The sequence below is a fragment of the Candidatus Cardinium hertigii genome (assembly GCF_050864915.1).
GTDB lineage: Bacteria > Bacteroidota > Bacteroidia > Cytophagales > Amoebophilaceae > Cardinium > Cardinium hertigii_D.
The window spans coordinates 57,190-114,860 of sequence record NZ_JBOZWY010000003.1; the positions used below are offsets into that span (position 1 = coordinate 57,190).

42 protein-coding genes, 3 tRNA genes, 2 rRNA genes and 4 pseudogenes (1 of these 51 running past the window's edge) are annotated in these 57,671 nt (G+C 37.1%); 33 read left to right on the forward strand and 18 right to left on the reverse strand.

Annotation, left to right across the window (positions count from 1 at the left end; translation table 11 throughout):
* Positions 1-293 precede the first annotated feature (293 nt).
* From rplU to ACRRVD_RS02735, 10 genes are all read left to right on the forward strand, one after another.
* Complete coding sequence (gene rplU / locus ACRRVD_RS02690; RefSeq protein ID WP_432461614.1) at positions 294-608, forward strand: 50S ribosomal protein L21; 315 nt, start codon at positions 294-296, stop codon at positions 606-608.
* A gap of 9 nt (positions 609-617) precedes the next feature.
* A complete protein-coding gene (rpmA, locus tag ACRRVD_RS02695) occupies positions 618-872 on the forward strand; it encodes a 50S ribosomal protein L27 (protein ID WP_432461615.1) in 255 nt (84 codons plus the stop codon).
* Between the two features lie 86 nt (positions 873-958).
* Positions 959-1,297 (forward strand): 30S ribosomal protein S16, encoded by a 339-nt coding sequence (gene rpsP / locus ACRRVD_RS02700; protein WP_432461616.1) that lies wholly within the window; start codon positions 959-961, stop codon positions 1,295-1,297.
* 121 nt (positions 1,298-1,418) lie between these two features.
* Entirely contained in the window at positions 1,419-1,673 is a 255-nt protein-coding gene (gene acpP / locus ACRRVD_RS02705) for an acyl carrier protein (RefSeq protein WP_432461617.1), read from the forward strand.
* Positions 1,674-1,684: 11 nt separating this feature from the next.
* On the forward strand, positions 1,685-2,935 hold the full coding sequence (fabF, locus tag ACRRVD_RS02710; RefSeq protein WP_432461618.1) for a beta-ketoacyl-ACP synthase II: 1,251 nt from the start codon (positions 1,685-1,687) through the stop codon (positions 2,933-2,935).
* Positions 2,920-3,657: a ribonuclease III gene (gene rnc, locus ACRRVD_RS02715; RefSeq protein ID WP_432461619.1), complete on the forward strand. Its 738-nt coding sequence runs from the start codon at positions 2,920-2,922 to the stop codon at positions 3,655-3,657. The genes fabF and rnc overlap by 16 nt, the downstream gene beginning before the upstream one ends.
* A gap of 166 nt (positions 3,658-3,823) precedes the next feature.
* Complete coding sequence (gene sufB, locus ACRRVD_RS02720; protein ID WP_432461620.1) at positions 3,824-5,272, forward strand: Fe-S cluster assembly protein SufB; 1,449 nt, start codon at positions 3,824-3,826, stop codon at positions 5,270-5,272.
* Positions 5,273-5,543: 271 nt separating this feature from the next.
* Positions 5,544-6,356 (forward strand): FAD-binding oxidoreductase, encoded by an 813-nt coding sequence (locus ACRRVD_RS02725; RefSeq protein WP_432461621.1) that lies wholly within the window; start codon positions 5,544-5,546, stop codon positions 6,354-6,356.
* 159 nt (positions 6,357-6,515) lie between these two features.
* On the forward strand, positions 6,516-7,148 hold the full coding sequence (locus ACRRVD_RS02730) for a zinc metalloprotease (RefSeq protein WP_432461622.1): 633 nt from the start codon (positions 6,516-6,518) through the stop codon (positions 7,146-7,148).
* A 48-nt stretch (positions 7,149-7,196) separates the two neighbouring features.
* Positions 7,197-7,943: a hypothetical protein gene (locus tag ACRRVD_RS02735; RefSeq protein ID WP_432461623.1), complete on the forward strand. Its 747-nt coding sequence runs from the start codon at positions 7,197-7,199 to the stop codon at positions 7,941-7,943.
* Positions 7,944-7,983: 40 nt separating this feature from the next.
* Here the strand turns inward: ACRRVD_RS02735 and ACRRVD_RS02740 are convergent, their stop codons facing one another.
* From ACRRVD_RS02740 to ACRRVD_RS02775, 8 genes and pseudogenes are all read right to left on the reverse strand, one after another.
* On the reverse strand, positions 7,984-9,417 hold the full coding sequence (locus tag ACRRVD_RS02740; protein ID WP_432461624.1) for a sodium:solute symporter family protein: 1,434 nt from the start codon (positions 9,415-9,417) through the stop codon (positions 7,984-7,986).
* 471 nt (positions 9,418-9,888) lie between these two features.
* Positions 9,889-10,302, reverse strand: a complete 414-nt coding sequence (gene tsaE, locus ACRRVD_RS02745; RefSeq protein ID WP_432461625.1) for a tRNA (adenosine(37)-N6)-threonylcarbamoyltransferase complex ATPase subunit type 1 TsaE — start codon at positions 10,300-10,302, stop codon at positions 9,889-9,891.
* A gap of 16 nt (positions 10,303-10,318) precedes the next feature.
* On the reverse strand, positions 10,319-12,478 hold the full coding sequence (locus ACRRVD_RS02750; RefSeq protein ID WP_432461626.1) for a MutS-related protein: 2,160 nt from the start codon (positions 12,476-12,478) through the stop codon (positions 10,319-10,321).
* A 151-nt stretch (positions 12,479-12,629) separates the two neighbouring features.
* Positions 12,630-14,933, reverse strand: coding sequence for a type I DNA topoisomerase (topA, locus tag ACRRVD_RS02755; RefSeq protein ID WP_432461627.1), 2,304 nt, complete (start codon positions 14,931-14,933; stop codon positions 12,630-12,632).
* Between the two features lie 156 nt (positions 14,934-15,089).
* Positions 15,090-17,711: a BamA/OMP85 family outer membrane protein gene (locus tag ACRRVD_RS02760; protein WP_432461628.1), complete on the reverse strand. Its 2,622-nt coding sequence runs from the start codon at positions 17,709-17,711 to the stop codon at positions 15,090-15,092.
* Positions 17,712-17,858: 147 nt separating this feature from the next.
* Positions 17,859-18,905, reverse strand: coding sequence for a tRNA preQ1(34) S-adenosylmethionine ribosyltransferase-isomerase QueA (queA, locus tag ACRRVD_RS02765; RefSeq protein ID WP_432461629.1), 1,047 nt, complete (start codon positions 18,903-18,905; stop codon positions 17,859-17,861).
* A gap of 123 nt (positions 18,906-19,028) precedes the next feature.
* Complete coding sequence (locus tag ACRRVD_RS02770) at positions 19,029-19,652, reverse strand: hypothetical protein (protein ID WP_432461630.1); 624 nt, start codon at positions 19,650-19,652, stop codon at positions 19,029-19,031.
* 291 nt (positions 19,653-19,943) lie between these two features.
* Positions 19,944-20,251 (reverse strand): annotated as a pseudogene (locus tag ACRRVD_RS02775) (IS1634-like element ISCca6 family transposase); the annotation flags it as partial.
* Positions 20,252-20,449: 198 nt separating this feature from the next.
* Between ACRRVD_RS02775 and ACRRVD_RS02780 the strand changes: the two are divergent.
* Both ACRRVD_RS02780 and ACRRVD_RS02785 read left to right on the forward strand, forming a co-directional pair.
* Positions 20,450-20,579: pseudogene (locus ACRRVD_RS02780) on the forward strand (IS5-like element ISCca3 family transposase); the annotation flags it as partial.
* A gap of 116 nt (positions 20,580-20,695) precedes the next feature.
* Entirely contained in the window at positions 20,696-21,079 is a 384-nt protein-coding gene (locus tag ACRRVD_RS02785) for a hypothetical protein (protein WP_432461631.1), read from the forward strand.
* Positions 21,080-21,151: 72 nt separating this feature from the next.
* Here ACRRVD_RS02785 and ACRRVD_RS02790 read toward each other — a convergent pair.
* Positions 21,152-22,233, reverse strand: a pseudogene (locus ACRRVD_RS02790) (integrase core domain-containing protein).
* Between the two features lie 88 nt (positions 22,234-22,321).
* Here ACRRVD_RS02790 and ACRRVD_RS02795 point away from each other — a divergent pair.
* The 10 genes and pseudogenes from ACRRVD_RS02795 (at position 22,322) to ACRRVD_RS02840 (ending at position 28,687) form a co-directional block, all read left to right on the forward strand.
* The gene (locus ACRRVD_RS02795) at positions 22,322-23,548 is read left to right on the forward strand and encodes a hypothetical protein (RefSeq protein WP_432461632.1); all 1,227 of its coding nucleotides are present in this window, start codon (positions 22,322-22,324) and stop codon (positions 23,546-23,548) included.
* Positions 23,549-23,834: 286 nt separating this feature from the next.
* Positions 23,835-23,969: pseudogene (locus ACRRVD_RS02800) on the forward strand (IS5-like element ISCca3 family transposase); the annotation flags it as partial.
* Between the two features lie 46 nt (positions 23,970-24,015).
* Positions 24,016-24,381, forward strand: a complete 366-nt coding sequence (locus ACRRVD_RS02805) for a YraN family protein (RefSeq protein ID WP_432461633.1) — start codon at positions 24,016-24,018, stop codon at positions 24,379-24,381.
* Positions 24,382-24,496: 115 nt separating this feature from the next.
* Positions 24,497-25,165: an L-threonylcarbamoyladenylate synthase gene (locus tag ACRRVD_RS02810; RefSeq protein ID WP_432461634.1), complete on the forward strand. Its 669-nt coding sequence runs from the start codon at positions 24,497-24,499 to the stop codon at positions 25,163-25,165.
* Between the two features lie 126 nt (positions 25,166-25,291).
* Positions 25,292-25,373: transfer RNA gene (locus ACRRVD_RS02815), tRNA-Leu, on the forward strand.
* A 71-nt stretch (positions 25,374-25,444) separates the two neighbouring features.
* A tRNA-Val gene (locus ACRRVD_RS02820) sits at positions 25,445-25,519 on the forward strand.
* A 231-nt stretch (positions 25,520-25,750) separates the two neighbouring features.
* Entirely contained in the window at positions 25,751-26,374 is a 624-nt protein-coding gene (locus tag ACRRVD_RS02825) for a M23 family metallopeptidase (protein WP_432461635.1), read from the forward strand.
* Between the two features lie 4 nt (positions 26,375-26,378).
* Entirely contained in the window at positions 26,379-26,858 is a 480-nt protein-coding gene (locus ACRRVD_RS02830) for a bactofilin family protein (RefSeq protein WP_432461636.1), read from the forward strand.
* Between the two features lie 2 nt (positions 26,859-26,860).
* Positions 26,861-28,069 (forward strand): enoyl-ACP reductase FabV, encoded by a 1,209-nt coding sequence (gene fabV, locus ACRRVD_RS02835; protein WP_432461637.1) that lies wholly within the window; start codon positions 26,861-26,863, stop codon positions 28,067-28,069.
* Positions 28,070-28,237: 168 nt separating this feature from the next.
* The gene (locus ACRRVD_RS02840; RefSeq protein WP_432461638.1) at positions 28,238-28,687 is read left to right on the forward strand and encodes a YcgN family cysteine cluster protein; all 450 of its coding nucleotides are present in this window, start codon (positions 28,238-28,240) and stop codon (positions 28,685-28,687) included.
* An 81-nt stretch (positions 28,688-28,768) separates the two neighbouring features.
* Here ACRRVD_RS02840 and rrf read toward each other — a convergent pair.
* Positions 28,769-28,880, reverse strand: a 5S ribosomal RNA gene (gene rrf, locus ACRRVD_RS02845).
* Between the two features lie 90 nt (positions 28,881-28,970).
* Positions 28,971-31,863 (reverse strand): 23S ribosomal RNA (locus tag ACRRVD_RS02850).
* Positions 31,864-32,570: 707 nt separating this feature from the next.
* Between ACRRVD_RS02850 and ACRRVD_RS02855 the strand changes: the two genes are divergently transcribed.
* Together ACRRVD_RS02855 and ACRRVD_RS02860 are read left to right on the forward strand one after the other, a co-directional pair.
* On the forward strand, positions 32,571-32,918 hold the full coding sequence (locus ACRRVD_RS02855) for an iron-sulfur cluster assembly protein (protein WP_432461639.1): 348 nt from the start codon (positions 32,571-32,573) through the stop codon (positions 32,916-32,918).
* A gap of 56 nt (positions 32,919-32,974) precedes the next feature.
* Positions 32,975-35,407, forward strand: coding sequence for an FtsK/SpoIIIE family DNA translocase (locus ACRRVD_RS02860; RefSeq protein ID WP_432461640.1), 2,433 nt, complete (start codon positions 32,975-32,977; stop codon positions 35,405-35,407).
* A gap of 260 nt (positions 35,408-35,667) precedes the next feature.
* Here ACRRVD_RS02860 and ACRRVD_RS02865 read toward each other — a convergent pair whose 3' ends face one another.
* Positions 35,668-37,089: an ankyrin repeat domain-containing protein gene (locus ACRRVD_RS02865; RefSeq protein WP_432461641.1), complete on the reverse strand. Its 1,422-nt coding sequence runs from the start codon at positions 37,087-37,089 to the stop codon at positions 35,668-35,670.
* 692 nt (positions 37,090-37,781) lie between these two features.
* On the opposite strand from ACRRVD_RS02865, the gene ACRRVD_RS02870 reads away from it, so the two are divergent.
* Genes ACRRVD_RS02870 through ACRRVD_RS02880 form a run of 3 tightly spaced genes read left to right on the forward strand, consistent with a single transcriptional unit; the run spans position 37,782 to position 43,368 of the window.
* Positions 37,782-39,869 (forward strand): peptidase domain-containing ABC transporter, encoded by a 2,088-nt coding sequence (locus tag ACRRVD_RS02870; RefSeq protein WP_432461642.1) that lies wholly within the window; start codon positions 37,782-37,784, stop codon positions 39,867-39,869.
* Positions 39,833-41,263, forward strand: a complete 1,431-nt coding sequence (locus ACRRVD_RS02875; RefSeq protein WP_432461643.1) for an HlyD family type I secretion periplasmic adaptor subunit — start codon at positions 39,833-39,835, stop codon at positions 41,261-41,263. The genes ACRRVD_RS02870 and ACRRVD_RS02875 overlap by 37 nt, the downstream gene beginning before the upstream one ends.
* Positions 41,260-43,368 carry a type I secretion system permease/ATPase gene (locus ACRRVD_RS02880; RefSeq protein WP_432461644.1) on the forward strand — a complete coding sequence of 703 codons (2,109 nt, stop codon included), beginning with the start codon at positions 41,260-41,262 and terminating at the stop codon, positions 43,366-43,368. Before ACRRVD_RS02875 ends, ACRRVD_RS02880 begins: the two co-directional genes overlap by 4 nt.
* A 2-nt stretch (positions 43,369-43,370) precedes the next feature.
* Here the strand turns inward: ACRRVD_RS02880 and ACRRVD_RS02885 are convergent, their stop codons facing one another.
* The 3 genes from ACRRVD_RS02885 to ACRRVD_RS02895 form a co-directional block, all read right to left on the reverse strand.
* Positions 43,371-44,573: a TolC family protein gene (locus tag ACRRVD_RS02885; RefSeq protein ID WP_432461645.1), complete on the reverse strand. Its 1,203-nt coding sequence runs from the start codon at positions 44,571-44,573 to the stop codon at positions 43,371-43,373.
* 131 nt (positions 44,574-44,704) lie between these two features.
* A complete protein-coding gene (locus tag ACRRVD_RS02890; protein ID WP_432461646.1) occupies positions 44,705-45,736 on the reverse strand; it encodes a rod shape-determining protein in 1,032 nt (343 codons plus the stop codon).
* An 89-nt stretch (positions 45,737-45,825) separates the two neighbouring features.
* Entirely contained in the window at positions 45,826-46,602 is a 777-nt protein-coding gene (locus ACRRVD_RS02895; RefSeq protein ID WP_432461647.1) for a UDP-2,3-diacylglucosamine diphosphatase, read from the reverse strand.
* Positions 46,603-46,840: 238 nt separating this feature from the next.
* Between ACRRVD_RS02895 and ACRRVD_RS02900 the strand changes: the two genes are divergently transcribed.
* The 4 genes from ACRRVD_RS02900 to rnhA all read left to right on the forward strand — a co-directional run bounded on the left by ACRRVD_RS02900 (position 46,841) and on the right by rnhA (position 50,671).
* Positions 46,841-48,331, forward strand: coding sequence for a glycine--tRNA ligase (locus ACRRVD_RS02900; protein ID WP_432461648.1), 1,491 nt, complete (start codon positions 46,841-46,843; stop codon positions 48,329-48,331).
* 56 nt (positions 48,332-48,387) lie between these two features.
* Positions 48,388-48,461 (forward strand) — tRNA-Ala (locus ACRRVD_RS02905).
* A 21-nt stretch (positions 48,462-48,482) separates the two neighbouring features.
* Entirely contained in the window at positions 48,483-50,195 is a 1,713-nt protein-coding gene (locus tag ACRRVD_RS02910) for an Ig-like domain-containing domain (RefSeq protein WP_432461649.1), read from the forward strand.
* 26 nt (positions 50,196-50,221) lie between these two features.
* Positions 50,222-50,671, forward strand: coding sequence for a ribonuclease HI (gene rnhA / locus ACRRVD_RS02915; protein WP_432461650.1), 450 nt, complete (start codon positions 50,222-50,224; stop codon positions 50,669-50,671).
* A gap of 208 nt (positions 50,672-50,879) precedes the next feature.
* Here the strand turns inward: rnhA and smpB are convergent, their stop codons facing one another.
* On the reverse strand, positions 50,880-51,350 hold the full coding sequence (smpB, locus tag ACRRVD_RS02920) for an SsrA-binding protein SmpB (protein WP_432461651.1): 471 nt from the start codon (positions 51,348-51,350) through the stop codon (positions 50,880-50,882).
* 216 nt (positions 51,351-51,566) lie between these two features.
* On the opposite strand from smpB, the gene ACRRVD_RS02925 reads away from it, so the two are divergent.
* Positions 51,567-53,204, forward strand: a complete 1,638-nt coding sequence (locus ACRRVD_RS02925; RefSeq protein WP_432461652.1) for an AMP-binding protein — start codon at positions 51,567-51,569, stop codon at positions 53,202-53,204.
* A gap of 219 nt (positions 53,205-53,423) precedes the next feature.
* Positions 53,424-54,650 (forward strand): phospho-N-acetylmuramoyl-pentapeptide-transferase, encoded by a 1,227-nt coding sequence (gene mraY / locus ACRRVD_RS02930; protein WP_432461653.1) that lies wholly within the window; start codon positions 53,424-53,426, stop codon positions 54,648-54,650.
* Between the two features lie 121 nt (positions 54,651-54,771).
* Here mraY and ACRRVD_RS02935 read toward each other — a convergent pair whose 3' ends face one another.
* Together ACRRVD_RS02935 and ACRRVD_RS02940 are read right to left on the reverse strand one after the other, a co-directional pair.
* Positions 54,772-57,105 (reverse strand): ribonucleoside-diphosphate reductase subunit alpha, encoded by a 2,334-nt coding sequence (locus tag ACRRVD_RS02935; RefSeq protein WP_432461654.1) that lies wholly within the window; start codon positions 57,103-57,105, stop codon positions 54,772-54,774.
* A gap of 264 nt (positions 57,106-57,369) precedes the next feature.
* On the reverse strand, positions 57,370-57,671 hold the 3' portion of the coding sequence (locus ACRRVD_RS02940; protein ID WP_432461655.1) for a ribonucleotide-diphosphate reductase subunit beta. The gene runs 694 nt beyond the window's last position; 302 of the gene's 996 nt are visible here — the last part of the coding sequence; its start codon lies beyond the right edge, outside the window; its stop codon occupies positions 57,370-57,372.

Genomic DNA, 57,671 nt, shown 5'->3' on the forward strand with positions numbered 1-57,671 from the left:
GGATGGCGCGTCTATACTGGGTACAACCAGTGGCCACGTACCTTGTATGTTGATGAATGGGCTAGTTATGGTCCTTTTACACTATATTATTAGGCAACCTAGAACAACAAACAAACTAGACAAGCTTTTTGAGATGGTTAAATCTATTTAACAAAAAAACGAGCTGTAAAAAACAAACATAACAAATAATATCGGTTAGCCATTTTTTATTTTATAGAATAAAGCTTAACTTTGTTGGGATTTATTCTTTCTAGTAGTAGAAAAAATATTATTCTTTTAGCTTATAGAAATATATGTATGCAATTGTAGAAATAGCTGGAGCCCAATTTAAAGTTTCCAAAGAGCAGTGGCTTTATACCCCTAAATTGCAAAGTGAGGTAGGTACTTTGCTTACTTTTGATAAAGTACTACTTTTAGATGACGAGGAAGGCACAGTAGTAATTGGTGCTCCTATACTAAATAAAGTAACTGTTAAGGCAAAAGTATTGGAACATACCAAAGGAGATAAAATTATTGTTTTTAAGAAAAAAAGGCGAAATGGATATAAAGTTAAACGCGGCCATCGTCAAGAGCATACCAAAGTTGTTATTGAAGACATTATAAAGTAATACAATCGCATGGCACATAAGAAGGGGGCAGGTAGCTCCCGTAACGGAAGAGATTCAGAAAGTAAGCGGCTTGGCATAAAAAAATATGGTGGAGAAAGTGTAATGGCTGGCTATATCCTTGTTCGGCAAAGAGGTACCCGTTATTATCCTGGTAAAAATGTTGGGTTAGGCAGAGACCATACCCTATTTGCCTTATCCAATGGTATAGTAGTCTTTAAAAAAAAGAAAGACCTTCGCTCTATTGTTTCGGTGGATAGTATGTAGCCCATCATTACATACAGCTTTTCTTAACAAGTAAAAAAGTAATTTATTAAACATTTTCGAACAAAATTCGCTAGAAAGGCAACACTATGGCTGTAAAAATAAGGTTAGCTAGATGTGGTAGAAGACATTTAGCAGAATATGATATCGTTGTAGCAGACGCAAGGTCGCCACGAGATGGTCGTTTTATAGAAAAAATTGGGAACTATAATCCCAATACAGCTCCTTCAACCATTAAACTTAATGAAGCCAGTGCATTAAAGTGGCTTTTTCAAGGTGCGCAACCTACCGATACGGTAAAAAAACTTTTGTCGAAGCAGGGTGTTATGCTTAAAAAGCATCTTCAAGTAGGTGTTATGAAAGAGGCCATCACCCAAGAGCAAGCCAATCAAAAATTTACTAGTTGGCAAGCAGACCGGATAAAATAAGTGGCTACCCCACTTATAATAGTTGTTTAATTTTTTTATCTATTACCTTAGGTAAGTGCCAGTAGCATAGTAATTTTACTAATCAAATTCATTTTCACCAAATTACAAAATAGTTAATTAAATGAATAAAAAAGATATTATGGATAAAGTAGTAGCCATTCTTGTGGATAAACTAAATGTTTCAGTGCAAGAAGCGTTGCCTACTGCTCATTTTGTAAATGACCTCGGTGCCGATTCCTTAGATCAAGTAGACTTGATTATGGAACTTGAAAAGGTTTTTGATGTACAGATTAAGGATGATGAAGCGACTCACCTGCAAACAGTTGGTAGTGTGGTAGATTATTTAGAAAAAATCTTATCCAAACGTAAGACTTAGTTGATTTTCGTATGTGCTCCACAAGAGTAGTGGTTACAGGATTAGGTGCTCTTACCCCAATTGGCAATAATATTAAGGCATATTGGGATGGCCTGGTTTCTGGTCAAAGTGGCGCAGCCCTCATCACCAGCTTTGATACAACTAAACATAAAACCAAGTTTGCTTGTACCTTAAAAGAGTATGATCCCCATAACCATCTTGATGCAAAAGATATAAAGCGAATGGATCCATTTGCTCAGTATGCTATGGTAGCTGGAGATGAAGCCATACAAGATGCTGGATTAATTACTCCTTTGGTAGATAAAGAACGTGTAGGGGTTGTATGGGGTTCTGGTATAGGTGGTTTAGGTACTACAGAAGCAACGGTTTTAGGCTTTGCTGCTAGTGGTATGGACCCTAAAATCAATCCTTTTTTTATTCCTAAAATTATACCAGATATTCCCTCTGGTCATTTATCTATTAGATATGGTTTTAAGGGGCCTAATTTTGCTACAGTTGCAGCATGTGCTTCTGCAGTAAACGCTATAGTAGCTGCTTTCCAATTGATTAAACTAGGGGATGCAGATGTAGTAGTAGCAGGTGGTTCAGAAGCGCCTATTATTCAAATAGGCATCGCTGGATTTAATGCATTACAAGCGCTTTCTCAACGCAATGAAGACTACTTAACTGCTTCACGTCCTTTTGATCAGACCAGAGATGGTTTTGTGATGGGAGAAGGAGCAGGTGCTTTAATTCTTGAATCTTATACCCATGCCAAAAAAAGAAATGCTAAAATTTATGCCGAATTAGTAGGTATAGGGATGTCTGCAGATGCCCATCACATTACCGCACCAGATACAGGAGGCGTCATTTTGGCATTGCAGCGTGCTTTGACGAGTGCCCAAATTACACCAGATAGTATAGATTACATTAATGCCCATGGTACCAGCACTCCATTGGGCGATGTCAATGAGATAGAGGCTATTCAACATGTATTTGGTGCCCATGCTTATAAGCTTAATATTAGTTCGACTAAGTCCATGACCGGCCACTTGTTGGGTGCAGCAGGGGCGATAGAGTCTATTGCTACTGTTTTGGCCTTGTTGCATCAAGTCGTTCCCCCAACGATTAATCATAAAACAGTAGATAAAGCCATTGATCCACAAATCAATCTGATCTTAAATAATGCAGTAAAAAGAACCATTTTATTTGCCCAAAACAATGCCTTTGGTTTTGGTGGACATAACGTTTCTATAATCTTCAAAAAATGGGAAGATTCCTGAATTTATTCCAACATATTTTTACAAAGCAAAATCCTGCTACCCAGCAGTTGGTTTCCTTTATAAGAGCAGTTACCGGAATGGTGCCTATAAATCTAGCTTTATATAAGGTAGCCCTTCAGCATAGTTCTATAGAAGAAGGACATACCTCGAATGAACGACTTGAATTTCTAGGTGATGCTGTATTATCTGCTATTGTTGCAGACTATCTTTTCAAGAAATATCCATTAAAAGAAGAAGGTTTTTTAACAGACATACGGTCAAGATTGGTCAATAGGGATGCTTTAAATGGGTTGGCACGTAAAATGCATTTAGATAAGCTATTGCATTATGATACCAATCTGATAAAATCAAGTGGCCATAAATTTATGTATGGCAATGCCTTAGAGGCTTTTATTGGTGCTGTTTATTTAGATCATGGCTATGAACGCTGCCAAAAATTTGTTATTGATTATTTGATAGTCAACTATATAAGTATAAAAGATCTGATAGAACATGATACCAATTTTAAAAGTAAGATCATTCAATGGGCACACAAATATCACCTTCAAGTAGTTTTCAAAATTCTTGAAGAGAAACAATGTGAACGCTATAAAGAATTTACTGCTCAGGTGCTTATAGGTGAAAAAGTTATGGGAGAGGGGACAGGTAGAACTAAAAAATGTGCGGAACAAATGGCTGCTCAGCAGGCCCTAAAATATACGGAACAAATAGAAACAAATTAAAAGCGCTCAGTAGCCTTTTCAATTACGGCTTTTTACAAAAACCATTTCCTACTTTTAGGCAGCGCAGCTAGAAAGCTAAACAGATGCATTGAAAATTTATTAATGGTTGCCTCAATCGAAGGCTTTCGTTCTTATTTTCTAAAAATAGCATCTATCTAGAACAATTATGGCAAAAGAATCACAAGATATACAAGATCTTATTTATTCATCTGATTATCGTTATGGATTTGAAAGCAATATTCCTGTAGATACCATTCCCAAAGGCTTAACGGAAGCTACTATTCGCCTTATTGCTGAGAAAAAAAAAGAGCCAAAGTGGTTGGTCAAACGCCGTTTAGAAGCCTTTTATCATTGGTCTAAATTAAAAGAGCCTGCTTGGGCAAAAGTTGTCTATCCACCTATAGATTACCAAAATATTATTTATTACGCAGCACCCAAACAAAAGATAGCGTTAAATAGTTTAGAAGAGGCTGATCCAGAACTTTTGGCTACTTTTAAGCGATTAGGTATTTCGTTAGAAGAGCAAAAAAGACTAACGGGTGTAGCGATGGATGTGGTGTTAGATAGTGTTTCCGTGGCCACAACTTTTAAAGATACATTAAACAAGCTAGGCATTATTTTTTGTTCTTTTAGTGAAGCTGTTCAACAATATCCTAATTTGGTTGAAAAATATTTGGGTAAAGTAGTCCCTATGACCGATAATTATTTTGCTGCCCTTAATAGCGCTGTCTTTAGTGATGGGTCCTTTTGCTACATTCCCAAGGGGGTCTATTGTCCTATGGAACTTTCTACCTACTTTCGCATCAACGCCACTAATACCGGTCAATTTGAACGCACCTTGATTGTCGCAGAAGAAGATGCCTATGTTAGCTATTTAGAGGGGTGTACAGCACCTATGCGGGATGAACATCAATTACATGCCGCTGTAGTAGAAATTTATGCTGCAAGAGGTGCACATGTAAAATATGCTACGGTACAAAATTGGTATCCAGGCAATAAAGATGGCGTAGGTGGCGTCTATAATTTTGTAACCAAGCGGGGCCTTTGTGCTGGCGCCTACGCTAAAATTTCATGGACGCAAGTAGAAACTGGTTCGGCTATTACTTGGAAGTATCCGAGTTGCATTTTAATGGGAGACCATTCAGTAGGTGAATTTTATTCTGTAGCAGTAACCAAAAACAGACAGCAAGCAGATACAGGTACAAAAATGATCCACTTGGGTAAACATACTAAGAGTCGGATTGTAGCTAAAGGTATTGCAGCTGGTCAATCCAACAACAGCTATAGGGGGTTGGTCAAGATCGCCCCTGGAGCAGCAGATGCCACTAATTTTTCTCAGTGTGATTCTTTGTTAATTGGTAATAGCTGTGGTGCGCATACTTTTCCTTATATAGTAGTAAGCAATCCAACCGGCCAAGTAGCACATGAAGCGACTACATCTAAAATTAGTGAGGATCAACTTTTTTATTGCAATCAACGTGGTATCGATCATGAAACTGCTATTGCACTTATTGTCAATGGTTATTGCAAAGAAGTACTCAATCAATTGCCTATGGAGTTTGCGGTAGAAGCACAAAAACTATTGGCGCTTACACTGGAAGGTAGTGTTGGATAATCTCTAGTAATTTAAATTTAACCAGACAGCATAGATGTAACAATCTCTATGAATCACACACCTAAACATTAAAAATCTATTGCAGCAGTCTCATGACTTTAATACCAAACCAAACCATTTCTTGTTCGAACTAAACGTTTATCATTCGTTTTTATAACTGTATCTGAATGAATTTTGATAAAAATTCAACAACCAGTCAATAGCCTAATTTTTAATATTGTCATTTAGTTTATCGTAAAAAGTTTCGACAGATGGTTAATTTTTTTTAGATTTGAAAGTAAACACCGAAACGTTACCCAAAGAAAGTAGCAAAAATTTTACGGGTATTATAATAGAAAAAATGGAACAAAATCAATTTAAAGTTGAGTTTATAGCCTCCACAATGCTTACACCTAGTGTAGCAGAGTTGTCTTTTAGACGTTTGGATAAACTACCTTTCCCATTTATACCAGGTCAATTTATTACTTTTTTATTGCCACATCCCTCTGGAAAAATAGTACCACGTAGTTACAGCTTAGCCAATAGCGCTTCGCAAACCAACCAATTGGACATCGCAATAGCTCCTGTTCAGGGCGGCTTTGCAACTAACATCCTCTTTAATCTAAAAAGCGGAGATCTATTAGATTGTGTTGGACCTAAAGGTAGGCTTATCCTTCAAGCAGCAGAAAAACCAACTCACTACCTATTGGTAGCTACTGGAACTGGTGTAGCACCTTATCGTTCTATGTTGCCTACACTTGCCAAACGGCTAGAAGAAGATAAAAAGCTGAAGGTAACCTTGCTACTAGGTGTACGTTATGCGAGTGACCTGCTTTATGCAGAAGATTTTATTGCTTTTTCCGAAAAATACCCAACCTTTCACTTTCGTGGCTATCTGAGTAGAGCAGATGCAGAGACAGCTCCTTATCAATATGTAGGCTATGTACAATCCGCCTTTGAAAGCCTTGATTTAAATCCAATGACGGATTTGGTATATCTATGCGGTAATCCATATATGATTGATGAAAGTATTGAACAGTTGCAAAACATGGGTTTTAATCTACAATCTATAAGAAGAGAAAAGTATATCTCTCGTAGGGTGTAAAATAGAACTTATTAAAAAACAAGCAATGGACAGCTTAAGAAAGAAAAAAGCGTAACGCTATGGGCGGCTTATCATTTAGAAATTGAATTGCCTAAAGTGGCCCTATCATACTATTGCCTATTTAATTTATAGGTCGATCACCTAAAATATAGTACCGTTTTGCGTTTTAAATTTTTAAAAATTTCAGTATCTATTGACCTAAGTTATTGGATATTTTTATTGTTGGTAATAAGCAGAATAGATAGCCACTATATAGAAATTTTGCTATGGTCTAGTGTTTTTACTTTAAGCATATTGGTACATGAATATGGTCATGCGTTGGCAGCTCTTTTTTTTGATGCCGCACCCAACATTGTATTACAAGCTTTTGGTGGCACAACTTGCTTCAATGCTGCACATTTAACATGTAAACAAAAATTTTTAATTACCCTTGCAGGTCCCCTTTTTCAAGGATTATTGACCCTGACGGCCTATCTTTTGCTTGAATTTAATATTTTTAATAGCTATCTGTTGAAATATTTGCTCTGTATAACTATGTATCTAAATAGTAGATGGTTGCTGCTGAATTTAATACCCATCGCGCCACTGGATGGTGGCTGGTTGTTGCGTTATATACTAGAAAATTTTTTTGGCTATAAGGGGTATCTGGCCAGTATTATCATCGGCTTGGTCGCTGCTGCGATTGCCATTCCTCTTTTGTATCTTAAAGGCTATCACTGGTTCTTTATCATGCAACTCTTTATAGCTGGATGGCATTACTGTAAACTCTGGCAACAGGTAAGAAAATGGTAATAAAAAAACATATCGTACGCTTTAACCTGCACAAATAAGCTCTATTGTATGGAATGGAAATTAGTTTTGTTGTACCAAATGCAGCTAATCCTTATAGGGCTATTATCAATAGCAATCGGTGTAGGTTGTAAAAGAGATGCACCTAGATATGAAGCTGGACCTATTGCTCCTACAGAAAACAAAAAACTATTCAACAGATCGCAAAATAATATAAAAGGACCTACGCAACCTATATCTAATGGCTATACATTATTCCCCGCTCTTTCTAACAAAATAAATAATGATGTAGCAGTTATTTTAAACGATATAGGTTGGTCTGATCTTTTATCATCCCAATTTCGTAATTCAAAAAAACTAAGAAGCTTACGTATACCCCTACCTGCTGCGGCATATGCACAAAATGATTTCAGTAGCTTCATAGAAGCGCACCTACTAGATAGAAAAAAAACAGCTAGTATCGCTCTATCGCATCCACTACCCAGTAGATTAGTGATTGTATTTGATAACAATCAGCAGCATAATAGCTGTGATAAGCGTAGATTGGTTGGAGCAGAATTTATAACAGTTAGATCCAACGCCGGTAACTCGGAAAAGCATACCTATGCTTTAATAGGATTTTTGATACATATAGCAAAGCATAGTCCTGCTTCAGAAGAACATTCTATTCGATTTGTACAATCGGAAAAAAAGTGGTATTTCGATAACAATACGAGTCAAGATTCCATTTCTACTCAAGAGGCTATTAAGCTAGCCTCAGAAAGAGGTACTATCTTTTTTTACAAAAAAATCACATAAACTCATGCAAGGTCATACAAACCTCTTTTGATGCTTAAGCTTATTGATTGATTAATTGGTGGTTATCGTTTGGCTCTTTTATACGCTTTTGATCTGGCCATAAATAGTGTACAACCAGCATTACTAAGCCATTAACCAACATACAAGGAAAAATACTATCAGTGGTCTTTAATAGAGGATAAACCCATTCGAGCCAAGCAAAAACAGATAATGCACCTGCAACCATACCGATTAACACAGTACGTTGGGTAGTACGAAATCCTAAAACAGCTAGAATAAATGGAGCAACGACTATAGGCGCATACAAACGGCCATAGAAACGACAGATATGGCTTGCAATAAAATAGTTACTACTAAGGGCCAATGGTATGGATAAGGTAGCCAAAACCAATATAGTCATATGGGCTATTCTATAATGATAGATAAAGGAAAGTTTCTTTCTAAGACGCATAGGCAATATATTGGGTACTATATCATAGCTGATCATCACTGCACAAATATGTAGCCTAGAATCAGCTGTAGACATAGTCATGGCTAATACACAAATACAAATAATTCCTTTTAATAAAGGTGAAGTATGTACCATTATATAATCCCAAATTTCTATTTCTGATAGATTTGATGGTACCCATACAAAAATAAATAAGCCAACTAATGAGAAACATATCATAATAATAGCACCCAAAATACCAGCATATAAGAACGCCTTTTTCGATTGCTGGGGACTAGAAGCCATATAAATATTATGTACAAAAGCTGGTTCTATACAATAGAAAAAAGTAGATACATAGCGCAGTGTAGCTACTAGTTTTCTATCATGAAGCAATAAATAGCTTAACCCAAATTTTTTTTGAGCAGCTGTAAAGGCAACGACTTGACCAAATGATCGATCTGTTTGTTTAAACATAAAGCATGCTAAGAGGCAAATAATAATAGAAAAAGTAATACATTGCCATACATCGGTCAAAACAATTGCACGAATACCACCAAATATAGCATAGGTAACAAGCATTAAAGTAGTCAGTATGGTAATAAATAATGGGCTAACTGATGTGATACAGATACTTACAGCCTGGGTCATAATATCAATTTGCATAGCAACCAAAACAGTAGAATAACAAATGTTCAATAGAGCGGTAATGATTCTTGGATACTTTCCATAGGCGCGACCCATTGTCTCTGCCATAGAAATATGGTACATAAACTTACCCATACGCATACCCAGCCAACTGAGCGTAAAACAAGCAGCCATCACACCAAAAATCCTCCAACTTACCCAGAAAATTCCATCAGAAAATTGTGTGATATAACTCATCATGGTCCCTCCTCCATAATAAGTAGCCAATATAGTAGCAGTCAAGCTAGCTGTAGAAAATACCCTATTCCCTACAGCATAAGGTCGAAAAGAAGTAATCCTTTTTCTAATAGCGTAAAAAGAGAGCAAGGCAACAGATAATAAAAAATATATTATCATACACAATGAAATATCGAATAGCATGACCAAATAGAACTAGATAAATGTATTGATGAAAGAAATAAATTGCATAAATGCTTTTATAAAAGCATAAAATTAGCCTCCCTGATTTTTACCACTGCTTCCACCATGACAAACCCTATTTTTATGCTTTTTATTAGAGACCAAACTTGTATTAAGACTATCTATCCTTATTTGGATAGGCTCTATTTTTCTTACCCACTATACAAGCATAAGTGCAGGATTGTGCATTTTAATGATTTGCACAAAATTAAGCAACTTATTTTACGTTTTTTATTAAAAATTAGCTATTTTAGCTATCATTATCAACTACTTTATAAAATATAATACTGATAACCAATCTAATTTAGATAAAATTTTCTTTATACAATTGTGTACAGGAAAGTTTTCTAAACTCACGTTAATACATAGGTCACAACCAATCCGCATAAAGTATGCGGACATCAGCTACTATATATGACAAATCAGATTTCTGCTTGTCACTGTTTTTACTTCTATCGTAATCAAGAAATAATGTAAAGGTAAAATGGATTGAATTTTTGAAGGCCATTCTATAAAACAATAGCAACCAGAAGCAAAATAACTTTCAAAATCTAGTGCAATTGCATCATCAACATTATCCAGCCTGTAGCAATCAAAATGGTAAATAGGCGTATGATCTACCATTTCATATTCATTAATAATTGAAAAAGTTGGGCTATTGACGGTATGAACCGTTTGTAGCGCCTTACAAAGCTCCTTAATTAAAGTGGTTTTACCAGAACCTATAGGCCCTTCTAGCAACCATATTCTGTGGTCAGCTGCATAAGCTAGCAATTGATAAGCTGTGTGCGATAGCTCTTTCCAAACACTTTTTAAGATCATCTGTGGTTGCTACATTTTATTCTTTTTTATCCTTTCCTTGAAAGTATTTTAACAAAGGCCACTTTTGAGTATTTTGAACAATATCCTCTGCCTGTTTCAATAGTGCTGGATCGTATCCTTCCTGTTCAAGTATTTTCAAAGCAATGGATTGGTCTGACTCACCTGGTACAACTTTATAAGTATAGTGTAATTTTTGACCTGGCTTTTTATCTATAAAAACTTTAAAATTTCTAATACCTCTGTCTTTAAATTTATCGGCTAGATGCATTAAAATTGGATAATGTGTAGAAACAATATGAAGCGCATTAGTATATTTGGCCATACCAGCCAATATACTATAAGCTGCAGCACTGGCTTCAACTGGGTTGGTACGGGCAAAAGGTTCATCAGAAATAGTAAAAATAAATTCATTGGGGCTGGCGTTTTCCAGCATATTCATATACCGATGCATGCGTTCTACTTCTACCATAAAGAGAGAAGCACCACAGGCTATATCGTCCTTGAGTTCTATAAAGGTGTTGATCTTATCAAAAGGAGTAATAACCGCACTTTTAGCCGCTGCAATTCCAAAGGTTTGGCTGAGTAGTAAATTACTTGCTACACCAGAAATAAAAGAAGATTTTCCACCTGCATTCGGTCCACAAAGGATCATATTACGAGTTTTATGGGCATTCATTTCTATAGTATTATCTACAACCGTTTCAGGATTGAGCATGGGATACCACATTCCATCTAACATTATACATGGAGTAGTTTGTTCTGAACGATCTAAGAACTTAGTGAAAGTATAACAGTGCGTTGGAAAAGTTGCTTTGGCTTCTTTTACCAAAGTAGCTATGCCTATAAAGCTATCTAACTGGCCCAATGCATACATAGCCGATTTTAAGGAATCTTTATGTTCTATGAATAAATTGTATGTAGCGAGTAACTTACCACTGTTTCCACGAATATAGGACCAATTATTAAGTTTCATATCCAGCAAGTTACGTATTAAAATACCTATTTCAGTGGCTTCTTTACGTTTTTCCAATAGAGCCCTTATTGCGCTTAAGGATGGAGCATAATTGGCTTCTAATGCTGGATTACCTGCTACAATATTACTGATCTGTTGGATGGTTTGCATAAAAATTTGTACATCCCGCATACGGTTGGCCAGGCTGCGAAAAACAGCACTATACTCTTTATAACTTTTTATGCCACAATAACCGCGCCATACAGCTGCCGTGTGCGTAGCTGCTACACCTAAAAAAGGTAAAAGAGATGGCTGGCCGTTGGTATGCTTATAATGCTCTATAACAGATCCGATGGAGACAATCGGCACAAATAAGGAAAAAGGGGCATAGCTACTGCTTCTACTGCCTTGTATATAACCTCCTTTTGAAATAGAAGTCATCCAGTGGGTAGCTTCACACCAAAATAGGCCTACTATCGGAAGGGAAACAAATTCTCCATATATATCTAAAAGGTTTCTAAAAAAAATCCGGGTATTAAGCTTACGCGCTATTTTATTGGCAGCAGGATTAGATAATAGGAAGCGCTGATGCATATAATTCCTATATGCATGGCTATAAAGTGGATCTGTATGGGTCCATAAAGAAATTAAACGTTGTTCTACGCTTCGGTAGGATGCCAAAGCTTGTTTTAAATTTGCCAAAGAAGTCGGATCTTCTAATAACAGTTGCAAAGTTTGTTGACGGTTGGTTAGTGTTGTAATATTACTGGTTGGTGTTACCAAAAGTGTAGCCAATGCACACTCACCTAGTACAGTAGTGGTACGATTAATGCGCGAGAGGAAGTGATAAGGTAGATTATTAGGACTCCCACAAAAAAGGATTAAATCTGTCCATGCATTATTGTTCAGTATACTACCACTTTCTGTCGGAATATTGACATCAATATTAGCAAATATCGTACGTAATACAACTTTGCGCTGGGTGCTTTCAGCCAATTTTATACTATCCGTTTGTAAAGTGTTTTTTTTCTTTGTTTTTGAAGGCAATAAAGTAGAAGAGGCAGGAAGAATAGTAAAAGACCTCAGGTAATGATGTGCAATTTTTGCAGTAGTTGATCCATACGTTACCTTTGGATCAGCCCATATGCAGTCACTACGCATACATTGCAATAATAAGGTAAAACAAAATATAATGATGGTATTACGATTCTTATTGTGGCTCATAATGGGTAAAAAAAACAAAGATTACTTTTGAATCTGTTAAAGAGAAATTGCTTTCTCGCTTTTACTATACTATATGTAATTTACATATAAAGTTTTATGGATTAAAAAATCCTGTCACTGTTTTATGCAACAAACAAGTAATAACAATTTTTTATTTATTTTTTGATTTTAGATTGCTTTCCATAATATTCAAACATTCTTTTAAGCTAAGCGACTTAGGATCTGTAATATCTTTAGGAATACGGGTATGTTTTTTATCATTTTTAATATAAGCGCCCCATCTTCCATTTAAAATTTGTATAGTCGGATCTTCAGGAAAAGTTTTGATCAATTTTTCAGCATCTACTTTCCGTTTGGCTTCAATAATCGCTATTGCATTTTGTTCATCCATGGTAAATGGATCATCTGTTTTTGGTATAGAATAAAAAAGGGAACCATGTTTAATGTATGGGCCAAATCGGCCTATATTGATCATCAGTGGTAGCGTTTCAAAGGTTCCTACTAAGCGTGGTAGTTGAAAAAGTTCCAAAGCCTCTTCTAGGGTAATGGTTTCCATACGCTGATTGGTGCGTAATCCTGCAAAACGAGGTGCTTCCTCACGACCATCTGCTTCAATACCTAACTGAACCAATGGACCATATTTGCCCAATCGGACTATTAACGAAGCATTGGTTGCTGGATCTTTTCCTAAAGGCCTCGTATAGTTTACCATAGTTCGGTCTATGCCCGCAGTAGCTTGCACTTTAGGATAAAAACCATTGTAAAATTCCCTTAGCATTTGATTCCAGATCTTCGTACCTTGTGCAATCTTATCCAACTCTTTCTCTACATGTGCGGTAAAACTATAGTCCGTCACGTCAGAGAAGTGTTTGACCAAAAAATCATTGACGACGGCAGCCATATCCGTTGGGAAAAGCTTTTGCTTCTCTGCACGAACAATTTCAGTTAGTGTTTCTGTATGAATCAGCTTATTTTGTAGCGTCAATAACCTATAAGCACGTGGAAAGCCTTCACGAGATTCCAACTTGATATACCCTCTTTTTTGAATAGTCGCAATAATAGGTGCATAAGTAGATGGACGTCCGATTTCTTTTTCTTCTAGATCTCTGACCAAAGTAGCCTCCGTATAGCGAGCGGGCGGATTACTGAACCGTTCTCTAGCCAATATTTTTTCCAGAACAAGTTCTTGACCTATATGGAGCGGTGGCAACATTGTTTTGCAATCCTCTGCTTCATCAACTTCATCGCCTATATATGCCTTTAAAAAGCCTTCAAATTTTAATACTTCTCCGGTTGCGATTAGTGGCTGTTCTGTTGTAGAAATTTGAACCGTTGCTATTGTTTTTTCTATTTGTGCATCGGCCATTTGAGAAGCGATGGCTCTACGCCAAATTAGTTCGTAGAGCCGCTGTTCGTCTTTATGGCTACTGGCTACTTTTAATGAAAAATCAGTAGGTCGTATCGCTTCATGGGCCTCTTGTGCAGTAGATGATTTAGTAGTATAGACTCTAGCCTGAAAGTAAGCAGCCCCATAGATAGTTGAAACCGTCTCCGATATACTTTGTATCGCCTCTTTGGCCAGATTAACGGAATCTGTTCGCATATAGGAAATTTTACCGGTTTCATAGAGCTGCTGAGCAAGTACCATAGTACGGTTGACAGAATAGCCAAGTTTTCTACTAGCCTCTTGTTGTAATGTAGAAGTAATAAAAGGAGGAGAAGGGGAGCGTTTTAATGCTTTTGTATCCAATGCTTTAATAGAAAAAATGGCTTCTTGGCACTGTTCTAAAAATGCAAAGGCTTCTTCGGCTGTTTTAAATTTCTCTGTACCATTTGCCTTCAACAACTGTCCCGTTGGTAAAATAAAAAAAGCCGATAGGGCAAAATGAGCAGTTGAAACGAAACGATCAATAGCTCTTTCTCGCTCTACGACCATCCTTACCGCAACAGATTGTACACGGCCTGCAGAAAGACCTGGTTTGATCTTTTTCCATAATAAAGGCGATAGATCATAGCCTACAAGTCTATCTAAAACACGTCTGGCCTGTTGCGAATCTACCAAAGCTGCGTCAATGGCACGTGGCTGTTTCAATGCATTTAAAACAGCCATTTTAGTAATTTCTCTAAAGACAATGCGCTGCACCTGATTATCTTTTAACCCAAGCGTCTCTTTTAAATGCCACGAAATAGACTCTCCTTCTCGATCGTCGTCACTAGCTAGATAGATACAATCAGAACCAGTGGCCAATTTTTTAAGATGTTGTACCACCCGTTCCTTTCCAGGACTGATTTCGTAACTAGGCAAAAACCCTTGCTCAATGTTAATGGCATTATTGCCTTTAATAAGATCTCTAATATGACCATTAGAGGAGGCTACTTGATAGTTACTGCCTAAATAACGTTCTAGGGTTTTGGCTTTTGCAGGTGACTCAACAATAACTAGATTTCTTGCCATAACAATGTTTGTTGTAATAAAATCGTATGTTACAATGACATAATATAATATTATAATTATAGACCTATAATATAAAACTTTACAAAAATACTAATTTGTACAGAGCATGGTTTTTTTGCTTATTGGTATAGTGGCGTGAAGAATAAATTATGCTACCTAACGGATACTAGGTGCAAGGGTGAAATGATATTCGAAAGAACTTTTAGCACTACGTATATCTTTTACAGGATCCAACCTATAAGCAAAATCCAAGCCAAGCATTGGTATAAGAGGTATAGGCAAGATAAGGCGTATGCCACCACCTATAGATTTTTTCATATTATATACGTTGAAATCTTTATAGTTTAACCAACTATCCCCTATTTCTACAAATCCCAATAGATAGCAACAAATAGGTGCCAACGCAACTGGATAACGCAACTCTGAAACAAGTTTATTGAATAAAACACCCCCTTTTATCTTTCTTGTATAGTCTTCTGGTGTAAGACTTTCATCTGGATAACCACGTAACGTAACAAAATTAGTACCCAATAATTTTATGGGCGTACTGGATGTACCGCCCAAATAAAATCGCTCAAAAGGGCCTATCTCTTTTCTAGACAAGCTGTGTAAAAATCCAACATGACCACGAAAATGTAAAACACAATTACCAAACAAACGTTTAAAGTAATATCCATCCATGATAAATTTTCCAAATTCTTTAAACTGTGGTATAGCTGTTGCTACAGAGGGCGTATAACCCAAAAAAGTATAGGGAGGTGTTAAGGTTAGAAAGTTAGACCAAGAAGCTCCACTAGTAGGATAGTTTGGATTATTGATACTAGAATACTGCAAGACAAAATCTAATGTAAAATCATGTACCGGTCCTGATCTTTTTGTCTGGTCTTGTAATAATGGATAGGATGCATACCTATGGTAGTGGTAATCCACCCCCCAATGAATTTCCCAATATTTAGCAAACTTTTTGCCTAGCCCTACTCGGCTACCGATGGAGTAAATTATAGATTTTTTATCTTGTTTTCCAACTGGGAATATATTTAGGTCTACCCAATCGTCCAATGCATGATTTCCAATATACAAAGCGTTTTGAAAGGCACTATTGAAACTTATGGAAAATATATAAGGGTGGGATTTTAACCAAAGCCAAGGTTCTTGAAAAGAAAAAGTGAAATTTTTGTAATCTTTACCATTTATCTGAGCGGTTAAATGCAACTCCTGCGCACCACCTATGGGTATTTTCCCTCTAAAGAGGTTTTGCAAAGAAACATTATTAGAACCGAGCTCAAGCCCGGCCATAATACCGTGACCACCACTGCAATTGAGTTTAATATCAAACTGCGGCTGTTCCTCTACTGAATAAATAAGATCTACTGTATTTTTTGCTTGATTTGGCTGTATATCTGGATTCAATTTTTCATGCTTAAATAATCTTAACATGGCCAAGTTGCGTATGGAAGCTCGAACAAGTCCTTCGTTGTATTTTTCTCCAGGTAAGCTCAGTAGTTCACGGCGAATAACGTAATCATGGGTTAATGTATTACCTATAATATCTACTTGACGGATGGTAAACTGTTTACCTTCTTGAATTCTAATTTCTAGATCTACCTGATTGTCTTGTAGACTGGTTTCAACAACTTCTGCAGAGAAATTAAAATATCCATTATTGGCATATAAATCACGAATGGTTGGGGCTGCAATACCAGGGGTAAAGCGGCTGCTAATATAGAGCGGATCATAGACTCTTCCTTCCTGCAGGTTTAACCATTTATCTAATACTTGATCACTATAAACATAATTACCCACCCATTTGATATGACGAATGGTATATTGCTTTCCTTCATTAATTTTTAAATAAATATTTAACTTTCCACCCCTAGAAGGTTTCAAACGTTCTGCTGCAATATGTACATCTCGAAATCCTTTTGATTGATAGAAAAGGATCAAATTCTCTTTAGCCTTTAAATATTTCTCTTCTGTAAAAACAGAAGGGAAAAAAGAAACATGACTAAACAAATAACGCTTCACTTCATCTATCGTCTTAGGCAACTGCAACAGTACACCGCCTTTGCGAATCGGTGCAAGGGTAATGCTTTTTTTTAAAATATCCTGGACCAGTGTAAAATGGGGTGCTTCTTTTAACGCGTTAATATTATAAAGTAAGAGATCGGTATCTAAATGGTTGTTTCCTTCGAGGGTGATTTTATGAACTATACTTTTTTTACCTTTATGTATCTTAATTTTTAAGGTAATTTTTTGATCCATTGTTTGGGAAGGAATCAATTCTGTAGAGAGCTGCACATCCCTGAAGCCTTTTTCTAAAAAGAATTTTTTAATCTTAGCAACTGTTTTTTGAAGAAAAAGTGGAGACAATGCAACATGACGATCTATGGCAAGGCTTTCCAGCAGGGCTTTTCGATCTTTTTGGGTTAACCCTTCTAACAGATAGTTGACCAATTGAGGATGCTCTTCTACACGAATAACAAAAGTTGCCAAATGATTAATCTGATCCACTTCAGATAAATAGATCGCAACAGATTTGATAGCATCATGTTTGGCGATTTTTAGAATAGAACGACGAATTTGTTGAGAAGATGAATCAATTATTACGCCCTCTTGTAAACCAGAAAGTGCAATCAATAAGTCAGTATCTACAAAAAGATTGCCCTCTACCTGAATTTTGCGTACGGCGTAAGCAGTTGTATCAAGGATAGGCTGTGCCCATCCTATATGTAGATAGCACAGGATAAATAAGCTGCACAACCGCTTAATTTTTTTCATATTTGTAGCAATCATTAGCATAATAAATAGAATAAATGTTCTGTTTTTCGTTGAAGATTCAAAAAATAGAGCTTACTAAAAGATAGCTTTTCCTGAATATAGGAAATTATTAATGGTATGGCATACAAAAATGCACTATATATACAACTATATAATCAACATAGAATCGCCATATAGAAAAAATCGATAGGCTTCTTTGATTGCTTCGGCATACGCATCTAAAATTAATTCCTCTCCCCCAAAAGCAGCTACGTTGACCAAAGAAATAGAAGAAGAAAGATGAAAGGTAGTCAATAATGCATTGCAAACTTTAAAGGAATAAGAAGGCAAAATAAACTTATTGGTCCAGTCACTGGCCGGTTTTATTTGACAAGCAACTGAAACAGAAGACTCCATAGCTCTTAATACCGAAGTCCCCACGGCACAAACTTTTTTTTGATGCTGCAAGCTCTGGTTTACCACCGTTGCCGTTTCTGGGGTGATCGTAAAACGCTCAGAAGAGGCCCTTACCTTAGTTAGATCTTCCATATCAATGATACTGAGTTCACCTAAACCAATGTGCAATGTAACCGGCACAACAGAAATATTCTGTAAAGCTAAATATTTCAATAAATAAGGCGTAAAATGCAATCCAGCAGCTGGCAATACGATACTACCTATATTTTGGGCAAATATAGTCTGATAATATTCCCTATCTTCTGGCTTCGAAGAACGTCCTATTTGAGGAGGTAAAGGCATATGGCCAATTTGATTGATCAGTGCATAAAATTCTTCTTCTGTCCGGTCAAACAACAATTTAAGCGTGCGCCCTCTTGAAGTCGTATTATCTATAATTTCAGCGACTAAATCACCGTTTCCAAAATAAATTTTATTCCCTATGCGAATTTTACGTGCTGGTTCTACAATCGTATCCCACAAACCATGCTCATCATTCAATTTTCGTAATAAAAGTACTTCTACTTGTGCATTTGTTTTTTCTTTATAACCATAAAGCTTACAAGGTAACACTTTAGAATCATTGACCACCAAAGTATCCCCTTCACTAAAATAAGCAGGCAGATCTTTAAAAGTTTTATGCTCTATTTTGCCACTATCCTTGTGTACAACCATTAAACGGGCATCTTCCTTTGCCTCGATTGGATACTGTGCAATGCTGTGCGCTGGCAGGTCAAACTTAAAATTTGATAGTTTCATAATATGTATATAATTTAAAAAAGTTATATGTCTTTTATAGGCTGCTTTGGGCAAATGTTCCTAATTTTCCATTGAAGATCATTACTTATGCTTCATATATTTAAATATACTTAGCACGTATGGTTAAAATAAAAAACAAAAATCAAGGCAAACAAAGTTGTTATGAAGATAGGTTGAACCATCATTTGAATCTTCTTTATACATCACACCAGGTACATCCCAACAATAACTTAATCCTACAGCAAGGCTATTGGTCAAACTAAAATCATACTTCACGCCACCACCTAAAAGGATAAAACAGCCTAAAGGCCTTTGGGTTAAAAAATCAGCTTTGTCTGAATCGTATGGCACAGTCGATCTTTCAGGCAGATGTATAGAGGGTATGAGACCTAGCTTACAATAGATGCTGGTATCAATCATTACCTCACTGGTATAAAATCTACATAGAAAAGGTACCCACGCATAACGTAAAGAGTAGGCCTCATGTATAGGAGATGCCGATGCACTAGCCACGCGAGTCCATTCCATATGGCTTAAAGCATAGGAAATACCTACACTAAGGCTAACGTACTCCTGTAGAAAAAAGTGATAGGCACCACCAAAATGGAGCCTTATGGGATTCCCTTTGGTACAAAGGGGTGGTTTCATTCGACTATACACCCTATTAATAGCGCAAGAAGGGGAACATTCAGCACTAAAACGGCCGGGTAATGCCATGGCACTACTAAGACCTATTGAAAAATACAAAGCTAAAATTACCATCCTCCTCATAGGGAGCTAAATTACAGCTATTTTATGGTAAAAATAAATTTATATTTATTTAATCTTACTATCCGGCAGCAAAATTATATGACCTATTTATTTAAGGGTTTTTATTTTATAGAAAAGTTTTTATTGTCCTGAATAAGGTATTGTGATTGAATATTATTGTGTTTATTCTTTTAAAATTCATTTTTTATTGGTTTTTTGAAAAAAGGATAGTATTTGCGTAAAAAACTATATAGCTGTTTTTAATCGGTAAATAAGCATAGCTTTTGTTCAAAAATATCTGATAATCTGTTTAATAACTTCTTTTAAATTGATTACATATTTTTTATACAGCCTTCAAATTGCAGATGTAGTTCATGCATAACATGAAATAGTCTACAAACCCAGATCATAGTTGACTTTTGTGTTGGCTTTTTAAGTTGATTAGGAGCAGTAGTCTTATCTTTTATCAAAGACTTATCCACCCAAAGCTCACAAAAACTGTAGACCATTAAACAAAACGTCATAACCATCATCAAAGCTTGTACTCGACGCTATTTTTTTAGAAAAACAGAAGATACCTCAAATGCATCCGCCTTTAATAAAGCAAAATGCTTGCTTTTTTTATGTTTATTGTTTATACTTGGGCCTTTGCATAACTTAAAATAAAGTATTAAGTAGTAATTTTTCTAAAATTATACTAATAAATTTTATTGTATGCGATGTAACAAAGCGGAGACCGTTGCAATAGATTTTTAGCTTTTAGGATAAAAAGTCAGCTTAAAATTTATTAAAAATTAAAACGTTGGTTTCGTAGCTCAGAAGCTAGATATATAGAGGCTGATAAAGCCCATACGCAGCATATTATGGAAGTTATACCCTATAATTTATAATAGAACTCCAAATATCCTTTTAAAGCTTTTTTAGGGGGGCGTATATCTACAATATACAAAAATAAATATGAGTATAAATAAATAAAGTTTTATAAAAACTTATATAAGTTTTTAGTGGACTATAAATTTAACATTTAAAGCTTAAAAAATATGATTATCTACTACTATAAAAAGTTCCATCTAATGCTATGTATTGGCCTAAGCTCTTTATTTACTGCTGGTTGTAGCAAATATATCAGTAAATCTGCTATGAGTATTTCTTATAATCCTGAGGTACAGAATCATCTTGTAAAGAACAATCTCCTCGCTACTAAGCAACAAAAGAAACAAATCGAGCTAGATACGTATAAGAAAAATTGGGTAAATGAAATGCTTGATAAAGTAACAGAAGAATACGAAACAAATGATCGCTGTTATACAGATTGCAAAAATGAGTTGAGAGATATATTAACTAACTGGATAAAAGAGATAGAAACCACACGAACTATTAAAAACAGATCGGTTGAGAAGTGTAAGATGATGTGTAGTAGTTGAGATTTAATCTGACAGGAAGTAAAAATTTAGAATGTATTCATGTCAGTTAAGGTTTAGTTTGTCAGGTATTTTTTAAAGATACGAGATTTGATTATTTTTTTCCAAAGACTAGTTTTTTTGCTATCTTGCCAAGTTTGTATAGTGTTTTTTCCGTAACAGTACTTTCCAGAATGGGGTCCGCTCATGATTATAGTAGTGTAACCAGTTATCTAAATCCTCTTGCAAATCATCCAGGTCTGTATAGATTTTTTACGCATAGCTGTATCAAAGAATTCCTGTTTCATTGTTTTTGTTAAACCGTTTCACAGAACCCTTGGTTTGGCGGTGAATAGGCTTTAGTAACAGTATGTTCTATGCCTTCTATTGCTTAAATAAACAGACTCAAAGGCATGATGCTCTATTTTGCCTTTTACTTCAGTGCCTCTATCTGTTAGAATGCGCAAGAGGGGTATGCTTTGTTCTTGATACCAAGGCAGTACTCTAATCATTTAACATATCAGCAGCTGTCAAAGCTGTTTTATCAGTAATAGAGTTTTTGCATTAGCTACTCGAGAATAGCTATCTATAAATACCTGGGTATTAAACCTTACCTATCCTTTAAAGTTACCAACATAATAAGTATCTTGACAGCCTAAATAACAGGGTGTTCTGTATCTATTTCTCCAAATGCTTCTGGTTCATTCTTACGTTTTTCTAATGCGGCTAGCTGGGATTCAGTTAAAACAAGACCATCTTGACGCCATTTTGGCTTCTAATGCTTTAAGACGTTTTTTTATAATTTATTTAAATCATTTACGTAACCAGATAGACCTGACAGCTGCCTGGAGAGACAGTATACCTTGCTGATTTAAGCTCATTGGATACCCTAGAGTTGACCATAGGCTGGAATAATCTACTCGCCATAAGATCTACTACTGTGCTTTTTCTATACTCCGGATCTACTCTATTGCCATGATCGGCTTCCTGCGGCTTAATCTCATTGTAGACGCCTGCGTTGACCGCCCTGTTTCATACAAGGATTTAAAGCGGTAATAGCTATTATTCTATCTATAACCCATGGCTTTTTACACGCTGAATGAGATATTACCCAACGTTTTGGCTAGATCTAATAAACCTAGTTTAGGTTTTAATTTATTTTTTTGATGTAAGTTCATAATAATCGTCGCTATTTATATCACACCACAATTTAACAATTGTCAGATTAAAATCTCAACTACTGAACAGATGATGTGCTTAAGAACAATGCTTACTACGATAGCAGATGAGTACTATAGAAGTAATTACTATGTAGATATAAAAAATAAGTTGTCATATATATTAAATAGCTGGATAAAACCAATAAAAGATAATACTGATCTAGGATCTCAAGCATTAGACATAATACTAGAATATATATATGTACGAAAAACTTACTATAAAGAACAACTAAAGGATACAAAGCATTTAAGTTCTAGAAAACTTTTAGTACGTGCAATCACGATTAAGGACGAACAAATGTTAAATATAATATTTAACTTTTTATATTCTGCTCCTCCAAACAAATTGAATGAAGTTTTTTCTTACCAATCCGGTACTGGGAGGTACACAATTATGCACCGAGCAATAGACGAAGCTGAAAACGAAACAATTGTAAAATACTTAATAGATAAATTTATTACAAATAACTTAAATTCATCAGATGATCAGGTTTATTCGGATTTACAAAATATTTTAAACATAGAAAATGACGTAAGACAGAGCACGATGCACATGGCATTTGAACAAGATTCTTATATAAGAAGTACATCCTCTAGTGGCGTCTATGATTATTTATTACAGTATAGTAATATGTTATTCTTAGTTACTAAAGAAATGTCCAAACTGTTGACTAGAACACCTGATTTTATAGAGGATCAAATTAAAGCAGCTGAATTTTTAATAAACCGAGGGGTTGACCTTTCAATAAAAAATAACGGTAACACGATTTTTCATAAAGCAATTATATACAAAATGCATGATATGGCAACACTGATTAGTAAATATATTAGTGATGAATACAATCTGTTAGAATACAATGACAAAGGAAAGAATGCTTTGGATCTATTAACAATCAATATTTTTAAGAAGCATTTTACTAAGTTAAAGGCTGAAAATCTTCTATTGAGGTTGCTTTCAACAATCCTTTCTGAAATGATAAAGTCCTATCCAGAAAGCAAGATAAGTAACTCTCAAAAAGAAAATCCGCATTGTATAATCATAGAAGTACTAAAGATTTTTAAAGATGTATCTACAGAGGCTGAATTCATCAGCGCCATACATGCTACAGAGCAATATTATCAGGTCAATATAGAGCTCCCCGATAATTTAAAAATTAAAGCAACAAAAAGGAAAAAAAAGGATAATGGAGGAGAGTTCAATGATATAACCAAGACGACTAAAAAACGTAAACTTACGGATGGTTCTTCAAGTGGTAAAGTACAAGCAGGCTAATTTTATGCTTTTATAGAAGCATTTATGAAATTGAATCCTTCAATCAATACATTTACCTAATTCTACTTGGTTATGTGATATTCGATATTCCTTTGTGTATGAGAGCGTTGCGATAGATTTTTAGCTTTTAGGATAAAAGTCAACTTACATTTTATTAAAAGTTTAACTTATATGTATTGCTTAGGGTTTTTAATTAATTTTTTTATGGTATTTGTATGGCAATCAAAGTAAGCGGCTAGTTACGTTTATCAGCTATTTCAGCTAGTAGCCGTAAGTCCAAGTATATATTCAAATAAATAATCTGATTAACTGGTCATTAGTAGAAAAAAAGCTTCCTATTTATTATCCTAAAGGCTTAGGTTTATTAGGAAAGCCTCTCTATAGTCTCTTTTTTTTATTCAAAATGCTTTTACTTGAGCAGTGATAAGATAAAAAAAGGTAGGATACCAACCATTGATTTATAGCCTATGCGGACAAAAAACATGGCACAAGCCTTTGGTAAATACGCAGAAATAGTTGCTGCAGATTACTTAGTAAAAAAAGGCTTTAAGCTACTGGCGCAAAATTTTCGTTACAAACGCTTTGAAATAGATCTTATTGTTAAAAAAGATGAATTGATTGTTTTTGTTGAGGTAAAAGCACGTAAGAATAACTTATTTGGCCATCCAGAAGATTTTGTTAACCGAAAAAAGATGCGTGCCCTACGCTTAGCTGCCACACACTACTTACGTACCCAAAATAGCCAACAAGCCATACGTTTCGATATTATAGCGGTACTAGGTAGTCAAGAACAAGTTAGCGAGATTGTACATTTAGAAGATGGCTTCTATTGAAGCTATATTAAAGCAATTGTTGAAGCCAAAGACATTTTTATGCTAGGTTTTATTTGTTTGTAAAATATAATTTCCAGATGGCTGACTAAACACTTTATAATTTATTATTATTTTGATGACCTCATTTGTATCTTTAACGACTCAAACAGATCAAACGCTGTCATCGGCTGTTGCATGGCGATCTGCTGCCCAATATGCTGCAGCTTTATTACATAGAGGAGGCATCATTGCGCTACCCACCGATACGGTTTACGGATTGGCTTGCTTGGCACAAAATAAGCAAGCGTTAAAAAAATTATTTTATATCAAAGAACGTACAAAGGATAAACCGATTGCGCTTTGTGTAGGAGCTGTTCAAGAGATCACTAAATATGGTAAAGTAGACCTGAAAATTATACCTTTGCTAAATAGTTTACTTCCTGGACCGGTTACACTGCTTTTTGAAGCAGGAGCATGTATAAATCAAAATGGAATCGCTAACAGCCATTTAGTAGGCATTCGCATGCCAGATCACCCATTTATCATGCAAGTTGCCCAACTGTGTAATGGAGCAATTGCATTAACCATTGCCAATAAAAGTAGAGCGCCGAGCTGTCTAAACGTACAAGAATTTAAGTCACTTTGGTGCGATTTAGATGCAGTTTTTGATGGAGGTAGATTGGGTACCATAGATCCGATGAGATTAGGTTCTACCATTGTAGACCTCTCTATTGAAGCATCTTTGAAAATTATAAGAAATGGATGTGCATGGAATGAGGTAAAAAAGATTCTATCGATTCTTTAGCTATTTAACGAATGGCTATTCAGTAGCCCAACGCATTCAGTCAATATTTGGCAAATATCTTATTATATACTAAATTAGCTTCGTTTACCTGGTTGCCAGGTGTAATGTACAAAACGGCTATTTTTTGCGCATGTGGTGAAATGGGTATACACGCCATCTTGAGGGGGTGGTGCTTTCGGGCATGGGGGTTCGAGTCCCCCTTTGCGCACAAAAATTTAAATTTACCAGGTAAAGCGTAACCCTTCAGGGGCTGCAATCTGGTTGTGCAAGCGTCATTAGGGGTGGTTAGCTCAGATGGTTTAGAGCATTCCGTTGACATCGGAAAGGTCGTTGGTTCAAGTCCAATGCCACCCACAATAGGTAAAAGTGCCAAGTATTTAAATAAGTTGACCATTGCGTACCCAGAAAAGATTTCTAGATTATTTCGAAAATAGATATCAACTGATTATTCGAAATGTTGAAAATTTTGCAGAGTATATAACCCCTTCTTTCAGCTATGTAACCTTGATGACAATATTTTTATCGTGGTTATGTATAAGTTTTGGTCTGAGCCTATGGCTGGCTAAAACTATTTTAGCTAGGTGGATGAACCCCATCTATATAGAAACAGAAAATCAAAAAAAAATACTTTCCTTAGCGACTACAGTGGAGACCTTAGAGCAACAAATTAGTGCTCAAACTAAATTTATTGAGACCCTCCAAAAGATCATTCAAGGAAAATCTACATCTTCACTCCCTTCGTCATCGCTTACTACTATTCCAAAATCAACAGAAGAAGACGCTACAGTGGCCTCATCTGTAGTCATATCTACCAACCAAGAAAATACTACTCAGAATAGATCTCTTTTATTGTTTCCTCCTATTAATGGCATGATTACAAAGCCATTTCATAGGGCAGGTAACCATTATGGGGTCGATATTGTCGCAAAAGAAAAAGATCCTATTAAAGCCATATCAACTGGTATTGTGATTTTTTCCGATTGGTCCGTGGATACGGGATGGGTTATTGTCATTCAGCATTACAATAACGTTGTTTCAATCTGTAAGCATTGTGCCATTTTATTTAAAAAAGTTGGTAACTTGGTCAGAGCAGGTGATGTAGTGGCGCTTATGGGTAATTCTGGAGAAATCTCCACGGGGCCCCACCTACATTTTGAGCTTTGGAGCGAAGGTATTGCATTAAATCCAGAAGACTATATTAATACCTAAAAAAATGTTCAATAATAAAATAAAACAGACAAACCCTGTAGCGATTAGTAACATTATAGGGCAAGGTTCTCATTTAGAAGGAAATATACACACTACAGGTAATTTGCGCATAGAGGGTAAGGTAACGGGTGGTATCAAGGCAAAAGCAAAAGTTGTTTTGAGTCATACTGCTCAGATAGAAGGGAATATTGTAGCACAAAATGCTGAAATCGGTGGGGAGGTAAAAGGAAGCATAGAAGTTATAGAATTACTTGTACTCAAATCAACTGCAATGGTATGGGGTGATATCATTACCAGCAAACTAGTCTTTGAAGAAGGGGCTTGTTTTGATGGAAAATGTAAAATGGGCAAGGAGCATAAGGTCTCCCCTTTGGCGACTGCTACTGAAGCGCGTCTATCTTCTATAGCTAAAACAGTTGAATATATCGGAAACCATCCAGAAAAGTTAAAATCACCTAACCCTTGTAATCCATCTATAAAATAAATATGCACATAGAGCCAAAAATACGAGGATACATATGCACTACGGCCCATCCGGCCGGCTGTATCCAAAATGTACAGCAACAAATCGAATATGTATCCAATCAGCCTTCCATTGCATCAGGTCCTAAAAAAGTATTGATTATAGGTGCCTCTACGGGTTATGGGTTGGCCAGTAGAATAGTAGCGGCTTTTTCTGCCAAAGCGAAAACTATAGCTGTTTTTCTTGAGCGAGCAGCTGATGACAAGCGTACTGCCTCTGCTGGTTGGTACCATACTGCGGCTTTTGAGCAAGCTGCAGACCAAGCAGGAATTTATGGTAAAAGTATTAATGGTGATGCTTTTTCAGATGCCATAAAACAAGAAACCATTGCTTTAATCAAAAAGGATTGGGGTGGTGAAGTAGATTTAGTAATCTATAGCCTAGCATCTCCGCGCCGTACCCATCCCCAAACGGGTATATCTTTTAAATCCTGTCTAAAACCTATTGGGGAGCCTTACCGCAACCAAACGATGGATATAATAAGTGGGCAGCTCTCAGATGTTTGCATTGAGGCTGCAACCGCTAAAGAAGTGGCAGATACGGTTGCAGTAATGGGAGGTGAAGACTGGATGATGTGGATAGAAGCTTTATTAGCGGAAAAGTTATTGGCTAAAGGGGTACAAACAATGGCTTATTCTTATATAGGCCCTAAGCTAACCGATCGAATGTATTCAAAAGGAACGATTGGAATGGCAAAAAAAGATTTGGTAGCAACAAGCAAAATACTACAACATCGGCTCCGTTCTATAGATGGACAGGCGCTCATTGCTGTAAATAAAGCAGTGGTCACACAAGCGAGTGCTGCTATACCGGTAGTACCGCTTTATATTTCATTGCTCTACAAGATTATGAAAGAAAAACAACTACACGAGGGGTGTATAGAACAAATGTACAGGTTATATGCAGATCGTTTGTATAGAACAGATCGAAAAGTATTGGTAGATGCGCAAGGGCTGATTCGTATAGATGATTGGGAGATGCGGGAAGATGTGCAACAAGGAGTTGCTGCACTTTGGTCAAAGATAGACGAAGGAAATTTAACTACTCTTACGGACTGGGTAGGATGCCGTCACGAATTTTATAAGCTATTTGGTTTTGAAGTAGAAGGGGTTGATTACAGCCTACCTCAGATGGCAGCGCTTCCCATACCTTCTTTAAATTTACCTATATAAATTTTGAGCATTATAAAGAATGGTCAGTTGGATGTACGCACGCTATCCACTTTTTCTTCTCCTTAAGACCAAGAAAATCAATTGCTTATTACATCGACAACTGCTACAACTCAATTAGACAGATCCAGCGTTCACGTTTAATATTCAAATTAATTTTAACTAAATGCAATGAATGCAACCAATAAAAAAGAGCAATTTTGGCTTAGTACACCATTAGAGCAAATGACCCCAGTGCAATGGGAGTCCTTATGTGATGGATGTGGTAAATGTTGCTTGCTTAAAATACAAGAAGCAGAAACGCAACAGGTGCGTACTACAAAGATTTGTTGTCGGCTACTTAATACGCGCACTTGTAAATGTTCCAACTACCGAGAACGATTTCGCTATGTAGATGATTGTATTAAATTAAATCCTACAAATATAAAGACCATTACTTGGCTACCGAAAAGTTGTGCCTATCGCCTTGTTAAAGAAAAAAAAGGGTTACCTGATTGGCATCCTTTAATGACCAAAGATCTGCAATCTACAATCAAAAGTGGACATTCCGTTAAAAGCTTTGTGGTACATCCCGCATTGGTCAATAAGCCAATTATAACCTATTTATTAGAAGAAGTATAGTGCCCCGAAAAATTTGGCAGTCCTATATATAAAAAAAGTGCGCTGCAGCGAATAACCACTGTAGCGCACAAGAAAAATAAAAGATGGCAACTACCTACTCTCCCGCGTATTACCGAAGTACCATCGGCGCTGCTGGGCTTAACTGCTCTGTTCGGAATGGGAAGAGGTGCACACCAGCGCTTTCGTCACCTTTATTTTTAATTTTTAAGAAAGCATTATACTTATTACTTTTAATACCCTGAAAAAGGTAATTGACTACTGTAAAAGCAAAATCAAGAAGAAAAACAAGAAACATTCGGGTAATTAGTATTGCTTAGCTTTGTCATTTCTGACTTTACACCTGCAACCTATCAAGGTCATCATCTTTAACCACCCTTATTGAAGTCTCATCTTGAGGCGAGTTTCGTGCTTAGATGCTTTCAGCACTTATCTTTTATAAACGTAGCTACTCAGCAGTGCAACTGACGTCACAACTGATACACCAGAGGTTTACCCAACCCGGTCCTCTCGTACTAAGGTCAGCCCCTCTCAAACTTCTAACGCCCGCAATAGATAGAAACCGAACTGTCTCACGACGTTCTGAACCCAGCTCGCGTGCCACTTTAATGGGCGAACAGCCCAACCCTTGGAACCTGCTTCAGCTCCAGGTTGTGACGAGCCGACATCGAGGTGCCAAACCTCCCCGTCGATAAGAGCTCTTGGGGGAGATCAGCCTGTTATCCCCAGAGTACCTTTTATCCTTTTAGCGATGGCCCTTCCATTCGGAACCACCGGATCACTATATCCGTCTTTCGACCCTGCTCGACTTGTTTGTCTCACAGTCAAGCACCCTTATGCTATTGCACTCTACGTACGATTACCATCCGTACTGAGGGTACCTTTGAAAGCCTCCGTTACTTTTTAGGAGGCGACCGTCCCAGTCAAACTACCCACCAAACACTGTTTTCTTTTTCAGAAGAATTAGATAACACATAAATAAAGGGTGGTATTTCAACGGCGGATACTTGCGTATCCTCCCACCTATTCTACACATTATTTACATATTATCAATGTTAAGCTATAGTAAAGGTTCATGGGGTCTTTTCGTCCCATTGCGGGTAGACGGTATCTTCACCGCCACTCCAATTTCACCGAGCTCGTGGCTGAGACAGTGCCCAGATCGTTACACCATTCGTGCAGGTCGGAACTTACCCGACAAGGAATTTCGCTACCTTAGGACCGTCAAGGTTACGGCCGCCGTTTACTGGGGCTTCTATTTAGAGCTTCAATTTTGCAACTTGACTCCTCCTATTAACCTTCCAGCACCGGGCAGGTATCAGACCTTATACTTCATCTTTCGATTTTGCAAAGTCCTGTGTTTTTGGTAAACAGTCGCCTGGGCCTTTTCACTGCGGCCTATTGTCCCCTAAAAAAGGAAACAATGAGGCACCCTTTCTCCCGAAGTTACAGGGATATTTTGCCGAGTTCCTTGGCCACGAATCACTCGAACACCTTAGGATATTCTCCTCAACTACCTGTGTTGGTTTGCGGTACGGTTAGCTAGCACTTAACAATTAGAGGCTTTTCTTGGAAACATGATTAGGGTCATTATCTACGCCCCCGAAGGATTGCAGTACTATTACCTTCGACAAGTATGGTGGATTTGCCTGCCACACCTATATCTACGGGCTTTAACCTTCTAAATTCGTCAGAAGGCAGACCTTTCACTTTTTCGTCCCCCCTTCTCTATTGCTAGCTAGTATCGGAATATTAACCGATTTTCCATTACTTACGCCTTTTGGCTTCAGCTTAGGGACCGACTAACCCATGGATGACAACCATGGCCATGGAAACCTTAGTCTTACGGTGTAATGGTTTCTCACCATTATTTTGGTTACTCATGCCTACATTTTCTTTTCTAATTAATCCACTAAGCATTACTACTTAGCTTCAGCTTTATTAGAATGCTCTCCTACCCCTTACTGCCCAAAGCAGCAAGGCCATAGCTTCGGTAATATACTTAATGCCCGTTTATCATCGACGCTTTGTCGCTCGATCAGTGAGCTGTTACGCACTCTTCAAATGAATGGCTGCTTCCAAGCCAACATCCTGACTGTCTAAGCAACTAAACCTTCTTAGTTCAACTTAGTATATATTTGGGGACCTTAGCTGATGGTCTGGGTTCTTTCCCTCTCGGACTAGGACCTTAACGCCCTAGCCCTCACTCCTAAGCAAAACTGATAGTATTCGGAGTTCGTCTGGACACGGTAGGTTACCCCCCTAGTCCTATCGGTAGCTCTACCCCTATCAGTATAAACTTAAGGCTGTTCCTAAAAACATTTCGGAGAGTACGAGCTATCTGCCAGTTTGATTAGCCTTTCACTCCTACCCACAGCTCATCCAAGGACGTTACAATATCCACTGGTTCGGTCCTCCACGTTGTTTTACCAACGCTTCAACCTGGCCATGGGTAGATCACTGGCTTTCGCGTCTAACTCCTCTGACTCAACGCCCTATTCAGACTCGCTTTCGCTTCGGCTTTTTCTTTCAAAAGAATTTACCTTGCCAGAAAAGATTAACTCATAGGCTCATTATACAAAAGGCACGCCGTCATTTAAAAAAAACTCCGACTGCTTGTAAGCGTATGGTTTCAGGAACTATTTCACTCCCTTATTCAGGGTACTTTTCACCTTTCCCTCACGGTACTTGTTCACTATCGGTCTCTTAGGAGTATTTAGCCTTACCGGATGGTGCCGGCAGATTCAGTCAGCCTTTCACCGGGACTGACCTACTCAGGATACTAACCAAAACAATATCCATTACCTTGACAGGGCTTTCACCTTCTATGGCTTACTTTTCCAAGTAATTTAAGTTCTTGATATTGAATTGCATTGCTAGTCCTACAACCCCATAACAGCAGAAACTGCTATGGTTTGGGCTAATCCACGTTCGCTCACCACTACTTATGGAATCACTATTTGTTTTCTTTTCCTCTGGATACTTAGATGTTTCAGTTCTCCAGGTTTGCTTCTTTTAATAATAAAAGATACCCTATCTAAATTATAGGGTGGGTTGCCCCATTCAGAAATTTGCGGATCAAATCGTACAACCAATCCCCGCAACTTATCGCAGTTTATCACGTCTTTCATCGCCTCTAAGAGCCAAGGCATCCTCCATACGCCCTTATTTATTTCTTACTCGCTCTTGAAATGGAGATACGCTAAATTTCTTTTCAGAAACTTAGTCTACCCTATTTTGCTTTTACAATAAGTCAAAGAACATTTTTATAAAAAAGACGCATTTTTATTTTGTATTTCTGCACTTTTAATGCTTTTAACACTTTTACATCTTACTTGCGTCGAATCGTAATACAAAGGTATAACTTTTATTTAAATCCGCAAATATTTTTTTCAAATAAAAGATGTTTTTAGGAGCATTAAGGTATTACAATAGTAAAAATTGTTCCGGCCATAAAATTACAGGAGATTTTTATAGATTTTTTAGATTTCTTATTTGGTAGCGATTAATCCTCAAACTTAAAAGGTAGTGCTATTGCATCTATAGGGGAGATACATACAGAGATATAGTAAAACTGTTTTCTGATATTAATAACAGATAAATACAACAAATAGAATGGTATTGCAATAGACTCTTATTTTTATATTTTTATATTTGCATACCCAATAGCTGTTGCCACTCACGTGGTTGGTACAGCAAAATTTAAATCTTACAACATTCATGCGTATAGTTTAAATTTTCAGAAGCAGAAGGCTTTTAGCCATTGATTAATCGATGCTTCTGTCTGTATATGCGGAATTTGGCTTGGGTAATTCTTTTCATAATCTAAACTGGATATTTTATTAACGAACCTGCTTTATATGGACCGATCGTATCTGTTTTAGAGATGATTGGTTATATTGGAATTAATCCATTACTTAAATCAATTACTATGGTTCAAAAAGAACAAGTCATAGAAGCCATTAAACAAGTTTACGATCCAGAAATACCTGTAGATATCTATGAACTAGGGCTTATCTATGAGATTACGATTTTACCACTAAATAATATTGAAATCTTAATGACACTTACCTCTCCTAATTGTCCAGCGGCAGATATTATACCTAGTCAAGTAGAAGAAAAAATCAAAGCCATAGAGGGAGTACATGAAGTAACCGTGCATCTTACCTTTGAGCCAGCTTATACAATGGATCGAATGTCTGAAGCAGCGAAATTAGAATTGGGATTTGCTTAAGTTTTCCCTAAATGATCTCTTCTATATTATATTTTTATATTTCTTCCGTTTATTAAATGGCCCCAAATAATTATAAAATCCAAACAGATACGCCTAAAAAAAGCACTTCCTCAAAGTCATTTATACTAGATCAGCGTATTAAAATAACTATTGGGCTTTTGCTGCAGGGGATAACTATTTTTTTAGCATTTTCCTTTTTGGCTCATCTTATTCATGGCGCTAAAGATCAGCATCTTATTGAATCTATTGGAAGATTAGGCCTAAAACCGTCTAATCTAGCCACTGGCAACTGGTTGGGTTTTACAGGCGCTTTTCTAAGCTATTATTGTGTCCATATATGGTGGGGTATCACTGCTTTTATTTTTTTGCCTTGCCTATTTTTAATCGGTATGAAAATGGTCACACAAAAAATTTGTCGAAATCTTTCTTTATTAAAACTAATAATGGCCTCCATTTTTCTGGTATTATGGTTTAATATTTTATTGGGCTATCTATATACACTCTGCCCAACTGCTACCCTACTGGCCAATCAGCTTGGAGGGATTGGCTATACACTTGGCAGCTTTTTTAAAAGTTTATTAGGCTATGGTACTTTTATTTTTCTTGTGGTTACTTTGGTCATTTTCGCTGTAATATGTTTTAATATAACCTCTTTACCAAATATTAATTTATTCTCAAGCAAAAAATCAAAACATAATACTACATGTTTGATTGATGAAGAAAGTAATAGAATAGTTGGGAAAACAGCTGATACAGAAAGTGAGGTCACATCTAGTAAAAAAAAAACGAGTAATACAACCACTGCACATGCTACTACAGATTTAGAGGATATAAGCGATCAAACTGGTACAGAAACTGTTGCTCCGCACAAAAAAAATGTAGCTTTTGAAATAGTTGCCCCTGAACCATCAAATTTGTCTCAAGCGCCTCCATCTGCTATTGCTTCAACTGTACCCTTAAGCCACATCCGGAGCGAAAACTACGATCCAACTTTAGATCTATCCAACTATAAATATCCTCCTTTAGATCTACTAGAACGGTATAGACAAGAACAACTATCTGTTACACAAGAAGAATTGGCTATCAATAAAAATAATATTGTACAAACCCTACAGAACTTTAAGATCAATATTGCCAAAATAAAAGCCACTATTGGTCCTACTGTTACCCTTTATGAAATAGTACCCGAAGCAGGAGTCAAGATTTCCAAGATAAAAAATCTCGAAGACGATATTGCACTTAACCTGGCTGCATTAGGTATTCGGATCATTGCACCCATACCAGGAAAAGGAACGATTGGTATTGAAGTACCCAATAAAAATAGAGAAGTAGTACCGCTCCAGGAGATGGTTGGCTCTGAGAAATTTTTAAAAGGGAAGATGGATTTACCAATTGTATTGGGCAAGTCCATCTCAAATGAATTGTTTATTGCAGATTTAAGCCGTATGCCACATCTACTGATTGCCGGTGCTACTGGGCAAGGAAAATCTGTGGGGCTCAATGTGCTACTGACCTCCTTGATTTATAAAAAGCATCCCTCTCAATTAAAACTGGTACTAGTAGACCCTAAAAAGGTAGAACTTTCTTTGTACAATAGATTGGAACGTCATTTTTTAGCGAAATTACCGATCAGCGAAGAGCCTATTATTACAGAAACCAAAAAAGTAATCCATACCCTTAATTCTTTATGCATTGAAATGGACCATCGGTATGAACTGCTAAAGGAAGCAGGGACGCGCAACATCAAAGAGTATAATGAAAAATTCATAAAAAGGATACTGAGTCCTCAAGAAGGGCATCGGTTTTTACCTTACATTGTACTGGTTATAGATGAATTCGCAGATATGATGATGACAGCAGGTAAGGAAATAGAAGTACCTATTGCCCGACTAGCGCAATTGGCACGTGCGATTGGCATACATCTTGTGTTGGCCACACAAAGACCCTCTGTAAATGTTATTACTGGAATTATCAAGGCCAACTTTCCTGTTAGGATTTCCTACAAAGTAAGTTCACGAATTGACTCTAGAACCATTTTAGATGCAAGTGGTGCAGAGCAATTAGTAGGGAATGGTGATATGTTGCTCTCTATGAACTCTGATATTATTCGATTACAAACTCCCTTTTTAGATACCGGAGAAGTGGAACGTATTTGCAGCTATATTGGTGGACAACAAGGCTACCCATCTGCCTACCTGTTGCCTACTTATGATGAAGAGGACAAGGAGGATGGTGTGCCAGTAGATTTACAATCAACAGATCCACTATTTGAAGAGGCAGCAAGACTGATTGTCCTACATCAACAAGGAAGTACTTCTTTGATTCAACGGAAATTGAAGCTGGGCTACAACCGATCTGGAAGACTGATAGACCAATTGGAAGCTGCAGGAATTGTAGGTCCTTTTGAAGGCAGTAAAGCTCGAGAAGTTTTGGTAACAGATGAAGCCAGTTTAAATGAAATATTAACTAGGTTACCACGCAAAGACTAAATTCTAAATGACTATCTACTGGGTTCTGTCGCGTGTTTTTGTTCTTGCATAACTTATGTCCTTTACCCCTTTAAGGACATAAATATTCAAGTTTTATACTATAGCGGACTGAAAAAACTAGACAAACAAAACTAGTTTTGTTTCTCGATGGTATGTTTTTATCAAATTAATATGAAAGAAAATAAAATTCCTAAAAATTTGTCTTAAAAATTAGTCCACTACCAAATAGAATAGAACCCTGTACCTATTTTAAATGTTAATCAAGTCTTGTTTTGCACAATTTTTTCTAGCAGCGTCATGCATTCCAAATGGTTATTTTCCTTAGCTAAATCAAGAGCTGTTTTACCATTTTTATTTTTTTCGTTGACGTCAGCATCAAATGCCAGTAATGCCTTTACTATATCTACTCTATTACGAGATGCTGCAATATGAAGTGGCGTCCAGCCATATTTATCTTTTATATTCAAATTAATACCTGGAACTTCCAGCAACGCTCTGACCAATTCTACATTACCTGTTTCTACTGCAATATGAAGCGCGGTATCGCCACCTTTTTTCTTTTTATTGATGCGTATCCTTTTGTGCTTATCGTTCAGTAATACATCAACTACTTCTATATGATTTAAGCATGTTGCAATATGAAGTGGGGTCCAGCCATATTGATCTTTTATATTCAAATTAATACCTTCAACTTCCAGTAACGGACTGACCAATTCTACATTACCTGTTTCTACTGCAATATGAAGCGGGGTATAGCCACCTTCTTTCTTTTCATTGATGTGTATCCTTTTGTGCTTATCGTTCAGTAATACCTTAACTACTTCTATATGATTTAAGGATGCTGCAATATGAAGTGGCGTCCAGCCATTGGTATTTTTTGCATTTACATTAATATTCTGGTCATTCAGCAATAATTTAATCAATTCTACATTATGCTCTTGTGAAGCAATATGAAGCGGACTCCATCCTTCATTATTTTTTTCATTGATATTGGCTCCGTTTCTTAATAAGAATGCTACGGCTTCTAAATTGACATTTTTATTTTTTACGGCAAAATGAATAGGCGCATTTCCTTCATTATTTTTTTCATTGATATTGGCTCCGTTTTTTAATAAGAATGCTACGGCTTCTAAATTGACATTTTTATTTTTTACGGCAAAATGAATAGGCGCATTTCCTTCATTATTTTTTTCATTGATATTGGCTCCGTTTTCTAATAAGAATGCTACGGCTTCTAAATTGACATTTTTATTTTTTACGGCAAAATGAATAGGCGCATTTCCTTCATTATTTTTTTCATTGATATTGGCTCCGTTTTCTAATAAGAATTTTATAAACTCCAAATTTCCAATTTCAGCTATATGATGAAGGATAGTACAGCCGTATACATCTTTATGATGGATTATATTGATATCTGATAGATGATTTACAAATGCAATAGGGAACTTTTCTTTAACGGCACATCTAAGCAATGATATATTATCTTTTTCATTGTCTACTTCTTTATGTAATGCTGATCTAGAAAGATGCTTTAAACTTTTCGGGTTATTGTTTTGGGCCTTCTTTATACCATGTATAGCAGACAGCTTATTGCAACCAGTAGTAAATACTAAAAAGAAAAAGATATTTAATGTGGCAATGAATTTGGGAAATAAAAAATAATGTGTATAATTGTTGTGCATAATGGATTTGAATTAGAAATGGATTTAAAATTAGATATTTATAAAAAATGCCTCTAGCTCGATACTATCTATATGGTAATATACATTTGAATTAATTTTATGCAAAAAAAACAGTAAAGAGTCGAAAACAAAGATAGATAAAAACTAGTAAATTTTTTTACTATCAGTCTGATCTGTAGTAAAAAATATGCCAACTACTTTAGTTTAGTTTTTAAAAATACATATAGCTTTATCTATATAGTTTTCTTCTTTCTACCCTCCCTTGTACAGTCCTTAACAATAATATCTTTTCCGGAAGCCGATCCATTATAGGTCCCCTATAAAATGTCCAGAAAAAAGCCTCTCCCAACTGTAGTAAACAAAGAAAACATTCCAATAGGCGAGGCGTATCTTGCACCATAATAGTATAGGAAAATGTTCTGTAGCTTAGTGTAATTATCTAACGTCTATAGTTGGTTTTATATAGCGAGGGGTGTCTTAAAGAGGGCTTTTACAAGGTCCTACCACATTTGTTTTTTCTTGCATCGCTGTAATAAAAAACATACCTTTTATAAAGGCGGCTTGCATTTATCTTAAAAATGCTCTAAATCAGGAATCAAATTCGGGGTAAAGCTTTACATGCGTTAAACTTAATGCAGCAGGGGCCATATAAATTCAGATGCAACCTATACTTGTTTCAACTAAAGTAGATCATGATAACTGATATCCAAAGCGCATTGGCTTGTAGCCTACTGTTGCTAGAATTAGCAGGTATAAAGGTATGCCAGGATGCAATAGAGCCATCCGATCAGTCTATTGATACAGGCTTAAAAAAACTCAGCCAAAGCTATGGCGTAAAACTAAAGCACAAAAAGCTAAAATATGCCAATCTTTCAGCAAAGGATCTACCCATAGCTTTTCTTGCCAAGGATGGTGTATACCGGATATTAGCCAAAATGGACGGCATACAGTGTCTCATACAAGACCCAAACAAATCACATAGCGAATTGTGGTCTATAGAACAACTGATCAACCATTGGATCGGAAAGGTTATTAGCTTATCTGGTCCTTCCTTAAAATTTAACTGGTCTTGGTTTATACCCGCATTTTGGCAGCACCGTCGCATACTAGCTGAAGTATGCTACTTCTCTTTTGTTTTACAATTGCTCGCTTTAATCCTTCCTTTATTTTTCCAAATCGTTATCGATAAAGTTTTAGCCTATAAGACCTATGATACTTTAATTGTACTAATATTTACGTTACTGATTACAAGTATTATTGAAGTTTTACTCAGAGGATTGCGGGAATATCAATATGCCCATACCATGCATCGAATAGATATGTTGCTTGGGGTAAAATTGGTTAAACATTTACTAGGGTTGCCCTTGGTCTACTTTAAAAATCGTCCAGTTGGTGCATTGGTAGCGCGTGTATCCCAGCTGGATAGTATTCGATCTTTTTTAAGTGGCTCGCTCTTTACTTTGCTGATTGACATCAGCTTTATGAGTGTATTTTTAATAGTCATGTGGATGTTATCTCCTAAATTAACCACTATAGCGCTTGCTTCTATTCCTTTTTATATAATAATTGCTTGGCGTATGACCAAACCATTACAAGCTAGATTGGCAACCCAATTCCAATACCATGCAGCGAATACATCGACTTTAACAGAAAGTATAGCGGGTATTGAAACCGTCAAAAGTCTAGCTATAGAACCGCGTTTGGGTCAGCGTTGGGAAAGCCAAACTAGGGATTTAGTCCAGGCTAGCTACCGTACACAAGTCTTATCTACGCTGTTCCATCATATGGTTCAAGCTATTGGTAAACTAACCAGCCTATTTATTTTATGGTATGGGGCTAGATCGGTTATTCGTCTTGAGTTGACCACTGGTCAATTGATTGCATTTAATATGCTCTACCAAAACTTTGCTGGACCATTGGCTAAAATTGTTGAGTTATGGGGGCAGTTTGTGCAGGCGCAAGTAGCGGTAGATAAACTCGGGGATATACTTAATTTACCTGTTGAACAAGAAAAAACTGGCGTACCACAAAAATTAAAAGGGGCCATTACCTTAGACCAAGTAACCTTTCGTTACCAACCAGGTGGACCGCTCGCCTTACAAGGTATTTCATTAAAGATTCAGGCTGGTAAGCATATTGGTATGGTAGGTGCATCAGGTTCTGGTAAAAGTACCCTTGCCCGATTGCTATTACGACTCTACGTACCAGAACAAGGGGAAATATTATTTGATGGGCATAACCTCCATACCATGGATATACGCGATTTGCGTCAACAAGTAGCCGTGGTGCTCCAAGAAAATTTTTTGTTCAATAGAACGGTACGGGATAATATTGCTTTATCTGCTCCTAAGACTTCTTTAGAATCTGTGATCCATGCAGCTACATTAGCAGGCGCCCATGAATTTATTTTGCGCTTACCTATGGGTTACGATACTCTATTAGCAGAAGGTGGCAGCTCTCTATCAGGGGGGCAAAGACAGCGGATTGCTATTGCGCGGGCTTTATTAACTGATCCTAAAATATTAATTTTTGATGAAGCAACCAGTGCCTTAGATGACGCATCTCAAGCAGCTATTCAAGCCAATATGGATAGAATTTCCCATCAACGGACGGTCATTACGATTGCCCATCGGTTGTCTACGGTACAGCATTGTGATCGCATCATTGTACTTCAGGAAGGAAAAATCATTGAACAAGGTACACATACAGACTTGTTGGCATCATCTGGTCAATATGCACGCTTATGGAAACTACAACAAGATTTACAAATAGAATGTTAAAGGCTTTTAGGTCTCTATCTAAGCAAAAAATACAACAGCGTTGTATTACTGATCCGGCTGTACAGCAGGACAACTATGACCCATATGAATTTTTACCTGCTTATATCCAATCTATGGAACGTCCACCTTCACCCCATGCCAGGGTGACCGCGATGCTGATCAGTATATTGATATCATTGGGATGCATATGGGCCTATTGGGGTGCATTAGATATCCATGCTACGGCCTATGGTCAGCTTGTCTTACCCAGCCGTTCACAACATATTCAGCCTTATGAATTGAGTAAAGTGGTTAAAATCTTAGTAAAAGAGGGGCAGCAGGTTCAAGCTGGTGATAAGCTATTGGTACTACATATGATAGGATCTGCACAAGAAATTCTTCGTTGTCAAGCACAAAAATCTTTTCACACCTTGGCACGGGCACGCTATCAAGCATTACTGAGTGGTAAACCTTTAGAGTATCTCTTCCTACCCAAGGGTATAGAAAAAGCTATAGCCGACCGAACCAGAGCCCATGTGTTGGGTATTTGGAAAGAACATCAAACTATGTTGCAAAAGTTTGATGCAGAATTAGCCACCAATCGATCGGAACAAATAACCCATCAAACCAGTATCAACTGCTTGCAAAAACTACTGCGCAATATAGAAAAACGTTTGGCATCAAGTCGTAAACTAACGCAATCCAAAATGATGGGGAAAATGGAACTGTTGGCTAAAGAAAAGGAAGCATTGGAAACAAAATTATCTTTATCTACCAAGCAAAAAGAACTAAAAACTTTACAAATAAAAGCAGATACACTGCGAAAAAGCAAAACCAGTTATATTGCACAAAAAAAAAGAGAATGGCATGATCGTTTCAATGAGGCTGCCTCTGCTTTATTAATTGCAGCACAAGAATTAGCCAAAGCGCAAGATCGCGGTCGCTTACAAACTTTACAAGCGCCATTGGGTGGTATAGTGCAACAAGTTGCGGTGCATACCATTGGTGGTATTGTACAAGCCGCGCAAACCTTAATGGTTATCGCACCAGATGATGCGCCCAAACAGGCCAGCATTGATATTGCCAATCAACACATAGGATTTGTAGAACCAGGTCAGTTAGTCGCCGTTAAGATTGAATCTTTCCCTTACAGCCGTTATGGCACCATCAACGGAAGAATAATAAGTTTATCACGTGATTCTGTACAAAAAAATGGCCATCATGGTCAAAATGAATTGGTTTTTCCAGCTCAAATTGAACTGGAAAAAGAGCATATAATGGTCAATGGCAAACCAGTTATACTCACACCAGGCATGAAGATTACAGCTGAAATTAAAATTGGCAAACGGCGTATAATAGATTATTTGCTTAGCCCGATTAGAAAATATACCTCACAAGCCTGTCGAGAACCATGATAAAAGGAACATATGGCATACAAGCCTTGGTCAGGGCTGTTCAAACTTTTCAAGTATTGGTAACAGAAGAAACGCTCTACCATAGTTTAGGCCAAGATGGCCAGTTATTAACTGCTATAGATCTATGTAAAGCAGCTAGACAAGGTGGATTACGGGCCAAATGGTATACAAAAATGCATAAGCATATACAAACTTTACCTTTACCCATATTAATTTGTCTGGATCAGCAATGGAGTGTGATTGAAAAAATTGAACCAGATGGATCCTGTTTGCGTTATGATGTAGCTACCCATCAGCTTCATCAAGAACCTTTACCTAAGATAAGCGCTGATACACCGATCGTTTTACTGGCAGAAAAAGGATTAGAACCATCTGATGTGCCATTTGGTATGGGTTGGTTTGTACCTGCGATATTGCGTCATATAAATCAATTCCGTGATGTATTGGTTTTGTCTTTGGCACTGCAACTAATCGCGTTGGTAACCCCTTTGCTGTTTCAGAATATTATGGATCGCGTATTGGTCAGTAGAGGATTGGCTAGTTTACACGTGCTCGCTGTGGCTATGTTGGCCCTTACCATAGCGGAACCTTGCTATAGCTATTTAAGGAGCAAAATATTTACCCATTTATCGAGCAAGATTCATGCGGAACTATCTGCTAAACTTTATAGCCATTTATTAAGCTTACCCTTACACTATTTTTTAAAGCGACAAACTGGAAAAATTGTAGCACGGGTACGAGAGATGGATCATATTCGCCAGTTTTTAACAGGATCGGCTTTAATATTAGTACTGGATATGGTATTTATCTTAATGTTCATAGTGGTAATGTTTGGCTATGCTACAAGGTTGGCTTGGTTGGTAGTAATATCTTTATTATTATATGCTGCATTTTGGTTGATGATTGGCCCTATCCTCCGTTATCGTCTTACCCAATCATATGATGCTAGCGTATTAGCCACAGCTTATTTAACAGAAACGATAACAGGTATAGAGGTGCTAAAGACTACTGCCACGGAACCAGATTTTCTCAAACGTTGGCAGCAAGTATTGGCTTGTCAGCTACGTGCGGGATTTGTAGCCAAAAAATTATCCATCACTGCTGGTCAAGGCATTAGCCTCATACAAAAACTTACTTCTGTCTGTTTAATATGGATAGGTGTTAAGGTGGTACTCAAAGGTGAACTGACCGTTGGCGGATTGATCGCTTTTAATATGCTGGCCAGTCATGTTACCCAACCAATTTTGCGTCTGGCACAAATTTGGCAAGAATTTCAGCATACGATGATCACCCTACGCCGTATTGCAGATATACTCGAAACTGAATCGGAAACAGGAAGCGAAGGCGTAACAACTATACCCACATTACAGGGGAAAATAGCATTTCAATATGTAAATTTTCGTTATCAGGATGGGACACCTGAAGTTTTAAGGGAGCTCTCTTTTAGCATAAAACCAGGATCATTTATAGGTATTACAGGACCATCTGGATCCGGTAAAAGTACATTAACCAAATTGTTACAACGCTTATATAGGCCACAGAGTGGAAAAATTTTAGTAGATGGTATGGATACTGCCATTGTAGACACCCGTGCACTCCGCCGCAGTATGGGTGTTGTATTGCAAGAAAACATGTTGTTTGCAGGGTCCATATTGGATAACCTGACGTTATGTGCCCCTCAAGCCACGCAAGTGCAAATCATAGAAGCGGCAAAACTAGCTGGTGCAGATGGTTTTATTAATGCGTTGCCACAAAGGTACCAAACTTATATCGGAGAAAGAGGTAGTGGTTTATCTGGTGGGCAACGTCAGCGCATTGCATTGGCTAGGGCTTTGTTGCGCAATCCAACCATTCTGATCCTAGATGAAGCGACAGCTGCCCTTGACTATGCATCTGAAGCGGCTATTATGGCCCATATGGATGAAATCTGTCGCAATCGAACCGTTATCAGCATTGCCCATCGCTTAAACACGATTAAGCATGCAGATACTATTTTGGTATTGGATGAAGGTAGGATGGTGGAACAAGGTACACACGAAATACTTTTAGAACAAAAAGGGCTCTATGCCAAACTTTGGAATATACAAACCAATGGTACAACCTAAGGCTACTTGTCAAACTTACCAACTAAACGATACAGTGCAAATTCGGCTTGTCTTACCTTAAAAGCATAGGTGATTAAATTGATTTCTGATTTTTGGACATCTTCTTCTGCTTCTTGCAATTCAAGTAGTTTAACCTGGTTAAGCTGATAAGCCTTTTCAACAAAAGCTAATTTTTGTTTGCTTACTTTCAATCGCGCTGCCGCTATTGTATGTAACCCTAATGCATGACGATACAGCCACTTTTTATTTGCCAGACGGTCCTCTGCAGAAAGTTTTTCTTTACTTAATTTGAATGTTTCGTTGTTTAGGCCTATTCTTGCTTTTTTAATTGCTGCAGGCATCAGTAGAAAAGCAGCTAGGTCAATACTAACCCCAATATTCACTAAACCCTTAGAGGGACGGATATGCCACTTCTTATCTTGTAAGTTATAGATATAACCATTAGCGTATAAATCGCTTGATAGGCTCAAACAAGAAAGCAGGTAAGACTTCGCTTTAGTAAGCTCAGTAGCAGCTATGGCTACTTTTTTCGCTTGTATAGCCGCTTCTAGGTCCACTACTTTTTCCGGCGTAACTTTATCCATATCCCACATGGGTTCAACAGGAATAGTAGACTGTACTAGAATTGCTTGACTTAATGGCCTACCTAGCGTTAAATTTAGGTTCCGGCGCTTTTCTTTAAGGATTTCTTGCTCCTCCAATAAGGCTAAATTGGCCTCTTTTAGTCCCAAGTCAGCATTTAAATAATTTATTTTAGAGACCAAACCCAGTCTAAATTTTTTTGCTTCTATTTCTAACCTAGAAGCAGCAACCTTAGTAAAGGTATTAGATAGCTCACATTTTTTTTGCGCCAATGCGAGTTCATAATAACAGGTAACCACTTTTTCTAGCGTATCGGATATGGTTTTTGTCGCCATTAAATGGTTGACCAGATTATGTTGATTGTTTATTTTAGTTTCGAATATTTTATCAAAGACCGATCTAGATTCCCATGTCAATCTGAAAAATGGATCTGATCGAAAATCAAATCTTTTAGTACCTCCTCCCCATTGATTATGTTGCGCAACTATAAAGGTTGCTTTAGGAAGCCATATATGTAGATTCGAAATCTTATTCGATAATAAAGCGCCTTTCTTAGTGGTTTCAGCAATTAAAATATCAAAATTCTCTTTTAAAGCAACTGATAGCACTTCCTCGAAAGCCATAGGTTGAACCGTAACATCGGCCATGCTATGGGGTAAAAATGTTATGCTATATATTATGCAAAAAGATGCAAATGTTTTTTTGATAAACCACATGCTAAAGTAATGGGGTTATGCACAGATCTCAGACGCTATTAATGCATCAGTATACTACGATAGCTTTCTATATTTTTTAAAGCAATGCCGGTACCACGCACTACGGCTTGTAAAGGCTCCTCTGCAACATGGACAGGCAGTTTCGTTATATTATGCAATCGTTTATCTAAACCGCGTAATAAGGCTCCACCGCCTGTTAAATGGATGCCATTCTTGTATATATCAGAAGCCAATTCAGGTGGCGCCATTTCCAATGCCTTTAGGACCGCATCGTCAATTTTTACAGCAGACTCCTCTAAGGCAACCGCTATTTCTCTATAGCTTACCGATATAATCTTGGGAATACCGGTCATAAGGTCTTTGCCATGTACTGGGTAATCAGCTGGTGGTTCCAATAAATCCATCCAAACTGCTCCAACCGCTATTTTAATTTGTTCTGCTGTACGCTCTCCAATGACTAGGTTATGCTGCTTGCGCATGTAGTCGAGTATATCCTTATTAAAAGCATTGCCTGCCACTTTAATGGATTGATCACAGGCAATCCCAGATAAAGATATAACGGCTATTTCTGTTGTGCCACCACCAATGTCCACAATCATACAGCCAACAGGCTCTCCAATGTTTACGCCTATGCCTATTGCCGCGGCAATAGGCTCATAAACCATATACACCTCTTTGGCACCTGTATGGGCAGCAGAGTCTCGAACCGCTCGTTTTTCCACATCAGTGGTACCAGATGGAATACAAATGATAATTCTATTAAAGAATGGGGTAAACAAAGCTAATTTTCTTTTAGACAACATTTTGATCATACCTTGAATCATAAGCTCTGCTGCATGGTAATCTGCAATTACGCCATCTCTAAGCGGTTTAATGGTCTTTATCGTATCATGTGTCTTTTCATGCATTTGCATAGCGGCCTTCCCCACTGCTATCATCTTATTGCTGTTCCTATCTATTGCTATAATAGAGGGTTCATCTACAACGATTTTATCGTTGTGTATAATTAAAGTATTGGCTGTTCCTAGATCGACAGCGATATCTATATAAAAATATTTCAAAATTCCCATATACTTATACCCAATAGATTGATGCGTTTGTATCCATTAAAAATTTTTAGCAGCATCTATTCAACGCTTATAACCTAAGGGTTATAGGGTTAAAATTTATGCAATGAAAGCGCTACGCCATCAAAGCAAGCATAGGTATCATGCGAAACCCAATCTCCCAGATTACAATAGCTGCTTGAATCGTTTAATGCCTTTATATATGGACAATGTGTATGGCCAAATATATAAAATTCGTGGTGATTAAAAGGTTCTATCTGATCCTTGCAATACTGAAATATAAAATCCTTTTTTTCCAAAAACGAAGGCGGATCATGCGTATCCTTGCAATATAGTAATCTACCTTTTTTTTTTGTAAAATACCAATCTATGCTGCTGTATACCCAATCAGGTGGTAGCATCCGAATAAAAAATTGGAGCCAACCGCTATGGTATAACTTACGGAATAACTTATAACGGGTAGTAGGGTTAATCGTATCACCATGGCCAACTAAAAATCGCTTATTAGACAAGGTAATGGATGCTGGTTTTCTAAACAATTGTACACCACATTCTTGTGTGAGGTAATCTATAGACCAACCATCATGGTTCCCTAAAAAAAAATAGACTGGTATGCCTGCTCTATAAAATTCCCAAAGTGTTGCTTGAAATCGAATACCCCCTTTGGGCACAAGATATTTATATTCAAACCAAAAATCAAAAATATCGCCCAGTAAAAATAATGCTTGTGCTTGTGGCTTAATAGCGTCTAGCCAAGCTATTATTTTATGCTCTAGTTTAGGAGGAAGATTTGTACCACTGGGGCGAAGTGGTAAATGTAAATCAGATATAAAAAAAATTTTTTTCTCTATTTTAGGTATTTGTATCAAAGCTATAAGCTAATAAAGTTGTATCCTTAAGGGCAGAAATGTCCAAACGTTACTTTAAATTAAGTGGTCAGATGGTATGGCGACCCAAGGAACCCTTATCTTTTTCTAGGTAGCAACATAAGAAATCCCTTTAATTTAACTAAAAAATCATTAGATTTGCAACTACCCAAGCCATCTCGATTTTCGTTGTATAAGCCTAGGAAACTTATACAGCTTTATATTTTAAACAAAGAGATAGATGTCTACTATAGATACTGCTTTAAAGCATTGCAATCATACCTTTAAAGAATTGATTGCGCATGCACAAGCTTATGGATTTATTTACCCGTCTAGTGAAATTTATGATGGCTTACAGTCCATTTATGATTATGGTCCTTATGGCGTGGCATTAAAACGAAATCTACAAAACTTTTGGTGGCAAAGTATGACCCAATGGCATCAAAATATTGTAGGGATTGATGCAGCCATTATGATGGATCCTACTACTTGGAAAGCCTCTGGTCATATAGATGGTTTTACAGATCCAATGGTAGACAATAAAGACTCCCAAAAGCGCTACCGTGTGGATCTACTGATAGAGGAACATGCTGCACAATTGGTCGCCCAAGGAAAGTCGGCTCAAGCAAAAGTCCTCATCGATCAGATGGAAGGCTGTTTACAAACGGGTGACCTATCTGGGTTAGATCAACTGCTGCAAGCCTTTACGATTGTATGCCCCTTATCTAGGACCACCCATTGGACCCCTGTACGTCAATTTAATCTTATGTTTGCTACCCAAATGGGTGCAAAAAATGACGCTACAACCATCTATTTACGGCCAGAAACGGCGCAAGGTATTTTTGTAAACTTTTTGAATGTTCAAAAAACAGCACGGATGAAAATTCCATTCGGCATTGCCCAAATGGGTAAAGCCTTTCGAAATGAAATTATAGCCCGTCAATTTACTTTCCGTATGCGTGAGTTTGAGCAAATGGAAATGCAGTTTTTTATCCAACCTGGAACAGAAAAAAAATGGTTTGACTATTGGCAAGAAACGCGTAAGCATTGGTATGACAGCCTGGATATTGACCCACAAAAGATCCATATACATCCGCATAAGCAACTGGCCCATTATGCAGCCGCTGCAGTGGACATTGAATATGCTTTTCCATTTGGCTTTAAAGAGGTGGAGGGCATTCACTCTAGAACAGACTTTGACCTAAAGAGCCATGCATACCATTCTAAAAAGAAATTACAATACTTCGATCCAGATACCAAACAGCGTTACACACCCTACGTTATAGAAACTTCTGTAGGTCTTGACCGATTGGTTTTAATGGTATTGAGTAATGCTTTAGAAAAAGACAACTACCTAGCAGATGGAGCAGAAGAGACCAGCAGAATCTATTTAAAATTTCCACCTCCATTGGCACCTATTAAAGCAGCTATTTTTCCACTGGTAAAAAAGGATGGATTGGCTGAAAAAGCGATGGCATTGTTTGATGAACTGAAATATGATTTCCCCGTTATATATGAAGCTGCCCAATCTATTGGCAAGCGCTATACCCGACAAGATCTTATCGGCACACCTTATTGTATTACCATTGATTACCAGACATTAGAAGACGAAACCGTTACCATACGTGAACGTGATTCTATGGCACAATACCGCATCCAGATGGCTGAAATAGCCCATTACTTACATACCAAAACGGGTATAAAATCACTGCTATTACAGCTAAAAAACTAGGTTTACACTTGGTTTATTGAAGAAATAGTGGTATAGTTGCAAGGTGCCTATTCCTAGGGGAATTAGCTCAGTTGGCTAGAGCGTCTCGATGGCATCGAGAAGGTCGGGGGTTCGAATCCCCCATTCTCCACTAGATAAAGCCTATACCTTCATGATGCATAGATTTATTTCCGTGGCTGGACAGCTGCTTCATTTTAGCTATTTATGGCTTATTCCGATTATTTCCTGTGTTGCGGTACAAACACCAGAAGGGGGTCCCCCCGATGAAACCGCTCCTAAGTTGGTCCGTTCCTTTCCAGAAAATGATTCCGTAAATTTTAAGGGTAAAAAAATTCGACTTACCTTCGATAAGGATATTGCTGTTGAAAGCAGCAACCTCCAGATTATGCCCAAATTAGACCAGCCTAAAAATAAAAAAGCCTACAGCTATACCATAAATGGAAAAACGCTACAACTTACCTTTCATGTCCCTCTAAAAGAGGAGACTACTTACACTATTCACTTCAATAAAGCAGTTAAAGATAGACATGAAGGTACAAAAGCGACAGGTGATCCGATAATCTTTAGTACAGGTGCCTTTATAGACCCTATTAGCATTACAGGCAAAACAAAAGAATTATTAACCAATAAAGCAGTAGGAGAAGTAAGTGTTTATCTCTATAATGCCGTACGAGACCCCAAAGAATGGCAGGAAAAAGGCATCCCAGATTATTATACTACCGCTGATAAAGATGGAAATTTTACTATAAAATGCATCCGCTTGGGCAAGTATTACATACGGGCTACTACTGGACAAAATAATATCTATAAAATTGATTATGAAAAAGATAAATATGGATTTTTTAAGGAACCTATTGACTTAAATAAAAATCGAGAAGAGGTAGTAATTCCGCTGATTGCATCTGATGTACGTCCTTTAAAGCTGCTACGGGGTACACCCCAAAAAGGGCTTTTTGAAATAGTCTTTAACAAAGCAGTAATCCACTACGAACTGACACCGCTTGAAACCATAGGTGCAAAGGGAAAACCGCAGCTATATAGCTTGCTTTCAGAGAAATCACCTAAAATAATCACTATTTATAATACTTTTGGTCTCCTGGAAGAAGATGCTTTTAAAGTTAAGGTAAGGGCTCAGGATGCTTTGCATAGGTCATTAGAAGAAAGTATAGCCATTAGATTTAAAGAAGGAAAAGCAGAAGTTACCAAATTTGGCCTAAGGCATAGGCTGTCGAACAGCGTACGCTCTTCTACATGCGCTGATTTTACAGAATCTATCTTATTTAACAAACCGATTAAAGCATTTAAGGAAGCAGGTATATACTTTGAAGGCAAAAATCAAGAGAAAATTCCACTACAAGTAAACGAATGGGTCTGGAATGAAAACCAAACCAAGCTTACCATACGCAAACATTTCACACCGGAAGAGATCTCTCAGTTTACTACAAAAAAAAATGAAAGCAATCTTATGGAGCAAATGGTTACTCTACAGGTAGAACCGGGTGCTTGCACCGCATTTGATCAATCAACCAACAAGAAGATTATGCAATCCTATACACTGCGCAAAAAAGAAGAAACCGGTACTATTTCAGGAAAAGTAGAGACCACTACGCCCTATTTCATTATTGAGCTACTGGATGAAAAAGATCAATGTGTAGATGCCATTCGAAATACAAAACAATATCAATTTACAATGGTGCCACCTGGTACCTATAAAATGCGCTTATTGGTACTGAATGAAGCAGAAGCGGAGTGGTCTCCTGGAGACATCCTTCAAAACATTGAGCCAAATCCTGTAATTTTTTATGAAAAGGAAATTAACCTGACAGAGAAATGGGAAATAGCCGATATTGACTTTACCTTTTAAAGGGTTGGTAATACCCATTGCTTCAAATGATTGCTATTTATACGGATGGTGCTTGTAGAGGAAATCCAGGTCCAGGTGGATATGGCGTTATTGTAAAACAGAATGCGGCTATGAAAACCTTTGCACAAGGCTATAGAAAAACAACCAACAATCGAATGGAATTATTGGCGGTAATCATAGGCTTAGAAGCGCTACCACAAGAGGGACAAACCGTTACCGTTTACTCCGACTCCAAGTATGTAGTAGATGCCATACAAAAAGGATGGCTTAAAAATTGGCTGAAAATAGATTTCAAATCAAAAAAAAATCCTGACTTATGGAAGCGTTTTTGGATGGTCTATCAAAAACACTTTGTTCATTTTTGTTGGATTAGAGGACATGCAGGCCACTATGAGAATGAACATTGTGATCGCCTTGCGGTGGCAAGCAGTTATGGGCATTTGCTGATAGATAGCTATTATGAAAACAATAGGTAGCTTGTAGGTTCTGTTCAATTGGCTCTGTTTTTTGTCGCTATACCAATGGCCGCATAATAGGCTAACTTTAAGACGAACTATGCCCTACAATAATTTCTCATATCCAAGATGCAGCTCAATATATATCGAACAGATCCAGCAAACAATCTTTACTAAGTTTTAAACCAAAACACTAATTCAATCCGTTCTTTAAAAAATGCCATAGAACCTAACCAATAGCTAAGTCTGATGGCGCAGTACGTTTCAAATCTCTTTCTTTAATAGTCTGGCGCTTATCGTATAGTTTTTTACCACGTGCCAACACAATAGCTAGCTTAGCAAACCCACGTTGATTGATAAACAATTCCACTGGAATAATCGCAAGCCCTTTGGCTTGATTTTTGCACAATTGTTGCAATTCTTTTTTTTGCAATAATAATTGACGATCACGCTTCTCTTCATGATTGTAGAGGTTACCATGGATATAGCCACCTATATGCATCCCTTTTATCCAAAGTGACCCTTCTTTAAAGTAACAATAGGCTTCCTGCAAGGAGGCTTTTCCCATTCGAATGGACTTTATTTCTGTCCCTTGCAACATAAGACCAGCTGTATACCTATCTAAAAAAGTATAAGCAAAATGGGCCTGTCTATTCTTAATGCAAAGCTTTGTAGGAAATGGCGTTTTCTTACCTGACATTGGCGTTTAAAACATAATCTGTATGGACTTTTTCCAAAGCTAAAAAATAAAATGGTAAAAGCAGTCAAACCTTATCCATTACTGGCGACTACTACACAAAATAAAGCTTATGTTACTTCCATAGAGGGTCAAATTTTAGACGGATCAGATCATATTCTATAAAATTATACTATATTGCACCAGAAGTTTGCAGAAGCATAAAATGGTTTTTATATTATGAAACAAAGACCTTGGATCCAACATTATCCGCTTACTATCCCGGATACCATTGATACGACTAGATATACCTCATTGGTCCATTTCATGGAAGAAGTTTTTGAGCAATACAAAGATTTGCCTATGTGCGAAAACATGGGTAAAGTATTGACTTTTAGTGCAGTAAATAAGCTATCTAAATCTTTTGCAGCTTATATTCAGCAGCATACTAATTTATCAGTAGGATCACATGTAGCCGTTCAACTACCCAATCTATTGCAATATCCGATTGCTGTATTGGGTATGCTACGTGCTGGACTAGTAGTAGTGAACATCAATCCACAGTATACCCCTTCTGAAATGGCCTACCAATTTAAAGATGCGGGTGTGCGTGCGATTGTTATATTAGAAAATTTTGCCCACAAATTGGTTGAAATTTTGCCCGATACATCTATCCAAACTATTATTGTAACCAAAGTAGGTGATATGCTTGGTTCCATAAAAGGAAGAGTGGTTAATTTTGCAATAAAGCATATTAAAAAATTGGTACCTACTTACCAACTACCACAAGCCATCTCTTTCAAAGAAGTTTTAGAAAAAGGGAAAAAATCCATTTTTCGTCCGCTTGCTTTAAAAGCTTCTGATACAGCTTTTTTACAATATACTGGCGGGACGACAGGTGTATCCAAGGGGGCAATCCTCTCTCATGGGAATCTTACGGCCAATTTCCAACAATTGGATCCTGTGTTGCGTCTTGCCTTAAAAGAACAAGAAGAACGAACCATACTTCCGCTACCACTTTATCATATTTTAGGATTATGTAGCCTATTTGCCATGGCTAAGCTGGGCGCAAAGTGTTCGCTGATTACGAACCCTAGAGATATTCCAAAGCTTATAAAAACATTGCGAAAAATCAAACCTACTTGTTTAATAGGCATTAATACACTGTTTGAAAAGCTATTGGCACATAAGCAATTCAAAAAACTAAAGCTTTCTTCTTTAAAGCTTACCATGGCAGGTGGTATGAAAACAGAAAAAAAAGTTAAAAATCAGTGGGAAAATTTGACAGGTAGCAAGCTTATAGAAGGTTATGGGCTAACAGAATGTTCGCCGGGTATCTCGACCGATATGATCAATGGCAATCATATACCACTCCCTGGCACATTTGTGATCATAGCCGACGAAACGGGTAAAGAGGTGCCTTATGGAACAGCTGGTGAACTACTGATTAAAGGACCTCAACTGAGTCAAGCCTATTGGCAAAAACCAATTGAAACAGCAAGTGCCTTTGTGAATGGATGGTTTAAAACAGGAGATATTGCCACTATGGATGTAAATGGATTTGTATCCATAGTGGATCGTAAAAAAGACATGATCAATATTTCTGGCTTTAACGTATACCCAAATGAAATAGAGCAAATTTTAATAGGTCATCCAAAAGTGCTAGAAGTAGGTGCCATTGGGATTACCGATATGTCACTAAAAGAAGCAATTAAAGTTTTTATTGTGAAAAAGGATCTTACCCTTACTGCTGAGGAGATTATAGCGTATTGTAAAACAAAAATGACCGCCTATAAGGTACCTAAATATGTCGAATTTTGTAATAGTTTACCTAAGTCACCTATAGGTAAAGTATTAAGGAGGTTATTAAAGAAATAGACAGGCAAAAAATTCCTCCATCCCATTCATACATTGTCGTACGACTAAATAGCTTCGTAAAACACGATGAAGGCCTACGCGTAAATAGAAAAAACATTTACAAAGTGTTTTTTGATTGATACAAAAACATATATTCAACTTAGAGGTGAAACCTATTTTATATACTTTTTTCTTGACAAAAAAGTATATAAAATCAAACCTTTTGGAAAAAATTTCGATATGCTATACTATTTATTCAAATATTTACATGCTACCTTTCAGTGGCCTGGAACCGGTTTATTTAAATATATTTCTTTCCGAGCCGCTATGGCAACCCTTAGCTCTTTTACCATCATTTTTCTACTCGGTCAACGCTTTATAGACACTTTAATTAAAAAAAAAATAACAGAATCCAATCGATCATTAGGGTTTGAAGCCAAACAAAAAATAGATACGCCTACCATGGGAGGTATACTTATTATACTGGCAACCGTTGTGCCTACTTTGCTCTTTTCAAAATGGCATAACATATACATTATTTTAGTATTAACCACTACTATTTGGATGGGGCTAGTTGGCTTTTTGGATGACTATATCAAGGTATTTAAAAAACAAAAAAATGGACTAAATGGATGGATCAAACTATCGGGCCAGGTTATTTTAGGTCTTATCGTGAGTACTACGCTTTATGTTCACAAGAACGTAGTCATACGTGCGTTACCCATCACTCCTGACCAAACCGTTACTATACCATCGGATCAAGTCATCCCTCCTACATATAATGACACAAAATCTACCGAAACAACTATTCCTTTTTTAAAAGGAAATGCATTAGATTATGCAAAAATAACAGCCTGCTTACTAGGCAATACAAATTATACATGGATCATTTATATGTTGGTAGTTGTTTTTATCATTGCTGCTGTCTCCAATGGTTCAAATTTAACCGATGGCCTTGATGGATTAGCCGCTAGTACCTCTGTAATCGTTGGTACTACATTAGCCGTTCTTGCTTACTTATCTGGACATATTATATTTGCCCAATATTTAAATATTATGTATATCCCAAATTTAGGGGAGCTTACTATATTTTGTTGTGCCTTTGTGGGGTCATGTATGGGCTTTCTTTGGTATAACGGCTACCCCGCACAAATTTTTATGGGTGACACAGGCAGCTTAACCATTGGTGCGGTTATTGCTGTAGTAGCCATTTGTATTCGAAAGGAACTGATGATTCCCATGCTATGTGGCATATTTCTGATGGAAAATCTATCAGTAATATTGCAAACCAGTTATTTTAAATTTACCAAAAAACGTTATGGAGTGGGTAAAAGAATCTTTAAGATGGCACCTTTCCACCACCACTACCAGAAACTAGGGTGGCACGAATCAAAAATTGTGACACGATTTTTTATTATCAGTCTTTTATTAGCGATTGCCACCTTAGTGACGCTAAAAGTCCGCTAGTAATGGATTAACTCCTTTTTGTTCTTTTACTTTCAGAACCATAATAAAAAAACTTTTATATAGTTTTTACGCCTTCTTTTTCCTATTTGCTAATTTTTTAAATGTCTATGACCTACTTGGGTTACCCGCTACACATGACACACTCTTTTGTCCCTTCAGGACCCGAGAAAAGTGTTGACACTTTTTCCCCTTTTTGTATGGTAAACTTAATCGCATCTGCTGCAGCTTTGGTACGTAAATAATACATCCCTGTTTTTAACCCTTTTCTCCAAGCATAAAAATGCATAGAGGTTAGTTTAGCCATAGTGGCATCCTTTACATAAAGATTTAGACTTTGGCTTTGACAAATATAAGGCGCACGATCTGCTGCCATATCAATGATAGACTTTTGAGGAATCTCCCAAACGGTTCTATAGATCTTTTTAATATACTCAGGAATACATCCAATCTGTTGAATAGAGCCATTACCCATTATCAACGCTTCTTTCACTTGTTCATTCCAAAGTCCAAGCTGAATCAGATCTGCCAATAGATATTTGTTTACAACAATGAATTCCCCAGAGAGGACTCTTCGGGTATAAATATTGGCCGTATAGGGTTCAAAGCATTCATTGTTACCCAGTATTTGGGAAGTAGAGGCAGTAGGCATTGGTGCAACCAATAGTGCATTTCTTATACCATGTTCAGCTATTTCTTTGCGTAAATGATTCCAATTCCACCTACCGGAGGAAGGGGTTACCCCCCACATATCAAATTGAAGGATACCTTTGGACATGGGCGATCCAGGATAACTTTCATATACGCCTTCTTTTTGGGCCAAATCTTTAGAAGCAGTTAATGCGGCAAAGTAAATGGTCTCAAAGATCTCTTGATTGAGTAAGCGTGCTTCTGGGCTGTCGAAAACAAATTTCATTTTAAGAAAAGCATCTGCTAATCCCTGTACGCCAAGGCCTATGGGTCTATGCTTTAAGTTAGAATAGCGTGCTTCTGACAAAGGATAGTAGTTTCGATCAATCAATTTATTAAGATTTTTAGTGACCAAATAGGTTACTTCATATAATTTGGTATGATCAAAGGATCGATTATCATCTACAAACATCGGCAATGCAATAGAAGCAAGATTGCAGACTGCGACTTCATCAGGTGAAGTATATTCTATGATTTCTGTACATAAATTACTAGATTTTATAGTGCCTAGATTTTTTTGATTAGACTTTTCGTTGGCCGCATCTTTATAAAGCATATAGGGCGTTCCCGTTTCTATTTGTGCCTCCAGAATCGCAAACCAAAGCGTTTGTGCTTTAATAGAAGTACGGGCCCTACCTTCTTTTTCATACTGTTTGTATTTTTCTTCAAATACTGCCCCATAACAGTCTGCGAGTCCTGGTGCTTCGTTGGGACAAAAGAGTGACCACATTCCATCTGCCTCTACACGTTGCATAAATAAATCTGGAATCCACAGCCCATAGAAAAGATCTCTAGCCCTTCTTTCTTCTTTGCCATGGTTTTTTTTCAATTCTAAAAAGTCAAAGATATCCGCATGCCAAGGTTCTAGATAGATGGCAAAACTACCTTTTCGTCTACCTCCTCCTTGATCTACATAACGAGCAGTCATATCAAAATTGCGCAGCATCGGCACAATCCCATTCGACATGCCATTGGTCCCTCGAATATAAGAACCAGTTGCACGTATATTATGAATGCTTAGTCCAATGCCTCCAGCAAATTGTGATATTTTGGCACATTGTGTAAGAGTGTGGTAAATGCCTTCAATACTATCATTTTGTATCGTTAATAAAAAACAGGAAGAAAGCTGTGGTCTAGGTGTGCCTGCATTAAAAAGCGTAGGAGTGGCATGTGTAAACCATTTTTCAGACATGAGTTGGTAGGTTTCAAGCACAGCGTCGAGGTTATCACCATGAATGCCTAGTGCGACACGCATTAACATATACTGAGGCCGTTCGACAATTTTTCCATTTATTTTTAACAGATAAGAACGTTCCAGTGTTTTAAAGCCAAAAAAATCATAGTAAAAATCACGTTCATGTACAATCGCATCATCTAAAGTAGCTGCATGTTCCGAAACGATCTTATAAATGGCTTTGTCTATGAGAGAAGCATTCGTTCCAGTTGCAGGATTTACATAGGTGTAGAGCCTTTTTATGGTACTAGAAAAAGATTTACTGGTTGCTTTATGTAAGTTAGAAATGGCTATTCTAGCTGCTAGAATAGTGTAATCTGGGTGATATACAGCCATTGCTGCTACGGTTTCTGCTGCCAAGCTATCTATAGCTGAAGTCGCTACCCGATCATGAATACCTTCAATAATCTTTTTAACAATAGCAATTATATCGATATAATCCCTATTTAATCCATAGCAAAGTTTCTCTATTCTAACGGTTATTTTATCGAATTTAATTGATTCTAAGCGTCCATCTCGTTTTACAACTAACATCTACTTTTTATAAATTTTTGATGATGCATCAAATGATAGGCGATGCTATACTAAGCTTACGGCTTGCCCACATAGCATACCTAAAGCGGTACAAATTTAATGGTTTTAGCTTACCTAATCCAACTTTATGTTGAATGATGCAGTTCTTGAATGGTTAGGATACTTTTGAACTGATCAAAAAATAGCCCGTATATTTATTTGACGCTGTGCGTAAAACAATATCTATCAGCATACATGCTAGGTATGCACACGGATTGATGAAACCTAAAATGGCTCATCTAGCTTAAATCGTGCTTTATCTTTATCCTCAGAGAGGCTGTTCATTACACCTGATTTTTGGTATTCTCCTACCCTTTTTTCAAAAAAATTTGTTTTTCCTTGTAGGGCAATCATTTCCATAAAATCAAATGGGTTGGTTACGTGATAGATCTTTTTACACCCCAGCTCCAATAGCAACCTATCTGCAACAAACTGAATGTACTGGGTCATCAACGTTGCATTCATGCCAATTAACTTAACGGGCAAAGCATCAGATACAAATTCACTCTCAATGGCTACTGCATCGG

Coding starts and splice junctions, on each gene's coding strand:
- tsaE (WP_432461625.1), bottom strand. CDS start 10,302: ATGATCTTAAAAAGTGTTTGGAAAGAGCTATCGCACACAGCTTATCAA.
- mraY (WP_432461653.1), top strand. CDS start 53,424: ATGCTATACTATTTATTCAAATATTTACATGCTACCTTTCAGTGGCCT.
- ACRRVD_RS02935 (WP_432461654.1), bottom strand. CDS start 57,105: ATGTTAGTTGTAAAACGAGATGGACGCTTAGAATCAATTAAATTCGAT.
- ACRRVD_RS02760 (WP_432461628.1), bottom strand. CDS start 17,711: ATGAAAAAAATTAAGCGGTTGTGCAGCTTATTTATCCTGTGCTATCTA.
- ACRRVD_RS02890 (WP_432461646.1), bottom strand. CDS start 45,736: ATGGGAATTTTGAAATATTTTTATATAGATATCGCTGTCGATCTAGGA.
- rpmA (WP_432461615.1), top strand. CDS start 618: ATGGCACATAAGAAGGGGGCAGGTAGCTCCCGTAACGGAAGAGATTCA.
- topA (WP_432461627.1), bottom strand. CDS start 14,933: ATGGCAAGAAATCTAGTTATTGTTGAGTCACCTGCAAAAGCCAAAACC.
- ACRRVD_RS02880 (WP_432461644.1), top strand. CDS start 41,260: ATGATAAAAGGAACATATGGCATACAAGCCTTGGTCAGGGCTGTTCAA.
- ACRRVD_RS02830 (WP_432461636.1), top strand. CDS start 26,379: ATGTTCAATAATAAAATAAAACAGACAAACCCTGTAGCGATTAGTAAC.
- ACRRVD_RS02860 (WP_432461640.1), top strand. CDS start 32,975: ATGGCCCCAAATAATTATAAAATCCAAACAGATACGCCTAAAAAAAGC.
- rpsP (WP_432461616.1), top strand. CDS start 959: ATGGCTGTAAAAATAAGGTTAGCTAGATGTGGTAGAAGACATTTAGCA.
- queA (WP_432461629.1), bottom strand. CDS start 18,905: ATGAAACTATCAAATTTTAAGTTTGACCTGCCAGCGCACAGCATTGCA.
- ACRRVD_RS02740 (WP_432461624.1), bottom strand. CDS start 9,417: ATGATAATATATTTTTTATTATCTGTTGCCTTGCTCTCTTTTTACGCT.
- rnhA (WP_432461650.1), top strand. CDS start 50,222: ATGATTGCTATTTATACGGATGGTGCTTGTAGAGGAAATCCAGGTCCA.
- ACRRVD_RS02855 (WP_432461639.1), top strand. CDS start 32,571: ATGATTGGTTATATTGGAATTAATCCATTACTTAAATCAATTACTATG.
- ACRRVD_RS02900 (WP_432461648.1), top strand. CDS start 46,841: ATGTCTACTATAGATACTGCTTTAAAGCATTGCAATCATACCTTTAAA.
- rnc (WP_432461619.1), top strand. CDS start 2,920: ATGGGAAGATTCCTGAATTTATTCCAACATATTTTTACAAAGCAAAAT.
- ACRRVD_RS02840 (WP_432461638.1), top strand. CDS start 28,238: ATGAATGCAACCAATAAAAAAGAGCAATTTTGGCTTAGTACACCATTA.
- ACRRVD_RS02810 (WP_432461634.1), top strand. CDS start 24,497: ATGACCTCATTTGTATCTTTAACGACTCAAACAGATCAAACGCTGTCA.
- sufB (WP_432461620.1), top strand. CDS start 3,824: ATGGCAAAAGAATCACAAGATATACAAGATCTTATTTATTCATCTGAT.
- ACRRVD_RS02825 (WP_432461635.1), top strand. CDS start 25,751: ATGAACCCCATCTATATAGAAACAGAAAATCAAAAAAAAATACTTTCC.
- ACRRVD_RS02885 (WP_432461645.1), bottom strand. CDS start 44,573: ATGGCTTTCGAGGAAGTGCTATCAGTTGCTTTAAAAGAGAATTTTGAT.
- ACRRVD_RS02785 (WP_432461631.1), top strand. CDS start 20,696: ATGATTATCTACTACTATAAAAAGTTCCATCTAATGCTATGTATTGGC.
- fabV (WP_432461637.1), top strand. CDS start 26,861: ATGCACATAGAGCCAAAAATACGAGGATACATATGCACTACGGCCCAT.
- ACRRVD_RS02750 (WP_432461626.1), bottom strand. CDS start 12,478: ATGAGCCACAATAAGAATCGTAATACCATCATTATATTTTGTTTTACC.
- ACRRVD_RS02875 (WP_432461643.1), top strand. CDS start 39,833: ATGGAAACTACAACAAGATTTACAAATAGAATGTTAAAGGCTTTTAGG.
- ACRRVD_RS02805 (WP_432461633.1), top strand. CDS start 24,016: ATGCGGACAAAAAACATGGCACAAGCCTTTGGTAAATACGCAGAAATA.
- ACRRVD_RS02865 (WP_432461641.1), bottom strand. CDS start 37,089: ATGCACAACAATTATACACATTATTTTTTATTTCCCAAATTCATTGCC.
- ACRRVD_RS02795 (WP_432461632.1), top strand. CDS start 22,322: ATGCTTACTACGATAGCAGATGAGTACTATAGAAGTAATTACTATGTA.
- acpP (WP_432461617.1), top strand. CDS start 1,419: ATGAATAAAAAAGATATTATGGATAAAGTAGTAGCCATTCTTGTGGAT.
- fabF (WP_432461618.1), top strand. CDS start 1,685: ATGTGCTCCACAAGAGTAGTGGTTACAGGATTAGGTGCTCTTACCCCA.
- ACRRVD_RS02910 (WP_432461649.1), top strand. CDS start 48,483: ATGATGCATAGATTTATTTCCGTGGCTGGACAGCTGCTTCATTTTAGC.
- smpB (WP_432461651.1), bottom strand. CDS start 51,350: ATGTCAGGTAAGAAAACGCCATTTCCTACAAAGCTTTGCATTAAGAAT.
- rplU (WP_432461614.1), top strand. CDS start 294: ATGTATGCAATTGTAGAAATAGCTGGAGCCCAATTTAAAGTTTCCAAA.
- ACRRVD_RS02870 (WP_432461642.1), top strand. CDS start 37,782: ATGATAACTGATATCCAAAGCGCATTGGCTTGTAGCCTACTGTTGCTA.
- ACRRVD_RS02735 (WP_432461623.1), top strand. CDS start 7,197: ATGGAATGGAAATTAGTTTTGTTGTACCAAATGCAGCTAATCCTTATA.
- ACRRVD_RS02925 (WP_432461652.1), top strand. CDS start 51,567: ATGAAACAAAGACCTTGGATCCAACATTATCCGCTTACTATCCCGGAT.